Genomic DNA, 46,926 nt, shown 5'->3' on the forward strand with positions numbered 1-46,926 from the left:
TCGCGACGAAAAAGGCACTTATTCCAGGTCTAAAGTCAGATCGTAAATTTCCAGAGTTGCGATCGCTTCCAGCGGGCGCTCTGCGCCATCGGCTACGGCGGGGCGTAAAACAAGTTTATAAACCAGGAGAATGATCGTGAACCAATATCACAGATTCTTTAGAAGGCTGCAAGTCCTGTTAGTGGGTATTCTTTTCTCCACGCTTTTATTCATTGCTCCCGTTCATGCAGTTAGCTCTGCTGCGGTATCTCCTGAAAGATTGAATCAGCTTGATACTAGTCTTCAGCAGGAGATTGAAAAGGAGAGGCAACAGGCAACAGCTGAGGCTGAAAGTAAACTGGATCGAGAAGCGATCGCCGCAATCGAAGAAACTAAAAAAGCGATCGCTGCCATTGAGCACGGAAAGACTCAAGAAGCAATTGCTGCCCTAGAACGAGCAACTGGAAAAATTGACATTCTAGTAGCACAATACCCTAAACTAGCTCTAATTCCGGTGGCGGCTCAGGTAGCGATAATCGATTTTGCCCCTCAGGATTTTAATTTGGTTGACCGAATTCGCAAACAAGTAAAGGGTGTTGCAATTGCAGAAGATTTTCCGGCGGCTCGCGAACTGTTGAACAACCTGATAAGCGAGATTCGCACAGCAATCGTCAATCTGCCATTAGAGAGATATCCAGATGCAACAAAGCAGGCAGCTCGGTTGTTGAACGAAGGCAAAATTGATGAAGCCAAAGGCGTGCTGCAACTTGCGCTCTCAACTTTAGTGGTGACAGAACAAGCTCGACCCCTGCCGCTAGTCAAAGCCCATACCGATCTAGTGACTGCGGTTACTTTAGCAGAGAAGGATCGCGACGCAGCACAGAGGTTGCTAGAAGATGCTCGTGCCCAACTCAAGTTAGCTCAAGAACTAGGATATGCCAGAGGCGATCGCGAGTATGCAGCATTTGACAAAGCAATTAAAAATCTAGAGCGGCAAGTTAAGGCACGTGAGAACACAGCAGGCGCATTTGCCAAGCTTCAAGAACAATTCTCTAGTTTCTTCAACCGAGTATCCGAAGTCGTTAAACCAGATGATTCCCCGAAAAGGGCAGAAGCCAGAAATGAAAGGGAAAAGGTTAAAGGGTAAAGGGAAATGGCACTAAGAAAAGCGTAAATCCTTGGTATTCCTGGCTTTTGGGTGTGGGGTGTAGGGTGTGGGGAATTAAGAAGATGTTGAACTCCTTGACGCAGTTGCATTCAATTATCTGAAACACTACACCCAAAACTCTACCCCCAACACCCTGCCCTGACAAGGTTTCACCTTTTCTTCGTGCCATTCGGGTAAAGGGTAAAGGCATAATAAATTACATTAATATTACTTTCTTGCCCTTTTCCCCTTACCCCTCATCTTCCTCATGCCTTTGCCCCCCATCTCGTTAATCTCAAGAGGTGTTGATGGTTGCAGCAACCGATTTCAAAGATTATTACCAAATTCTCGGTGTCAGTAAGAACGCCACTCCGGAGGATATCAAAAAAGCCTACCGGAAATTGGCACGGAAATATCACCCGGACTTAAATCCTAACGATAAGCAAGCGGAAGCGCGGTTCAAAGAAATTAACGAAGCTAATGAAGTGCTGTCCGACCCGGAAAAACGCCAGAAGTATGACCAGTATGGTCAGTACTGGCAACAGGCTGCGGCGGGTGCACCTCCACCCAGAGGGGCGGGTACACAAGGTTATGACTTTAGCCAGTATGGCAACTTTAATGATTTTATTGATGAATTGCTGGGAGGGTTAGGTCGCAATGGCGGTCGTACAAGGCAGCGCACAGCTAATTATCGTACTACAAGAAGACCAGAAGGATTCCGGGAATACGCCGACTTTGGCTATGGAGAAGACCCCTTCGGCCGCTTCACTGATGTTCCCGCACAGGATACAGAAGCGGTGATCGCTCTCACTTTTTCTGAAGCATTTCATGGTACACAGAAGCAGCTACAAATTGATGGAGAAACTATCACTGTTCGCATTCCGCCGGGAGTAAAATCGGGAAGCCGCATTCGAGTCAAAGGCAAAGGACAGATGAGTCCTTTTAGTCAGCAACGCGGCGATTTGTATCTGACAATTGAATTATTGCCCCATCCTTTCTTCAAATTTGAGGGCGACAATCTTGCTTGCGAAGTACCTGTCAGCCCAGAGGAAGCTGTACTTGGCGCACAAATAGATGTTCCTACGCCCGATGGCAAGGTAACGATGACGATTCCGGCTGGCGTGGATTCCGGCCAAGCACTCCGACTACGTGGCAAGGGCTGGCGCGATCCAAAAGGTAATCGTACCGCTTTGATCGTGCGGTTAAAAATTGTGACACCCAAAGATTTGAGTCCCCAAGAAAGAGAGTGCTATGAAAAATTGCGGCAGGTCAGTAGTTTTAATTCCCGTCAAGGCTTAACGGAGGTGCGATTATGATTTCTAACCTGAGTTTGTCTAGTGTGGTGTGGTCAGAAACAGGCGATCGCCTCTATAGTTTCGAGCAAGCCGCCTACCTCACCCAAACCTCGGTTTTATTATTAAAACGATTTGCCCGCCTGGGATTAATTGAACCTGTAGGAATCATGCTGCGCCGACAGGATATCTTTCGCGTTGTGCAGATTCAAAGGTTGCACCGCGATCTGAACTTGAATTGGGTCGGAGCAGCAATGGTGCTAGATATGGTAACTGAAATTGCCCAACTCAAGGCGCAACTGCGCGTCTACCGTGCTGAATTACAAATTCGTAATTAAGAGCGTTAACAAAATAATTTATTTCTCAGCTAAGGGGCACGATTATGCAACCAACCAATCCTGAGCAATTTACCGAAAAAGCCTGGGAAGCCCTTGTTCGTACTCCCGAAATTGCCAAGCAGTTTCAGCATCAGCAGATTGAGAGCGAACATTTGATGCTAGCGCTACTGGAACAGGAAGGACTCGCCAGTTCTATTTTCAACAAAGCCGGGGTAAATGTTCAAAAACTACACGAGCGCACTATCGACTTCATCAACCGTCAGCCCAAGGTATCGGGGGCTAGCAGTGGTTCGGTATACATCGGACACAGTTTAGAGAGGCTGCTCGATCGCGCCGAACAATACCGCAAAGAGTTTGGTGATGAATATATTTCTATTGAACATTTAATACTAGCCTTTGCCAAAGACGATCGCTTTGGTAAAGGGTTGTTTCAAGAATTTGAACTGGATGAAAAAAAACTCCGCAACATCATTCAACAGATTCGAGGGAGTCAAAAAGTGACAGATCAAAACCCGGAAGTTAAATATGAAGCGCTAGAAAAATACGGACGCGATTTAACCCAATTGGCACGTGAGGGCATACTCGACCCAGTGATTGGACGAGATGAAGAAATTCGCCGCACGATTCAAATCCTTTCTCGTCGGACTAAAAATAACCCCGTACTGATTGGTGAACCCGGTGTCGGTAAAACAGCAATTGTAGAAGGATTAGCGCAGCGCATTATCAGTGGTGATGTCCCGGAATCATTGCGCGATCGCAAACTAATAGCTTTAGACATGGGTGCGTTAATTGCCGGAGCCAAATACCGGGGAGAATTTGAAGAACGCCTGAAAGCTGTCTTAAAAGAAATCCAAGAAGCACAGGGACAAATCGTCTTGTTCATTGACGAAATTCACACTGTAGTTGGTGCGGGTGCAACGCAAGGATCGATGGATGCTAGCAACTTGCTCAAGCCGATGCTCGCTCGCGGCGAATTGCGCTGTATTGGTGCCACCACGCTAGATGAATACCGCAAGTACATTGAAAAAGATGCGGCTTTGGAACGTCGTTTTCAGCAGGTGTATGTCGATCAGCCCAGTGTGGAAGATACCATCTCAATTCTGCGCGGTTTGAAAGAGCGCTACGAGTTACACCACGGCGTGAAGATTTCTGATAGTGCGTTAGTTGCGGCAGCTACTCTGTCTGCGAGATATATTAGCGATCGCTTCCTACCCGACAAAGCTATTGATTTGGTGGATGAAGCTGCGGCTAAACTAAAAATGGAAATTACTTCTAAACCAGAAGAATTAGACGAAATCGATCGCAAAATTCTGCAACTGGAAATGGAGCGGCTGTCACTGCAAAAAGAAACAGACAGTGCTTCCAGAGAGCGGTTAGAACGGCTGGAGAGAGAACTTGCGGAGTTAAAAGAACGGCAAGTTGCTCTCAATGCTCAATGGCAGGCAGAGAAGCAAATTATCGATCGCATTCGCCAAATTAGACAAGAGATTGAGCGTGTCAATGTAGAAATTCAGCAAGCCGAACGCGATTACGACCTCAACCGGGCAGCAGAACTGAAATACAGCAAACTCACTGAGCTGCAACGACAACTAGAAGAAGCCGAAGCGCGACTAGCCCAAATCCAGACTAGCGGTAAATCTCTGTTGCGCGAAGAAGTCACCGAAGCTGACATTGCCGAAATTATCTCCAAGTGGACGGGTATTCCGTTGAGCAGACTGGTTGAATCGGAAATGCAAAAACTCTTGCATCTGGAAGAAGAGCTACATAAACGTGTGATTGGTCAGGAAGAAGCTGTAAGAGCTGTTGCTGATGCAATTCAACGTTCCCGTGCTGGGTTGGCAGACCCGAATCGTCCCATTGCCAGCTTTATTTTCTTAGGCCCGACCGGGGTGGGAAAAACAGAACTGGCAAAAGCTTTAGCGGTATATCTGTTTGATACCGAAGATGCACTGGTGCGGATCGATATGTCCGAATACATGGAGAAACACGCTGTTGCCCGTCTCATCGGTGCGCCTCCAGGTTACGTGGGCTATGAAGAAGGCGGACAACTCACCGAAGCGATTCGCCGCCGACCTTATTCTGTAATTCTGTTTGACGAAATTGAGAAAGCTCATCCTGATGTATTCAACGTCCTGCTGCAAATCCTGGATGATGGTCGCCTAACTGATTCTCAGGGACGCACAGTAGATTTTAAAAATACGATCGCGATTATGACCAGCAATATTGGTTCAATATACATTTTGGATGTGGCAGGAGACGATAGCAAGTACGAACAAATGCGCGATCGCGTCATGGAAGCAGTGCGAGAAAGTTTCCGCCCCGAATTCCTCAACCGCATTGATGAAATCATTATCTTCCATAGCTTGCGGAAGGACGAGTTGCGCGAAATTGTCAAACTACAAGTGCAGCGTTTAGAGGAGCGACTGCGCGAGCGTAAACTCTCGCTCAAAATCTCCGACCAGGCTCTCGATTGGATTGTTCAGGTCGGTTATGACCCAGTTTACGGTGCTCGTCCCCTGAAGCGGGCGATTCAGCGAGAACTAGAAACTCCGATTGCCAAAGCGATTCTACGCGGCGAGTTCCACGAAGGCGACACAATTTACGTCCATGTGGAACACGAACGACTTGTGTTGAAGCGCTTATCACCTGAACTGGTCAATGCTTAGAGGGGGCAGAGGAGCACAAGGGAGAGATAACTCTTGGAAAGACTTGGGTTAATCGCGTCTCTCTTTTAAGATTTAACAACATATCAAAACATTTTTGGAAAAGCTATGACTTCTGAAGATTTTAGAGAAACCAGAACAAATTCAGCATTGGCAATTGTCTTAGGTGTTTTGATGATTCTGCTGGGAATTGCAGCGATCGCAGAACCATTTATTGCCACTATTGCCATCACAATCGTATTCTCCTGGACTTTAATTATTGCTGGCATCGTCCGAATTGTTCATGCATTTCAATTACGTCACAAACGAGGCTTATGGACAACACTAGTAGTTGGTATTCTATACGTAATTGGTGGGATTTTGTTGATTAGCAACATCTTTGGTGCTGCACTCTCTCTCACCTTAGCTTTTGGATTTATCATTTTTATTGAGGGTGTATTGGAGGCGATTGCAGCATTTCAAATGCGTCGAGATCCAAACTGGGGTTGGGTACTATTTAGCGGGATCATGGCTATTATTCTAGGGATTTTTATTCTCTATCAATGGCCTGTCAGCGCAGTTTGGGTATTGGGAGTATTTGTAGGGATTAATTTTTTGTTGACGGGTGTTTGGATGATCATGCTTTCATTAGCTTCTCGTAGTTTTCCTGACCATAGGGCAAGAGTTTAAAGCAGTTATCAGTTATCAAAGTTTGAGTTGGTGTCTAAATCTCCAACTCAAACGTAGCACGCAATAGTGGTGAGGAACTTTGACTCCCAACTGAAAAACAGTTTACTGTTAACTATTTACTAATTTGTTGAAATAACTTTCGGTTTTATTGGTGAGCTAGTGCTGCCTTACTGAAATAAGGATAATATGATTACAACAGATAACAAGCACGCTGTTGGAGTATTTACTAACCGTAAAGCAGCGGAGCAATCAGTTAATGAATTGAAAGCCTCAAGCTTTCCAATGGAAAAAGTTGCGATTTTTGCAAAATTTGCAGATCGCATAAATCCTATTGGCGAAGTATCAGTCAGTTCGCGTATCAACAATCAAAGTGTAGATACAACTGGAGCAGTTAGTGACGCTTTAACTACAAGTTTTTGGGGAAGCGTATTAGTTGGTCTTAGCAGTTTGGTACTTCCTGGCGGTATTGGAGTAATAATTGCAGTCGGTTCGGTTGGAACAGCATTCATTATCAGTGTAGCGGGTCTTGCAGTTAGTACTATAGCCACAAATCATTTAGTAAAGGTGATAGCTAGTTTAGGTATTCCTGAAGACCGAGCTAGGCGTTATTGCGATCGCATCCAGTGCTGTGAATATTTACTAGTACTAAAAGGCAAAGATGAGGAGATTCAAAATGCTGAAGTCATTTTGAAGAAGCATAATATTAACTATTGGGGTATCTATGAGCTACCACAGGTTTAAATAAGCCTTCTTGGGTGGCCGCCGAGATACGGATACCGTTGGCGAAATATTGCTTAACAAAAAAACGGTGGATTTACCGTGTATTACTTGGAGAAGATAGATATTCCTTTCCGTGTGTTACACGGGAGAAAAAAATTAAGTTAGCTGCCTCAGTAATCAATAAACTAGAAGGAATACCTGTGGAGGCAGTATATGTGCTTACATCCTGAAGAAATTCCTCCTATTCCTGATGAAACGGTACGTGTAGCCAAAGCCGCGTTCCCCAAAGGTAATTTATATATGCGACTGCGTGATGAACTTGGAGTCTTTTATAAGGATGAAGATTTCGCATCACTGTATCCACAACGGGGTCAGCCAGCGCAAGCACCTTGGCGGTTGGCGATGATACTGGTGATGCAATATCTAGAGAATTTATCTGATAGACAAGCAACTCTTGCAGTGCAAGGGCGGATTGAGCGAAGGTGCTTCTGCGCCTTTGGTGGGTGCAGACCGTGAGAAGAGTCGGCGCGAAAAACAAACACTTGTCCAGGGCTTGTTCGAGAATGTTGCAAGGAGAATCATGGACGACAATCAAGAACGACAAGACTTCGATCTAACCGAAAGCGATGAGCAACTCAGCGCGGACGAAAAAACACTACTCGACGAACTCGGTATTGTCGGTGCTGCTCGCCGAAAATTTTTGGGGCAAAACATGGCTGCGGCACTCGGCACCTTCGCCTTCCACCTGCTGGCTAAAGAGGAGGTCTTTGCCACGCTCGCCGCTTCGCCCGACGCAGTGTTCGCTTCGACCGCTGGGGTGGAAAACGCCGTTAAGGTCTTGTTGAAAATCAACGGCTCTACTCAACGCCTGGAAGTGGATTCGCGCACGGTGCTGCTCGATGCCCTACGCGAAAGACTTGGATTGACCGGCACCAAAAAAGGGTGCGATCAAGGACAGTGCGGTGCTTGTACAGTGATCGTTGACGGACGCCGCGTGCTTTCGTGTCTGACACTTGCCGCGAGCTGCGAGGGAAAAGAGGTGACGACCATCGAAGGGCTGGCTGACGGCGACAATCTTCATCCGATGCAGGCGGCGTTCATCAAACACGACGGCTTCCAGTGCGGCTACTGCACGCCGGGGCAGATATGTTCGGCAGTGGCGCTTTTGCAGGAAGCCAAAAACGGCGAAGTGAGTCACGTCACTAACAATTTGCGGACGAGTCCCCAGAATTTAGAACTCTCTGATCAAGAAATCAGAGAACGCATGAGCGGCAACATTTGCCGTTGCGGTGCGTATCTAGGAATCGTTGCGGCAATCAGAGAAGTTCATTCCGGGCGCGAAACAGCCCAGACCTGGCATTTTGCAAGTGATGAAGAAATTGCCATTGCATTCAAGGAGGGCAAAGCCGATGAAATCGTTTAAATATTCTAGCGCAACCGACGCAGCAAGCGCCGTTGGCACCGTTTCCGCTAATCAAACGGCACAGTTTCTCGCAGGCGGGACAAATTTGATTGATTTGATGAAAGAATACGTCGAGCGTCCCAGCGAACTTGTTGACATCTCAGGTTTGAATCTGGCGGAAATTCGATCGACCTCGAACGGAATTTTGATCGGCGCGTTAGCCAAAAATACTGATACGGCTAACCATGCGCTCGTCCGGCAAAATTACCCGCTTCTGTCAATGGCGATTTTAGCTGGTGCCTCCGTACAGCTTCGCAATATGGCGACCAACGGGGGAAATTTAATGCAGCGCACCCGTTGCCAGTATTTTTACGACATCGCTATGCCGTGTAACAAACGCGAGCCTGGCAGCGGATGCGGAGCTATTCAGGGACTCAATCGCATTCATGCCATTTTTGGCTACAGCGATAAATGCGTGGCAACTTACCCAGGCGATATGGCGAATGCGCTTTATGCGCTTGACGCGGTTGTGAAGGTTCGGGGCACGAACGGGCAAGAACGCACAATCCCGATCCAGGATTTTCATCGCTTGCCGGGCGATACGCCGGAAAAAGATAACAATCTTCAGCATGGCGAATTGATCATTGCCATCGAAATGCCGAGGAATAACTTCGCCGACAAGTCTTATTACCTAAAAGTTCGCGATCGCACTTCATATGCTTTCGCACTGCTTGCCGTGGCTGCTGCTTTAGAAACAAGAGGCAACAACATCAAACAGGCACGCGTTGTTTTGGGAAGCGTCGCGCATAAACCTTGGCGTTCAGGCGAAGCGGAAAGAGTTTTGATCGGAAAACCAGCGACGGAAGAAACTTTTCGGGCTGCTGCCGAAGTGGCTTTCAAAGATGCGAAACCGCTTGAACATAACGGTTATAAAGTCGAACTCGGAAAACGCGCCATTGTTCTCGCTTTGCAGCGAGCGATGTCGGGCGGTGTTGCGTAAGTAGGGAGAATAAAAGAAATGGCAAGATACATCGGAAAAGAAATGAGCCGCGTAGACGGCATTGCAAAAGTGACGGGCAAGGCAAAATACGCCGCAGAATTTCAGGTTTCCAATCTCGCTTACGGTTTTATCGTGCTGGGAACCGTAGCAAAGGGCACGATTAAATCAATCGACACGCGTGAGGCTGAATGCGCTGCAGGCGTAATTCGCGTCTTCACGCACCTGAACACACCAAAGCTTGATCCGAAGTTTTCCATGGTGCAGGCTCCGTCGCGCGCTACCGATGAGCAAGACAAGTCGTTTCGGGCGCTCCAGTCCGACAAAATCTTCTTCAATATGCAGCCTGTGGCACTCGTCGTCGCCGAGACATACGAGCAAGCGCGTTATGCGGCACGTCTGGTCAAAGTCTCCTACAACACAGAGCCGCACACGACCGACACCGAGGCGGTGCGAGCGATCGCGCGCGTCCCCACCCAAGGGCCGCCTCCAAAGCCGCGCGGTAATCCCGAAGAGACGATGCGTACAGCGGCTGTGAAGGTAGAAGCTGAGTACCGCATTCCTATCGAACACCACAACCCCATAGAGCCGCATGCGGCCATCGCGGTCTGGCAAGGTGACAAGCTCACGGTCTTCGACAAGACGCAGGGGGTCTATGGCGTGCGCGCACATTTGGCTTCGAGCTTCGGCGTGCCCAAGGAAAACGTGAGCGTGCTTTCACCCTTCGTCGGTGGGGCTTTCGGATCGTCGCTGCGCCCGAACTATTATCCGGCGCTGACAGCGATGGCGGCCCGGGAACTCAAACGCCCAGTCAAGGTCGTCTATACGCGCACACAAATGTTCACTGGCCACGGCTATCGTCCGTACACGATTCAGAAGGTCGCGCTCGGCGCAGAGCGATCGGGAAAGCTCTCCACGATGATTCATGAAGTCGTACACAACACCTCCAACATCGATGAGTTCTCAGACGAAACCACGCTTTTCACGCGCCAGGTCTACGCCTGCCCGAACCTCTACGCGCCGCTGAAGATTACCAACACTGACCTCCCCACCCCGACCTGGATGCGTGCACCGGGGGCCGTTAGCGGTATGTTCGCGCTCGAATGCGCGATGGACGAGCTGGCCTACGCGCTCAAGATCGACCCGCTCGAACTACGGCTGATCAACTACGCCGAAGTAGACCCCGAGAGCGGCAAGCCATTTTCGAGTAAGGCGTTGCGGGAGTGCTATCGGCTCGGCGCGGAAAAATTCGGCTGGAAGAAGCGCCAGTTTGAGCCGCGCTCAATGCGCGACGGACGCCTACTCGTCGGTTGGGGTATGGCAACCAGCATCTGGGACGCTTCCCAGATGCCTGCTGCCGCCCTCATCACGCTGCGGGTGGATGGCACGGCGCAAGTTGCTAGTGCGACCAGTGACATCGGCCCCGGCACCTACACCGTGATGACCATGATCGCTGCCGAGTATCTGGGGCTGAAGTTGGAGCAGGTGAAATTTGAACTCGGCGACACGAAGTTCCCTCTGGCACCGTCCCAGGGGGGATCTTGGACGACGGCGAGCGTCGGCTCGGCCGTGCGCGGCGCGGCTCTGGCCATCGGCACGAAGTTGCTCGCACTCGCGAACCAGGAATCGAATTCTCCGCTCAAGGGGGCAGCCGCCACCGATGTCGAGATGCTCGACGGGAGACTGCGACTAAAAAGCGACCCGTCGCGTTTCGTCAACATCTCCGGAGTGATGAAGCGTAATGGTCTCACCGCAATCACGGAAACATTCGAGTCGCGTCCCTCAGAGGAGCGCGAGAAGTATGCGACGTTGGCGCACGGCGCGCAGTTCATTGAAGTGAAGGTCGATCCGGATGTGGGGACTGTCCACGTTACGCGGGTCATTGAAGTGACCGCCAGCGGCAAGATCATGAATCCGAAGGCCTCGCACAGTCAGAAAATCGGCGGCGTTGTCTGGGGCATTGGTATGGCACTGCAAGAGGCGACTGAAATCGACCATCGTTACGGGCGGATCATGAACCCGAATTTGCAGCATTACCATGTGCCGGTTAATGCCGATATTCTGGAGATCGAAACGATCTTTGTTGAGGAGGACGATAAAATCGTCAATCCGATGGGTGTTAAAGGCATGGGCGAACTCGGTATGGTCGGAATTTCGTCGGCGATCGCCAATGCGGTTTTTCACGCGACCGGCAAGCGAATCAGAGATTTGCCCATCACGCCTGACAAACTCTTGTAGAATTTGCTGCCGCAAATTTAGCGCTATTACATAGTTCCGTAAGTGAGCAATAAGTATATGAACGAGTTACAGCATATCCTGCAAGCATTTGTACATAGCCAAAAGTCAGCACAGCGTAGTGCTTTAGTAACGGTAGTACAAACAAGTGGCTCGGTTTATCGCCGACCAGGGGCGAGGATGTTACTGCTTGAAGATGGACAAATGATTAGTGCGATTAGCGGTGGCTGTTTGGAAGGTGATGTTTTTGAACGGGCGCAATCACTGATGTTTGGCGGTGGTGAACCGATAGTAGTAAGATATGACACTACATCGGATGAAGACATTGTATTTGGCTTTGGGTTGGGGTGTAATGGCGTTGTCGATGTTTTGATTGAATCTTTAGGTGATGAAACTGCTGCGAGCCAAATGTCTTTCATTCAAGATTGTTTGCAGTCTGGGCAAGTGGGAGCGATCGCTACTGTCTTTAAAATAGAGGGAGCGTCAGATATTACAGTTGGTTCTCGAATGATGCTGAAATCAGATGGCACTGTCATCAATCACGTTGCTAATATTTTCATTGCTCAAAAGATAGAAATAGACACTCACCAAGCACTGAGAAAAAAACAAACTTGCGTACAATCATATACTTTACCTCAAGGACGCGTTGATGTGTTGATTGAAGTAATTCATCCATTAGTACCACTGCTCGTATTTGGTTCTGGATATGATACGATTCCCGTGGTGCATTTGGCGAAACATCTGGGTTGGCACGTTACCGTAATTGATGATCGACCAGGGTATTTGAGGGGCGATCGCTTTCCTCAAGTTGACCAAATTCTCTGGTGCGAACTCAATGATTCCCACTCATACAAACATTTGCTGACACCGCAAACTGTAGCAGTTGTCATGACACACCGCTATCTAAGCGACCTAGCATTTCTCAAGACTCTGATTCCGTCCCAGGTGCGTTACCTGGGAGTGTTAGGACCAAAACGCCGGATGCAAAAATTGTGGGATGATCTGTCTGAAGAAAATATTATTACCACATCTGCACAAGAACAACGAATTTATAACCCTGTAGGACTAGACATTGCTGCGGAAACACCCCAAGAAATCGCCCTGTCCATCGTGGCAGAAATTCAAGCTGTAATTGGCGGACGTAGGGGTAGTTTCTTGCGCGATCGCCCAGGCTCGATCCATTCTCTCTTAGAGCAACCATGTCTAACATTGGCATTATAATTTTGGCAGCAGGCGCTTCCACAAGGCTTGGTCAGCCTAAACAGATCCTAGCTTACCAAGGTAAATCACTAATTCGACATATCACAGAGGCGGCGATTAATTCTCAGTGTCGGCCAGTTGTTGTTGTGTTGGGTGCTTACGTCGAAACTATTGAGCCGCATCTGAGAAATTTAGATATCCACATTGTTTATAATCAAAAATGGTCAACTGGTATGGCCAGTTCCATTCAATGTGGACTAAATGCTATTGGGGCGATCGCATCTGAGATTGAAGCGATCGTACTGATGTTATGCGATCAACCGTTTGTTTCCTCCGACCTGATTAATCAACTTGTTACAAGATATTAAGCTACAAATTCGATGATAGTTGCTTCGGAATACGCGGGTATCCTTGGTGTTTCTACTATATTTCACAAAACGTTATTTTCAGAACTAGCTCTTCTTCAGGATGATATCGGTGCTAGAAAAATCATTCGTCAGCATTATTCAAACTGTTCAAGCATTTATTTTGCTGAGGGAGTTATTGATGTAGATACTCCTGAGGATTATGAACAACTTCACAAGCATCATCGTTAACAACGGTCGGTTCGCTCATTTCACAAATAGAATAGCCAAATAGCAGCCTGAAAGTGTAGTCTGCAAAGGTATTCACTAATAATTGAGGCGGCTAGATAACAGTTGCAAAGTACTACATCAGAGCGAGTAGATGATCTTCCAGTGATCATTCATTGGTTGTTACAAATGCAGATCCAGTTTTTGCTAGACCTTGAATTACCAACGCCGCACGGCAATCGTCAGGGTTTGAGTTACGGTCAACTGGCAGTATTATTATTGACTTATATATTGACTCAGGCAGATCACAGACTTTGTGCAGTGGAATCATGGGTACGTCAGCATCCGTTGATACTCACACCCTTAATTAAGTGATTAACTGGATTTGATATGAAATATCTCCGTATCCCCTTTCTTTGCTTTGCGTCTCTTCCATAAAAAAGGCATTGCACTCTAACCTCACCACCCCAGTTGCTCAATAATCTGCTCGCCAAGCTGCAAGACATTGAACGGCTTCAGGATCACTCCAGCAAATTCAGAGGGGTCAAATCCTAGCGAATCGTCTGACGGGTCTGTGGCGGTAAACAAGATAACCGGAATCGACTGCGTAGTCGGATTAGTTTTCAAAGATTGCAGCATAGTCAGTCTATCTTGACCATACAGGCTCAGATCGAGCAAAATCACGTCTGGTTGCTGCGTTTCTGCCTGCATCAGTCCTGCCTGTGCAGACTCAGCTGTGAGGATTTTCCAGCTTTTGAGGCGTTCTAGCGTGAACTTGACAATGCTGCACAGGTCAGGTTCGTCATCAATCACCAGGATGCATCGATTTGTATAAGAGGACATAATACCAATTCGTTATTCGTAATGAAGGGGCGTTAGATTTAATCTGGTTTCATGCGATCCAACTTCTCTCTAAATTGATTGATGGAAAATAACAAAGTACGTTCGCGTAGCATTGCCGCTAGCATCATTATTTGAATCAATCCCTTGAGAGCTAATTTGTAAACTAAAGTAAACTACTTGTCTAGTAAGGGTTTTAGGCATTTAAGTTAATAAAGCGCTTATTCGCTGAAACTCAGACCTAGTAATGAGTTAAGTACCCTTAAGATTTTCTTTACGAATCAGCTCTAAGGGATGAAGTATCAATTACTAATTAGGAATTTCCAAGAAATAAATTATCCAATTTATTCATAATTCTATTTTTCTTACTCCCCCTGCTCCCCTGCTCCCCTGCTAACACAGTGATTGGTTATTTTTTTATTTGGAAGTCCCTTATTTTAAATCCCTACCAGGAATTGAAATTTAAAATTCGCTGAATCAAATCGGCTTCTACGATTGGTTTTAAGATATAGTCATCTGCCCCCGCTGCTAGGGCCCGGTACAGGGTATCAGCATCGGCATGAGCCGATAACAACAACACAGGTAGCCGACTCCAACGCGGATCGCTCTTGACTACCTGGCATAGTTCAATGCCGCTAAACCCCGGCATAGCGACATCCAGCAATAGCAGATCGGGAGTGGTGGCTTCCAAGTATTGCCAAAACTGGCTTGAATCTGCCAAGGTTGTGACCTGAAAGCCCCACGGTTGCAGTTGGGCTTCTAACATGGACAACAATGCCGGATCGTCATCCACAATCAGCAGTCTGGCATTGATAGTGTCAATCCGGTGGAGGAGTTGGCTGACGGCTTGAAACACTTCGGTAGGCGTGGCAGGCTTTTGCAAAAAGACGTTGGCTCCTAAACGGGTGACTTCCACGCGCTTGGTTAAATCGCCAAGTCCTGTCAGAACCAGCACAGGAATAGTGGGAAATTGGTGCTTCAACTGTGCCAGTAGGGTCAAGCCGCTTTCGGTGGTATTGGGAAAGGTAAGATCCAATATGATGGCATCGGGCGTGAGGTACTGAAGGCGTTGGCGGGCGAGGGTAAGGTCAGTGACGGTTTCCAGGTGAATGCTCCAGTTTGAGGCATTTGCCTGCATTCGCTCAATCAAGTCAGTATCATCATCAATCAACAAAACCACGCGATCGCTAGACTTCAGTACTGGAGTGGGCGCTGTTGTAGCAAAAGTAGGTAACTGCTGGATAACTTGCCTCAGTTGCCCAAGCAGCGATTTTAGTTGAACCGCTTCCTCTGATTGGACAGCAGCCGTTGGTGTTTTCAAGGTGCGTTCGATCTGGCGGGCAAGTTCTGCTGCTTGCGGCATACCAAATGCCCCCAAAGAGCCAATCAGCCGATGGGCGATGGTCTGGGCGAACTGCCGTCCGTCAGGGGTGAGAGTCTTAGTAAAGAGGTGGGCGATTGCTTCCTCCAACTTTGCTAGTTGGCCCTGCAATCGCTCCTGAGAATCCTGCCACATCTGCCGAATTGCCGCCACTGCCTCCACCTCTGCATCATATCGATTTTCATTCAGTGAGTAGGATGAGGAAGATGCGGAGATGGAGAGACATGGTGAACCAGCACCTTGGACTGAGCCGCTTTGCGATGAGGAAGTCGGAGTCTTGGATGCCACATTCTCGACTTGCAAAGACTTGTGGCGACTGGCGAAGGGTAACGCGGAGACCCTATCAAATATATTCCCTGTTTCCTCGCGTCCCCGCACCTCTGTATCCTTGCGTCTTTGCGTCTTTGCGTCCTCTGGACTCTGCTCCGGTTTTTCTGGCACAGATTTCAGCCGATACCCCAGCCCATACAATGTTTCAATCGGATCGGAATTTAGCCCAGCCATCTGGAGTTTGCGCCGCAACCCCCGAATTTGAGTTGTTATAGCTTCTTCACCAGGACATTCATCAATCGAACAGATGCGATCGAGCAGAGTCCTTCGGTCAAAAATCTGCCGCGGATGTCGCAAAAATAGCTCCAAAAGTTTGTATTCTTTAGGCGTGAGATGTAAGCCTTTGCCTTGACACATGACTTCGCAATTATTTGGATCAAGCTGCAACTGACCCCAGCAGAGTACTTTGGTTAATACTGTGCTGCCTCGGCGCAGTAATGCCCGAATACGAGCTAGCAGTTCTGATAGCTCGTAGGGTTTGGTAATATAGTCATCTGCTCCTGCCTCAAAGCCTGCTATCCTATCTGCCGGATCAACCTTCCCTGTAAGCAGCAAAATAGGCTCTTGCTGATTCTGCATCCTTAGTTGGCGACACAGACGAATTCCATTCTCATCGGGTAGCATGGCATCTAGCACGATCAGGTCATACTTTGTTGCCTCAGCTAACTCCAGTGCCGATCGATTATCACTAGCGGTATCAACTGTAAACTGCTGTGCTACCAGAGAAGTGGTGAGAGCAGCCACCGTATCTTTATCATCCTCAACGATAAGCAGTTTCATAAAACCTATTTTTCAGGCAAGTGAGCCAAGTATTTCAAAGGCAACCCGAAGCAAGTTTATTTACTTGCCCTATCTCTGAAGTGTATTGTGATGTAATATACTCTAATTCATCTTTTATTTATAAATAGCATTCCAGGCTAATACAACGAATTTTTCTGTTGTCTTTAAATATAAAAATTTCAACCAAACTATAGAAGTTAATCTTAAGTAAGTCGGGGAGAAAATTTACAAGTATGTAATAAAGAATTAAGCAGAAGAATTAGAGTTAAATTTTACACGTTGTGTACTGTAGTTCCCCTTTTTTCCTCTTCTTTGAACTCCATCAATCACAGCATAAGCAATAGTAGTACTCATCCTCAAAACTTTTCGAGGCAAGTTCATGTTTTTTCAGGTGTTGCCACTCCAGTTCAATTGGATTCATCTCCGAGCAATATTTAGGTAGAAAAAAGATGTACTTTCCCCATGTCTTTCCACTTTGACCATAATTGTTGTACCTCTTTACACCGATGTATTGGGCCGTTGTCCTGCACGATTACTCTGATGCGTCCTGTTTTTTGGGCAAGAAGTGCTTCCTGCTCCATCATCATATAAGCTTAAATAAATTAATGGAAAGCTTCATCTATCCAATAGGTTGAGAATAGTTTATGCCTAATGACATAAATTCATTCGTGTTGATTTCATTTGGGTATATTCAAAGGATAAGCTTGCCGAACCTAGAGCCTGACTAGCTTTATCTAGTGTAATAAAACTTACTAGAAAAGACGACTCTCTAAATTAGCCAAGTAACCTTTGGGGTCTCTGCGAAATCGATATTGTTCAATTCTGGCAATGCGTAGTGTTTTTGCAATTGAGAGCGTAATTCGAGCCAAGTATGAATATCACTTTCCGTTTTTGTTGGGACATTTCTGTTAAAAGTTGCTGATAACTTTGTTTGAGTCCAGCAGCATCAAGAGCTATTTTATTGTTAAGAATATTACTAGCTTGTATCTTCCCACTGATATGCAACCCTAACAGGTGAAAATAAAGACGCAGTCCCAGATAATCCTTTGGCTAGGCGGTATTTTAGGTTGACTGCATGTGGTGGTAAAGCACTTTTTTTTCCATCCGTTAATCGCTTTGTTCTATCAACGTCAAATTTTCTTGTAACTTTAATCCAGATGCCTCTAACAGTGGATGACCATCATTGGTTATAGAACTACGTACTGCCGAGCAATAATCTTTAATAATAGTCGCCAAATCCTTATCTTCATTGACAACACTACGTTCAATGTCTCGTAATCCTCTAACCTTTTTTTTTAATTCCTTTTTTGCATGTCGATCCGCCTCATATATGGGAATAATAGCTTCCTTCAGGTAATGATAATGACACAGACCATGAGCAATACTAAGTAATGCTACCCTAACAGCTTGACGAATTGATTGTTGTCTATCACTAACAACGCCCTCAATTGGTACATTTAGGGTATTAGTTACTTCTAATAATAACGCCACTAAATCTTCATTTCTCTATGATAATAAGGTTTTAGCTAGTATTATTTCTCCTGATAAGCAATCTCGAATTACCCATAATACATCATGTCCAATTTCTGGCTGCAACAATCACTCGCTAATATCACCCATCCTTGATTAGCCACTATTGCTTTTAACCAATTATTATCTTTTAGCCATAAAGAAAGTAACTCGTCATATCTGTCAATTAAGTGCGTGACCGAACGCTTACCTTATACATATACCCTTTAATTCAAGGTGAGCGTGTATTTGAGGAACACTTCTATGTTCCTGGTACCTTAATGCTCCTATATACAGCACTTCCGCCAGCTATGAGGTACATTCTAAAAGCTGAAAGCGATGATAGGAGAGGGGCAAGAAGAAAACTATATTGCATAATAGCCGGAAGCGCTATAAGCAATCACATCCAAACCAAATTCATTTTGTGGTAGAGCGAGTGACCCTTCTTGCTCTGGTCGATATGTTTCCGCAGTGGGGGATTGCTTGTGTGGATGGAGAGTTGGTGGATTGGGAAGAGTAGCGAAGCAATCGCTTATTTCAAAGAAGCACTCCGAACGAGGATTGGAATCAAGTCACGCCTTAGCTGTGTTTGTGGCTGCTTGCAAAGGGGGAAGGAAACCGGAGACAGCACAGGTGAAATCAGATGTAATTGTTTGGGTTGAGTGGGCGAGGCGGCAAAGGATTGTGATTGCAATGTCAGATGAGGTTGTATACACACCAGAGGGTGAGGCGGTGGAATTACGGGAGATGATGCTGCGGTTTCCGGTGTAGGAGTAAAGAGAACATGAATGCTTTGTAATAGTAAATGTAGCAGTTTCCAATATTAGTTTGTTATTCATCCATATCATCCATCTTTAGTGAAATAGCAAGTGTTTTTGTGATAATTTCAAATACTTTTGAAATAAGAAATATGAGATGCTTTACTGATGAGTTTGTTTACATATAGCAAAACTCACTATCTTTTTTGTTAACTGTTACAAAGTAACAGAGATGGCTGTGATTTTAAAGTTCTATATTTAGAGTATGCGTTTATCTCAAAACATTACTCCAGCAGCCACAGAAGCGGAAGTTTTGATTACAGCAGAACTGGCCAATCGTCCGCAAAGACAACCGGACTTAGTTGCTGAAAACCAAGCTCTCCACACCCTGTCTCATCACTTAAGTGATGAACCACAATTGCTTCTTAAAATTTTAGTGAGAATTGGGCTGGAATTATCTCAAGCTGATACCGTGGGAGTTAGTTTACTGGAAACACAGACCAATGGAGAATCCAGATTTCGCTGGGTAGCAATTGCAGGTGCATTGGAGTTTTTAGAACAGACTACCACTCCTAGAAATTTTAGCCCTTGTGGGACGACACTTGCTTCGGGAAAAGTACAACTTTATACCTATCCAGAACGCTATTTTAGTTATTTATCTTATCCACAGTTTCCCATTGTTGAAGGATTGCTGATTCCGCTATACATCAACAATCAACCATTAGGTACTCTTTGGATTGTGTCCCATCAGGAAACACGACGCTTTGATGCTGAGGATCATCGGCTGATGAGCCGTTTAGCAGGTTTTAGTACTTCTGCTCTGCAAAGTTTGAATCATTTACATCAAAAGGCAGAGAATGCTGTACGTCAAAAGCAAGCAATTCATGCAAAGCTCAATTACACTCAAGCTCAATTTGAGGCACTGGTAGCAAACGTGCCTGGGATAGTATATCGTTACTCACCCTGCCCAGATTATCCTTATCGGTTTACTTTTTTCAGTTCCGGCTGTTGTGAACTATTGGAGTTGGAGGCGCAAACGATTGTTCAAGAGGGAAATTCCTTTGTGGAATTAATTCATCCAGAGGATGTAGCGTCGTTTAAATCTTCACTCACTTATGCTGTGGAGAATTTTTTACCCTGGCGGTGGGAAGGACGGATTATTACGCCATCAGGTAAACTCAAATGGATTACTGGCAGTTCCCGTGCTGTGCCGACGACAGAAGGCAACGCATGGGATGGGATACTGATAGATATTACTAATCATAAACTCGCAGAAGCAGAGTTACGCCAATCACGAGAAGAAGCCCAAGCCGCAAACCGAGTTAAAGATGAGTTTTTAGCGGTGCTTTCACATGAGTTACGCTCACCTCTGAATCCGATATTAGGCTGGTCTAGTCTTCTTCTAAAACGCAAGCTCTCTGAAGCCAAGATAGAAGAAGGACTGGCAACTATTCACCGCAATGCTCAATTGCAAGCAGAACTGATAGAAGATTTGTTGGATGTTTCACGCATTCTGCGAGGCAAACTTAACCTGAATTGCAGTCCGGTAGACCTCGCAGCTACGATTATGGGGGCAATGGAAACGGTACAGCTGGCGGCCCAAGCTAAGTCAATCACGCTGCAAACAGCACTTGAACCAAATATTGGTCAGGTTATAGGTGATGCAACTCGTTTACAACAGGTGATTTGGAATCTGCTCTCCAACGCCGTCAAATTTACCCCTCCGGGTGGACAGGTGAACATCCATTTAGAGCAGATGGGCAATGTGGCTCAAATTACTGTTAGCGATACAGGCAAAGGTATTGCTCCTGACTTTCTAGCTCATATTTTTGACTACTTCCGCCAAGAAGATGGCTCCATCACTAGAAAGTTCGGTGGGCTAGGATTAGGTTTGGCGATCGCACGCCAATTAGTAGAACTGCATGGTGGCACAATCGAGGCGCAAAGTCCAGGTGTTGAGCAAGGAGCCACCTTTATAATCCGATTACCATTCATGTCTCCCCAGGTGGCAAAAACTCAGTCCAGTAGATTGTGTGATTTATCTGTTGATTTGAGTGGGATCAAAATTTTAGTAGTGGATGATGAGCCTGATACTAGGGAATTGATTGCATTTGTGCTAGAGCAGCATGGAACCAGTGTCACTGCTGCTTGTTCAGCACAAGAGGCATTAACCATACTTAACCAGTCTAAATTTGATGTTTTACTGAGTGATATTGGGATGCCTAATATTGATGGTTATATGTTGATACAGCAACTCAGAAATTTATGGCCACAATATAGGCAGATCAAAGCCATCGCTTTAACTGCTTATGCTGGTGAAATCAATCAGCAACAGGCACTAAAAGCTGGCTTTGACCGACATATTACCAAACCAATCGAGCCAATAGCGTTAGTTAAAGCAATCTCTGACTTAGTTCGTTCTAGTTAACTTCAGCTCTGCTTCAGGAATCAAATCTAATCGCTTGCACGAAAGGATAAGGCTTTTATACTGCCAAAACTAACGACAGAATCGACATTACAGTTTATCTTGAACTCAGGTTAAATGAATCTATCCCACTAATAATATTTTGTTAATCCAGATGTGGATGGTAGCTAGGTCAATAAATACGTCAAAATAAATCTTTTGACGTTCCCATCTAACAACCAGACGACGATATTTGCGTTGATACCAAGCAAAACACCGTTCCTGCTGAAATCTCGTTACGGAGATTTTGATGGGTCTTCCTTTATTTTTCTTGAACAAGTTCCATTTAGCAAAATCAGCGGGATGAACCGCTTAACTAAGAAAATCGTCCAGTGGATGGGCAAAGATACTCTCGTTCCCAATCCTGTAGGACTGGAGAAAGACGGTGAGATACTGCTCAAAAGTTACGCTCCGCCTTATTATCGAAACATGGAAGAAGCGGTACTCGCTTTTATCGACCATAAGTACAATGCCAAACAAGGGACGTTTCGCGATGGAGGAAAAGTAACTGGTTGGCAAGATGGTCGAGCGATCCAAGCGGCGATTCCTCAATATTCTGAACAAGCGATCGCGGCCACGATTGCCTGCTGCAAGTATATTTACAATCGTTATGGTCGTTTTCCTGCCACAACAGGTGCCTTTCGCACTTTACTAGCCTATCAGGCGCATCAACTCGATCCTTGACTTTTATCGACTTTATTACCGCCAGGAAGCGATGAGGATGGAGTCAAAATGAATGAAAATCCTCATAACTACCATCTTCAAGCGATGGGTTAAGTAGGTGCTTGACATTCTTAGATAGTACATTTAACCTAGTAGTTAATTAACCATTAGGTTAAACAAAATGTCTACTGAGCAACTGAGCCTTACCTTTGCTGCCCTAGCCGATCCGACACGGCGTGCAATTCTGGCTCACCTCGCCAAAGGTGAGGCATCGGTAAGTGAGTTAGCCAAGCCTTTTAAGATGAGTCTTCCTGCAATCTCCAAACATAACATATAAAGGTACTAGAGCGTGCCGGACTGATTGTGCGGGGTAGCGAAGCTCAATGGCGACCATGCCAGATTCAAGCACAGCCGCTCAAAGAAGCGGCAGATTGGATTGAGCAATATCGTCAATTGTGGGAACAGAGGCTTGATCGGCTTGATGATTACCTGCACGAATTACAAACTCAGGAGAAACAAAATGAGCAACATTGAGGATGACACTGATGCTCAATCTCAACGTGAGATCGCGCTCGTCCGCGTTTTGAAAGCGCCGCGCTCCCTTGTGTTCCAAGCATGGACTGATCATTCATAGAGTCCAACCAACCGCGCTTGCTCAATCACATGGTCAGCGATCGCATTCAGTAGTTCCTCACGGTTGATATTTGGCTTCAGGTCAAGCTTTGCATCTAGGGCATATAACCAGAAATAGTAATGGTGAAGTCCATGCCCTTTTGGTGGAGCAGGCCCGGTATACCCTGGCTGATTGCTACTGTTCATACCTTCAGTAAATTTACTAGCATCTCCCTCTGCAATCTGGTTAATCGTTGGCCCAATTCCATAGATTAACCAGTGAGTAAACCCCTGTGGTAGGGGCGCATCTGGATCGTGACAGATGAGTGCTAATTGCTGGGTTCCGGCTGGTAGTCCACTCCATTCCAAGGGAGGTGAGATGTTTTTACCGTCGCTGGTATACTGTTTTGGGATACGCTCAAGAGAAGTAAATGCAGGGCTGTGAATCTGTAAATCTTTGATATTCAACGCCATTATGTATTTCCTTTAGCAACAATTAGTTGCATTGAAGAATTTATCGCAACAGCACAGGTTGAGCATTAATGCGAATGCGGAAGAGGCTATAAGGTAACTGACGGAAATCGCGTCCCTTTTGGTAGTTTGGTTGACGGTGCAACTGGTTAGCTGTGACGTAAAGATAACCATCTGTTGCTACTGAAAGGGTATCAGGCCAAAGGAGGCGAGGATCGTGTACTACCGTTTCCCATGTTCCATCAGGATGACGACGCAGAATTGAATTGTGTTCATAGTTCGTTGCATAAATACATCCGGCTGCATCTGATTCAAGTCCATCTGCACCCCCGCCTTTATCCCCCTCATCAATTACTGTTGCGGCAACACCACGATCGTCGATCGCTCGATCTACAAGAGCATCAATCGCAACACTGTAGAGACGACGACTAGCAAGCGGACAGTAATACAAACGCGATCCATCTGCATTAATTGCAATTCCATCTGACCCCATTTTGACGGGTTTGGTTGACCCATTTGGTTGACGTTCCATGAATGGGCGACCCTCAACCACAGGTAGAAAGCTCGATAGTTCTTCAGCTTTTGTGGAAGGATGATCGTGCAGTCTGCGCCAGCTTTCACCCGATGCCAAATCTACAACAATAATCCCATTCGCGCCTTGATCCGATGAATCGGTAATGAATGCCATACCCTCAGCACCGCGCCGCAAGTCAAATCGGACATCATTAAGGTAAGTCGTCGGCAATGCTACATCTTGGGGAAAAAGAATCGTTTTGATGACTCGATCACTTGTTAAATCAACGCAAACCAGCTTGGGGCCGCCGTACTGCGTCGGTTGAAACATCGGACTACCAGTATCGAGAATCCACAGGCGATCGCGAGGATCAACCACAACACTTTGCACAGATACAAGGGTTTGTGCAAGATTATCTGAGTTTGTGCGATTAATTGCCTCATTGGGATAAGCCACCGGGCGACCATCTTGGATTTCTGCCACAGTGAATGCAACTTCATCACCCCACTTCGGAAAATTGACAAAAATCCGTCCTTGATGAGATACCGTTACACCTGTAGGCATAGCACCATCAAACTGGACAACAGGTTCCAGTGTGCCTAATGTTTCATCTTTCGGTAACTTCTGTAATTGACTTACCATAGGATTTTTTCCTGATTACGATTAATTATTAGCCGCTCCTAGCTCAGTGAACTTGCCACCGACCCCAACTCCGGCATTAATGGCGATCGCTTCCACTGGTCTTTCTATAGCTTGAATTTGGCTCTGATTCATAATGTTCAAAACTCCTAAACTGCTTTACAAGCAATAGCTAACTGCAATGGGAGCAATGCGATTACAAGCAATCGACTTTTACCATCCTACGGAAGCAGTTGTGCGATCGCGTCTTCCTAGTGAAAGATAACAACTGTATATTTAAGAGTCATTAATAGAATATTTATCTACCCCTAAAGCTCAAAGTTTATTTCTTCAATGGCTTTTGGACGGATGATGAGTTGATTGGCGATGCTATTAAGCTAAAGTTTTGTATTGAAGTAATATTAAGTATTATTTTAGATCGCTCAAACAGCTTCACAGTAACGGTTTGGATAAAACAGTGAACTACTTTGACCTACACCGCTACTAACCAATCACAGACCACAGACTTACACCCGTCCGTAAAGCTGACCCAAACCTGCCACTGCCCCAGATACTCATTCCAGTAAGGCTCTCCATCAGCAACGCCGACAGCCTCCCCGATTGTGGAGACTAACTGATTGTAGAACGAGCCAGCGCTGTCCAAGCCTTGCTGCAATTTCAGTTTCAGTCCTTTCCAGGCTTGTGCTTGGGGACTGGACACTACCTCTTCTAATATTTGGGAGGTTGTGTCAATACCTGGTGTTTGTAACTCTATATTGTTCGTGACTGACACCAAATCCCTTGAAAATACTTCATCCCGATTTAACCACTGCCCAAAAATTAAATTACGCTGATCATCAGGGGCAACAAACCGATAGACGCACTCTCGATTTTCACGCTTACCCAATCGACCAACGTAAGCCAATTTCAAATCAATCTTCGCAAGTAGTTTCTGAGCGATCGCTATCGGTGTGTGTTTTTCCGAGATACTAACATTCAAGTAATTCTTGATAACGTGTCGATGCTTTACAGCCAGCGCTTTAAACTCCAGCATCTTCTCGTCAGAAGAACGCAACTGCTCCCCCGGCGTGAGCAACTGCAACAGATTCAGTTCTTCTAACAACAGTACAGCCGGCAACATTTGCCCCTTGTTAAAATCTGGTTTCCAAACTGAATTCTCTCCCGCCTCTAACTGCGCCTTAGCCCGTTTCGCATCACGGTTGCTCAGAAATTTCCGTCCCAGTGTCAAATAATAGTGCATCCGCAACTGAGGATACCAGCCGTCGTCATCTTTTTCAACCAAATCAGGGGTTACGTCAATTTCGTAGCGACGGGACAATTCAGCCTTGCGCTGCTGGTGTCGTTCAGTTTTGGTTTTCGCCCTTGTATCTTGTAGCTTCTTAAGTTCGGCATCAGAGATAGTCGGAGAATCCGCGATCGCTTTACATTCACTAGCGTACAATTCAACAGATGCCGCTTTAACCGACTCTATAACTGCCCCACTCTCATCATCATCGGCATCATCAGTATCGATAACCATGTACCCATCCTCGACCAAACCCGCAAGCACCGATTCCCGATAGCGCCGCATTTCTACGTTGATGACAGAACCCCGCTTGCCCCAAGTCTGCAATGACTCTGGCTGAAAATTCTGGTCAACAAAGCTGTAATCGTCATTATCCGCCGCCGACAATAGCGCAATGTTAGCTTGTGTTGCAACGTGTTGACTTCTCAACAAACCCCCTATAGAAGTAGAACCATTGCCCACAAACGACATCCCCCATTCTCTCACCCAAATGTGACGGTCAACTGTCTCCCTAACCCGTGCCAACATCTGCCGCACAGAGTTAACCGGCTGCACCCCCTGAAAAATCCCCCATACACCATCAAAATGTCCTCGAATGTCGATGGATACCCCAGTTTCAAGACTTGGGGAGGCGATAACCAAATTATACTGGGTGAGAATTTCGTTCAGGTGAGCGATACAACCGAAAGCTGCATGAGAGGGGTCAGCAACAGATTCGCTGTCTATTCGCAAGATTCGCAATTCTGGGTATTTACGACGGAACCGTTCTTCAAGCGCCTGGGTTCCCCATTTGGATTTTGCCTTTTGAGCAGAGCAACACAATAGATGATGCCCTCCTTTAGTAATGGCTTTGTCCAATGCTGCAATCAAATTCTTCGGGTTGTTGCCAGAGTAGTTGTAACAGTTCCCGGCTACGTGCCGATAATTGTTGACGATGACGAATGGATTAACCCGATATTCGCCAGCGAGTGATAAAACATACTTCACATCCGTGTCGGAAACATCGGCACTGGACAAATAAATCTTTCCCTGACTACTGCCCAAAACATTCTGAATCAACTGCTTGAGGTTTTTGAGAACAGATACCCGACGCTTTTGCACTTCCGTACCAGAGTTAAGCAAATGCCAGAATACCTGGTCGCATTCATCAATAATAATGACATCATTTGACCAATCCTTGGGATTGAATCGCGCCTGACTTTCTTGATGTAGCGAATCAACGCACACTCCGTATCCCAATAATGTGCCTGTTTCATTAGTGCGAACTTCTGTGACATAATTCACACCAAAGCGATTACACAGTGCCTCACCCAATTGAATACGGTGGGTGATGATTAATACCCTCTGCCCTTGGTCATGGGCTTTTGTCACCTTAGTTGCCAGCCATTCGGTTTTACCAGTACCTTTGGGAGCCTTGAGGATAATCAGTTTTTCACCTTCCGGGACGAGAAGCTGGCCCAAGAAGCGTTGGTTGAGAGCGATCGCTGGCGGATAAGTCAACAGAGTAAACAGCTTAATCTCCCACAACTCCAATGCAACGGCTGTGTTGTAGAGTGCATCAAATGCCGCCTGCCCTTTGGCAACGATAAAATCATCAACCCCTTTCTCTGCCCCTAACGGTAAATCAATCACTCGCAGCGAACAGCCTTCATTTACCAGCAGCCGTCCCATGCGACTGATAGCGGTTCTCACCCGTTGGACTGTCTCAGGTTTATTGTCCTGGTCAAAGCAAATGTTGACCTGTCTCCCCTGTGTTGCAAAATGTTTCAAGTCGGGAATCAGACAAGGTTTACCAATAGCGTTACCGTACTCATCATGGGGGGTGCGGTATCCAGCGTTAACACCAGGAATTGCGATCGCTGCATAACCAGCAGTCAGTAACGCCCCTGCTTTTTTGACACCTTCTACAATTGTGACTGGTACGTTGTGCCGCCAAACCCAATGCCAGAAGCCGCCGGGGTGTTGTAGGTCTTCTTCTGTAATGGGAATGCCGCTACGATTGGAAACTTTCACCCAAATGTGATTCGGCACTAATAGGAAGAAGGCGCGTGTTTCTTCTCTGTAAGGATGCTCGTATTTGATAAACTTGTGAATTTTCTGGCGATCTCTTCGGGGATGGTCGGGTTTGAAACAGCCCCACATCATCAGGGCGTAGTTGTTGAGCGGGTCAACTCCATTGCACCACCAGCCGCCTAATTCAATGTGCTGGTACTTTTTTAAATCGCGATCGCGCAATCGTCCATCATTGCGACGGGAGATTTTGGGACTGTAGAGCAGATATTCGTAAGGTAAAGTCCCAGACAGCGCTCGCACATTCAGGGCAATGATTTCTTCGTCAACGCCACTATTGAGCCATTCTTGTTGATGTTTAGCTTGAGAATCAGATTCGATTATACGCATATTCCCTCTGTTTTTTGACGCATGGAAATGGAGCGGCATTGCACCCATGCCGCCGATTCAATTTGAAGTGAAGAGCTTGTGCTGGCTATGAAATCCTCAATAGCCAGCTACAGCGTTATTTACCGCCTCCCGTGTGCGGTCGAAACGTGAGATTGATACGGGTACTAACGACTTTATTGGTTTTAGGAACCTGATGCAGATGAGTAGACTGACAGCCAGGGTGCATCACAAGCAAACTGCCGTGTTCCAGCCAGAAGTCCGTTGCCCTGCCATTTCTCGGTTTGATTTGGAATTTGCGACATGAACCCAGGCTTACCGATGCGATTGCAGGGTTAGATCCCATCGATGCTTCATTGTCAGAATGCCACCCGATTGAATCCTGGCCACTGCGGTATTGATTGCCGATGACTATGCGAAACTTGTAACCAGTCAGTGCAGTGATTCTGTCCCGCAAGTTAGCCAGATTGTCTGTCCAAGTCAGAGGTTTCAAAAATACACTATTGGAGTAAAGGTAATCACATCCAGCATCACCATAAATACATTCGAGGCGGGGAACGGGCATTGTTTTACCCGCGATCCTGATTTGATTCTGTTGCCATTCCAGTTTCAAGCAGTGTTGGTAGAGTTCGTTTGCAAGTTCAAGAGCTAAAAAATCGGGGTAGTAAGTGATGGGTAAAACTGGTACATATTCAGAGAAAAGTGTGAGTTGTTGCATGGTAGTTCTCTCAAATTTTGAAACTGCTATTAGTTCTGTTCAGCTTTAAAAACCTCAACCAAAATGCTTTCTGGATACAAACCAACTTTCCCAAAACGTGGGTCATGAATGCGTTCTATTTCTATTCCTTGTTTTCTGCACAATGCACTGGCTTTTCGACCTTTAGTACCCGCTTCTTTTACCGATATTTCTAAACCTTGAAGATTGGCGAACCCAACAACACTATATTTGTGACCGCATGGTGTATTCACCCTATCTTGTTCAACTTCAACTGCTTTGAGTCTCGCCAAGATTTGAGTTTGTTGCTGTTGTTGTTGGAATAAATGCTGTTCTTGCTCTGCTAATTGTTGTGCAATCGCTGCGAGTAACTGTACTTGAGTCATTGATTGCTGCTGGATAGGCCCTTGATTCATCATCACTTTCATTAAGGTTCTGTTAGCCCAGATACGGAACTCGACAGAAACCCACTGAGCTAAATCAATTGCGATTTCTGGATGAATCCAAGTCCCTTGAGAACTGCCATAACCATCAACTTCGATAACAAGAGACGATATCGGAATCCCGATGTCGTTTGAAAGCGCTGTCCAGTAAGCTTTTGTGGACTTCCTTTCTTTGTAATGCCCCCAAGACTTATTATTTGCATGGCACATCTGAGTTGCATTCACGTAGCCTTTGGGTATGCTGTATTTGCCTAGTTGCCCAACTTCTGGCATTTGGTTGATATCTGAGTCACGCCATTTGTGTATCAACATAATTAACTCCTTGGTTATTGTTCAAACAATGAAGAAAGAGGAACTGCAATCTAAGAAACTCAAGCATTTACCCGCACCAAACTTTTCTCACCAACTAATGAGAAGCGATTAGATATAGTCGGGGTCTTAATTAATGTTGGCGACATCAATTCAACAAGGTAAAACCAAGATTTATGCACCAGCGCGATCCCCAAAATCAGCCGTTGTTTTGTTCCCTTATCATGAGAGCAGAGGATCACTCTTTCACCCAGAACGAAAACAGGTTTTTGTACCTTGATAGCTTCTAATTCTCCAGTGGCGATGATTTGGTTTTGTGTGGCGTGAAGTATTTCTTTTCCGCAATCAATTGAATAAATCCAACATTCGTGTTTCCATTGCATTCCACAGCAATAACCGAATGTCCTCGTGGTTCTGAGGTATACTCTCTCCAGCAAATTAACTGCAACAGGTGGAATTGTTTGTCCCCAAGGAGGCGAGAGATACCAGCTTGTTTTGAGTGCGTTAATGTGGTCAATCATGCAAGTTTCCCCACTAAATACTCGATAGCGTCTTTATCAATGGCAGCAATTCGGTTCTTAATACGTTCCGGTGGGTTTTGAAGAAATCGTTTTAAATCTTTGCTTCTGATTTGGTGATATCTGCCAGAACGTCTGGTTGTACGTATCCAGCCCTTTTTAACCCAAGTCCAAACAGTAGCCGAATTGAGTTGTAAAACCCTGGCGATTTCGCAGCAGTTGTAGTTATCAAGAATTGGACGTGCGGAGTATCCTAAAAAGCGCAGTTTGTTTTGAATAGCTGATGTTGAGCGTGTGTATCCTCTTCTCTTTAGCCGATACGCTATTTGTTTAACAGTGTAAAGGCAAGCCATTTCTTCAATGATCGCTACTTCTTCGTCAGTCCATTTAGGATTCATTTATTACCTCCAATGTTTATGCAGATTTAGGAGAAGAATTTTCTTGAACAATCCGAGCGCTGATAGATTCAAAGTCAACTTGAAAAATGTTCATATCTGTGGACATTTCCCCAGTGTTATAGCGGTCTACGATGTGCTGTTTAATTGCGGATTGGTTCAGCCCATCAGGGATATCGATGTGCGCTTCGCTGGTGATTTTTTCAACTACTGTAACGATGACTCTCATGGTTGATTCCTATTTGATTAATTGAGGATTCAGAAGTAAAAATATTCTGAATCCTGGCTTCTGATTTACACTGCTCCAGCTTTTACAGTTTGCAACTGTTGCATCCATGCACTGATTGCTGTTAACTCATCAGCACCACTAGCAACAGCATCAATAACTTGGTTTTGATAAGAAGACTCAGCATGATTGGGATGGTCACACTTATTTGCTGCCCAAGCCAAACACATTGTTTTTACCAGTTCATTAATCTTGGTAATATGAAGTAGACTTGGACGGTCAACATCCTGAAATTGCAACCACTCTCTGACTAAATCAAGTGGATAATCAAGCAAAGTACGAATATTTTTGATTCGTAGGTCTTGAGGATGTACTGGTTGAGGAACTACGCTAAGTTTTGGTGGAGCTACTTGGGTTTCTGCTATAGATGGAATAGTTAATGATGTGCCACCTAAGCGAGATTGAATGTCATTAATGAGAGTTCCCCAATCAGCATTTTTATCCCATTCTCTTTCAATTCTGCTTTTAGTTGCAGCATCGTAAAGATTGCAGAAAACCGTATTTTGTTCACCAGCATTAGCAGCAATAATCAGTGGCTTAGAAAAATCCTGTACACCTGATGCAGCTAAGAGAAAGCTTTTGGTAAAGTTTGTTTCAATACCACTTCTGATGACATAAACTTCATCAGCACTCACTACAATGTCTAGCTTGAGATTATCCTTTCCTTTGAACTCTTTAGTTGTAAATCGCAGTTCAGACAGATAACCAGTTAATGCTTTTTGGGAAACAGGGATGGTTTTCTCCCTGTCAATATCGTAGTTATACCACAGGTAAGATTCTCCACCTAACTCGGCATTTTTGACATATAAATAGATGGGTTCAGGAGGGTTGCAAAGCCCTAATTTTATTTCAGTAACTATGTTCACCTCAGTTAAAGTTTTATTGATTGGTATTCTGTGTGCAATAATGGGAATTCTGTAGCGGGAGAAAAACTTCCGTGCGTTCATCTAAAGTAATAGCATTCCTTTAGATGAACGCTTTTGTATTAGGTAGAAGGTTCTTGATTCCGGTCTAACTCCCATTGCAGATAGGTGAGTGCAGTGCTAGCATCGGCAATGTTTAAATCTGGCTGATACCCTGCTGACAAGAGTTGTCTGTAGTCTGGGTGCGTAGCAATTTCAGATATTAGAGTTTGAGCTTGTTCAAGTAATTGGTAGAGATTGGGGTTAGACAAATCAAAGCCCAGCCGTGAGCATAAATCTTCTGCTTTCACTCCCATGATTCCTGGCCCAATCTCCGTTTCCAACTCTTCAAGCAGAGATTGAAAGTTGGGGTGTTTATCGTTAATTTCAATCTCAAATAAATCTGCACTCTTTGTAACGGTGGTTGCCCAATCGGGTAAAGTCTGTGCAATGGTCTTTGCGTAAAGTTTCATAATTGTATCCCCTGGGATTAATAACCTAAAAATCCTCAGCAATCTCCAACAAAAAGCCGCGTCCCGTGTTCTGTACTTGCACCAGTTCTCTATCCAGCAGAGTTTGAATTACTGAATCAGAGAATTGGAACTGAAGCCGATGCAATGGAACACAACCGCCACAAAGCTGAATCGAACGCAGCAAATGATTGGCTCTACGGTCAAAGTTTTCTGTAGAGTTAGGCATTGTTTGCACCCTTAGTTAATACGGTTAACTGTCGGTTGAGAATGCTTATCTGTTGTTGATAAAAGTCAATCTCTGCGGTAATTTGCTGAAATAATTCTTCTGGTGTGAGCGGTTGGATTTGATCCTCTTTCAAGTACGATATCTCGTCAGAATTCTTGTTAGGCATCAGTACATAGCGCCAACCATCATCAAATTGTTCAGCCAACTCTGTACCCAAAGGATAGTAATAAAGTCCCAGGATGATGCCCTGTTGTGTACGCTGATCCAAAGCAAAGCGTGGGTAGCCCCAGTGTTGGGGGATTGAGATTGTCGGTTTCATATATGAATAGGTGAATGAAGGGAAAATGAGAGAAGAATTCAGGAGTCAGAATTCAGAAGTCAGAATTTTGGGAAGAAAAGGAGGAAAGAAGGCAGATTTTATTAACTTCTCTACCCTGCTCTTTGTTTCTTTACTGAATCCTGACTCCTGACTCCTGGATTCTGAATTACGCTGTGACTAACTCCGTTCTCTCCAGCAGCCGTTGCAATTTATCGCCAGTTAGCTGTTCTAACGGTTGATCTAAAAAATATTCATCAAAAATGGATTTACCATCAGTAGACACATCCACCATCGACAATGAGCGCACAGCATCAAGCACCGAGTTAGAATACTGCTGCTGGGTTGAATAACGCCTCTTCACCCACCAGTTCCTGTCAGTGCATCCGACTTGCCCCAGTTTCACGCCGTTGTTGTTGTAAATGCCATCATCGAGAATTTCAAACCCGTACTTCTCGCACTCGTTGAAGATATGCGCCATGATTTGGTTTTCAGTAGAAGAGGAAGGCATGGGGGCAGAGGTGCAGAGGGGCAGAGGAGAAAGTTGTTGTAGGTTTTTCCCCTCTGCACCCCTGCTCCCCTGCACCTCTGCTTCTTCCTGCACAGGTAATGAACCGTCTTTATAGTGAGTGCAGATGAAGCGATCGCAACGCATTGGGGTATTCGCACGAAATACTTCTTTATCGTTTACCATCACTACCCAGCGTTGCGTTAAGTGGGTGTCGTCATGGCTAATGCTGGCTACCAGTTGATTACCAGCGTAATATTCGTGATGGTCAAACGAGATTTCGACTATTGTGAGGGATTCGGGAGCAACAGCTTGGGCTTGGTCAGCGATGTAGTTGTCGAGTTCGGCTTGGGCGAGGGCTTGGTTGTCGGGGGCAGCGAGGGTGAGTTTCTGAACCTTGCTTGCCTGATAATTAACAATGGCGGAAATCCAGGCATCCTTACAGCGTTTGTCACTGACCTCAACTGTGCAGGCGATTTCACTGTAGATTTGCTTCAGACGGGCAATAGATTTCAGTTGCAGCTGTTGTTGGCTGTAGATGTTGTAAGTCATAATAAATCAGTTCCTAACGGGACGGAAAGCGCTTCAGATTGCGAGTCGGGGGCGCTTTCTCTATTTATATCTTTTATACTACTGTTGTATACAGCAGTTGTCAACTGGTGTATACTTTTAGAATACAAAACAAGTTTAGAATTATGGAGGCGTGTACACCAATGTTGATGGATGTTGTTAGACAGATAAAAGTTACAATCCCAGATTTATCTCAAAAAATTAAAGAGGCAAGGGAAAAAGATGGAAGATCAGTGCAGGTTTTAGCCACCTCAGCAGGAATTTCTACTGCTTATTGGTATCAAATAGAACAAGAAAAAAGACAGTGGATTTCTGAAGAAACTCTGCGCGGGATTGAACAAGCTTTAGGATTAGATTTAGGGGTGCGTTTTGATGATTGATTCCCTTAGTATCAATCTTTTATTTCTACCTCTAGTCTCCTTTATGGAGCAATGTCTAGGTTGGGCTACGTCTACGCACTTATCTGTCACATCCAAAATTTACGTTGCAATTGACTTTCAGAAAATCTCATTGAACTAGAAAGGTGGAATCATGCCTAAACCACCTTCTAGACGCAACAAAGCCACCTCTGCCGCATCTACTGATTCAACTTCAGCAGGTAACTCTGCAAACGAGGATATCTCCCAGCAAGTAGACCCAGGTTCAGCAACAATTACAGTTACTGCTGTCGAAGTTCCAGAGTTGACAGAGGAAGAACAGCGCGATCGCCTTCACCTAGAGCGCCGTGTGGAAAGAGCGTTTTTTGAGGCGGGAAAGGCACTGGCAGAATTGCGCGATCGCAGATTGTACCGCTCGACCCACAAAACGTTTGAGGAATATTGCCGTTCTCGGTTTGCGTATACTCACCGCCATGTAAATTATTTAATAGCTGCTTCAAATGTAGTTGACAACATAATAATGGGAACCAATGGTTCCCAAAATGAGATACCGGATGAAATGGGAACCAATGGTTCCCAAAACGAGATATCGGATGAAATGGGAACCAATGGTTCCCAAATTTTGCCTACAACCGAACGCCAAGTTCGACCACTGACTAAGCTAGAACCATCGCAACAGCAGGAAGTATGGCGGCAAGCGGTGGAGCAGGCGGGGGGAAAAGTGCCGCCAGCCAGAATTGTCAAAGATGTGGTGCAGCGCATCATGGAAAGGACGAAAGTACCAAACACATACCAAATTGGCGAAGTCTGCCAAATTCTTGCTAAGGACAATCCCGAACTTAGGGGTAAGGGTGGCTGTTGGGGTATCGTTAATCATGTGGGCGAATTCAGCTGCACTGTCAGAACCTGGGATGGCGAGTATACCGTTGGGTTGCAGTACCTGAAGTCGTACAACTACTTGCCTGCCGAGTGTGAGCACATGCGGGTGATTTGCGATCGCCTGAGTCGAGTGTATTCGGGTGGGCTGGAGGAGACAGTCAAAAGTCTGTTGCAGTCGTTGGGTAAGTTGAATCGGCCTTATCTAACGGCTGTGGAAGAGAAGTTGTTGAATGTACTAGAGTCTGAATACGGGGCAGAGATAACACCCTAAACAATTTTGGCAATTTGGCATCCAATGTCTTTGGGTTCCAGTTTCAATGGAGTTAGCAACGCAACGGGGCAGTAAAGAAGTTATACGAGGGAAAAGATAAAACTTCCCGCTTCTTGACATCCAGCCGGAGCCAGTTGTTTAGTTGAGTGCTGTAGAACCCCTCTACATGATTCATACAGCGCTCAACAGAGTTCAGTTCCCACTCTACAACTGGCTAGAAATGAACAAAACCAAATAGGATTTCAGAAGATGTAGATAACTGGCATTTTTCTAAGAGCGATGCCTGCGGTGGGCTACGCTTACGTATCAGTAGATTGCAGAACTGCGAAAATTTGGAAAATGCCCCAAGTCCTGTGTTGAAGTACTTGGAGCAGTTTAAACAACCGTATTTGACGGAGGTAGAAGAGAAGATGTTAGGTTTGATTGAGAACGAATATGGAATTGATGATAGATTTGGCTTTGAGCTAAATAATGGTTATGACCGTAACTACCTATAAATGGACAATTAAACGTTATCACCAAGCAATAGAGGCAGGTATCTTTGACGACCAGTCCATTGAACTATTGCGCGGCGACCTGATTGTTATGCCCCCAGAACGAGAACCTCACGCCTACTACAACACAGAAGCAGCTGATTATCTTCGCACACTGCTCGGTGAACGGGTAAAAATCCGCGATGCCAAACCGATTACCTTACCCAACGATTCCGAACCTGCTCCCGATGTTGCCATTGTCAAACCTTTAGGTGAGGTTTACTTAGAACACCATCCTTACCCAGAAGATATCTTTTGGGTTATTGAATTTTCCAAAGCCACCCTGAGCAAAGATTTAGGTGAGAAAAAAGACATTTATGCTGAGGCTGGTATTGTTGAATACTGGGTTGTCAACCTGAAGACTCCGCAGTTAAAAGTATTTCGTGACCTAAAAAATGGGGAATACAAAACCGAACTGACATTAACTACAGGTACTATTTCACCCCTTTGCTTTCCTGATGTATCTGTCCAAGTTCACCGTCTCATAAGTAAGATGTAGTGCAGCGCATAATTGAAAGGACGAAAGTAGTACCAAGCACCTATCAAATCGGGGAAGTCTGCCAAATTCTTGCTCTTGACAACCCAGTAACTGAGGACTGAGAGGGCGGGTGCTGGGCGATTGTCAGCGCAGTGAATGACTTTAGTTGCAACGTGAAAATGTGGGATGGAGAGTACGCTGTTGGGTTACAACACCTGAAGTCTTGCGATTACCTGCCTGCCGAGTGTGAGCAGATGCAGGTGATTTGCGATGGCGTAACCGCCCACCGTAGGTGATCGCATCGGTCGGGTGTATTCGAGTGGGCTGGAGGAGTCGGTGCAGAGGTTTTTGGAGTCGTTGGGAAAGCTGAATCGGGCTTATTTGACGGCGTTGGAAGAGAAATTGTTGAGGGTCTTAGAATCAGAACACGGCGACGAGAGAATCCGCTAAACAATTTTGGCAATTTGTGACTTGAAGAAGATTTTGGACAGCTTTTGTCAGGAGAAGTTGGACAAGTTGTAAGCTGAAATACCTAAAACTTCGTTAAGGCATTAATCAGGCGATCACTTTTTTTGGAGAAAGAAAATGGACATAGTAACAAAAATGGGAGAAGAACATAGACGCAAGTCCATATAAATACTACTCCCAGCCAACTTTTCCCTTAAACTTGGATAACTTACCCACGTTGCGTAGCTTGCCGCCGTTCGCGTAGCGTCTCGTGGAGAAGGCATCGCTTGCTGCTGTAAGGATCACTAGCTGTTTACGTATCTTAACAATATATCCAGAAAATCTTTTGATTAAGCAGTTAGTCCTCAACAAGTGCTGCAATTGCAGTTACTAATTTTGAGGGGTCGGCTGGTTTAGTGATATGAAGTTGAAATCCAGCGGTTAAAACCTGTTTTTGTGTAGTTTCTGCGGCGTAAGCAGTTAGAGCGATAGCGGGAATCTGTCCACCTTGATTAGCAGGCATTGCTCGTAATTTTTTGATTAAAGCGTAGCCATCAACTTCTGGCATACCCAAATCGCTCAACAGTAGGTCTGGTTTTGACTGTGCAATTAGAGCGAGTGCTTCGTTGGCGGATGCTGCGCTCATCACGATTGCTCCGTTTTCTTCCAATAGGAAGGCAAGAAACTCACGGGTATCAGCATCATCATCCACAATTAACAAGCGTACCCCTTCTAGTGGAGCATGGAGCATACAGAATGGATAGGAATCGTCAGAGATATTCTGATCTTCAATTTTGAATTCTAGACTCTGTTGAACCATTGGTAGGCAAACTGTAAATGTCGCGCCTTGTTCCTCACCAGGGCTTTGTGCCCAAACGCTACCACCATGCAACTCGACAAGTTGGCGCACAATCGCCAAACCAAGTCCTAATCCGCCATAACTTCGGCTTGTACTACTATCTGCCTGACGGAAATACTCGAATACGTGTGGCAGAAAATCAGGATTAATACCTTTACCCGTATCAATGATTCTGAGTTGTATCTGAGAATCAATCTGTTCTAAGTAGACTTCGACTTTTCCACCGGCTGGTGTGAATTTAATGGCGTTAGAGAGTAAATTCCAAACAACTTGTTGAAGACGACTACCATCACCTTTAACTTGTCCAATTTTTATATCTAGATCAAGATTAATTTGAATAGACTTTGCTTCTGCTGCCAAATGCACTGTCTCTAAGGCAGCTTCAATAATAAAAGCAAGATCAACAGTTTCTAAATTAAGTGCTAGCTTGCCTCGAAGAATGCGGGAGATATCCAACAGGTCTTCAATCAACTGAGCCTGGAGTACAGCATTGCGTTCGATTGTCTCAAGGGCACGCACAGTAGTAGCTTCGTTTAATGAGCGGTTTTTCAGTAGCTTTGCCCAACCCAAAATGGGATTAAGAGGGGAACGAAGTTCATGAGAAACAATTGCCAAAAATTCATCTTTGATGCGGTTTGCTACTTCAGCAGCTTCTTGGGCTTTCTGGCGTTCTTCCGCTACTGCTAGTGCTTGATCTCGTAAGTTTTTATATTCCTGAACTCGAAAAGTTAAATCTGTGAAATCCTCAATTGAGAAAAGGGCATAAAATCTATTTCTGTCCATTGCAGGCACAGCAGTTACAGTTGTCTGCTGAATACGATATTTATTTTGAGATAGCGGTATAGGAATAACATATTTATGCAATTGAGAAGAAAAGATTGCAGGAGGGCCGCCTTGAAAAATTTGCTCTAAGCGACTACTATAACGAGACTGATTTAAATGAGGAAAATATTCAAGAATTGAATTTCCTAAAATTTTACTTCGGGAAATTTTTGTCCATTCCTCCAAGCAGCAGTTCCAGAATAAAACAATGTAATCTGACTGTAGAACGAAAGCTCCTAAAGGAATTTTATCTAAAAGGCTAAATTGTTCATGAGCTTTTTCTATGATATTCATTATTTCATCATCAGGATTTGAGCAGAAGATTTAAATAGTTTTATCTATCTAGGTTAGGAAGTTTTCTAGATTACATGATTGCAATTTCATCATTAATTGCATTGATAAGCGCATCAAATGTACCTACGTGAAAGATTAAAATAATATCTCCAATAATTTCTAGCTGTTCAATTATGAATCTAGCTTGTGCTAGCAAGATTTTGGAATCGCTTTCATAAGTAGATAATAATAAGTTTTCAATTGTATCTTCTAAGTAAACAGGTAATGTATAGTTCACATGCTGCTTTAGCACATTACTAAGCGAACCCATCACCCCATTGATGACAATGTTACCAATTTCGCTCAGAGTGCCAATTTTCACCGCATCTAGATCAGCAGAACCTGGCTCTTCACCTGTAAGCACTGCAACTAGTGATGATGCACTGTCAGTAGGAAAAATCAAGCCAGCAGCACCAGAAAAAGAACCTGTAAAGCCTAGTCTTACAGATGCCAAGTTGTCATCATGGAATCGTGTTGCTAATTCCTGATAGGCTTCAGCAGCAGTTAATACTTTCACAAATGGAATTTTGAGACCAATGTGAGAGTCTACCATCTCATTCAGTAGACTTGCGGCTCGACCAATTCCAATATTAATCAACTCTTGAAGTGCATCCAGTTGTTCTGCTGTTATATTCATCAAAACTTATTCCTTAGTATTAAGAACTTGCTGGACTGCCTTTCGCAATTCATTTTCTTTTGGTGGTTTATTAATAAAATTAATAGCCCCAAGGCTATAACTTTGATTGCGTGCCCCTTCTTGGATATCGGCTGAGATGATAATTGTGGGAACTTTTAATTCTTCATCTTGTAAAGCTTGCAGAAATTCAAACCCATTCATGTCTGGCATGAGTAGATCCGCTAATACACAATTTGGTTTGCGCTGGTGAACTAATTCTAATCCTTCACGCCCATTAGTTGCTTCTATAATTTCGTAACCATCAACTTGCAAATACTTTCGGATCATTCTGCGAGAAAAGGCTGCATCATCAATAATTAAAACCAATGTCATTATCTCTGCCCTTTTGTGTTTTAGCTCAAGAATTGTTGATTGATATCTTGATATCCTTGATATCAGTTAAATAAATATTAATCAAATAATCTTTATACCATAAAAAAATATTTAAATTTAGTTGCTTAAGTTAAAAACATTTAAAATTCATCTGCTGAAAGGTTAATGGTATAAGGTGTAACTAAACTTTAGTTAAGTATTTGCAATTCCATCTAAGTCAAGCTTGGCTTTACGAAGCCAATGCAAAATTGTCGTGTGGTGAATATCTGTCGCCCGCTCGATTTCTCGCAGACTCATGCCTTTAAGATGCATCTTGAGACACAATTGCTTGACATCGTTTGAGTAGCACCAAGCTTGGTAAGATTCGAGGAACTGACGACCACATTGTTTACATTTGTAACATTGTCTGCCTTTGCGAAAACCATTCTTGAAAGTTTGAGTTGAATAGCAACAAGGACATTGCATATTTATTACTTTACCATTAAAATAACATTATCTTTTCAGCATGAAACATCTAAACATTATTTGAAAGCCGTATATTGCTGAAATTTTCAATTAAATTAAATTACCATTAAATTACCATGAACACAAAGGGTCTAATTTTTCACAGAAAAGGCAATGGAGCTAACTGAAATTAACGATGATATAGAAGCATTCCTAATTGAGAGCTATGAAAATCTGAATCAAATTGAACAAGATATTATTTGTCTCGATAAAGTATCAGAACAAGGAGAAGCTGTAGTTCGCATTTATCGATCACTCCACACAATTAAAGGAAACTGCGGCTTTTTGCCGTTTCCCAAATTGGAATCACTTGCTCATGCTGGAGAAAATTTGCTCTCGTCTTTACGCGATCGCCAGCTAGCAATTACCCCCACGGTCATCAATACTTTACTGCAAATACTTGACGGCATTCGGCAGATTCTGTCCCAAATTGAAGCAACCAGATATGAGGGCGATCGCGATTATTCACCACTGATTACGACTTTAACTCAATTGCAGCCGACCATCGCATCTGCTGTTAATCTGCAAGGGTCGCAGACCAATATTGGTACTACGTATTTCCCTCACGAATTCCCTGAAATCTTAACCTTGAGAGCATCAGAATCTTCTCAGATCCGAGTTAATGTTAACCTGCTAGATCAGGTAATGAACCTAGTGGGTGAACTCGTTTTAACCCGTAATCAGGTGATTGGATTTAGTAACAAGTTTAAGGATAGTAGCTTTACTGCTACTTGCCAACACCTTAGTCTTCTAACATCCCAGTTGCAGGAAGAGATCGTGAAAACTCGGCTGCAATCAATTAGTACCATTTGGCACAAGTTTCCTCGCGTAACGCGCGATTTGGCGATCGCTTCCGGTAAACAAGTTAAGGTTGACATGGAGGGAATAGATACTGAGCTGGATAAAAGCATTATTGAAGCGATTAAAGACCCCTTGACTCACTTAGTACGCAACTGTATAGATCATGGCATTGAGTTACCAGCAGAGCGGACTGCTTGTGGAAAGTCATCTGTCGGGCGGCTATTTTTAAGAGCTTTTCATGAAAGTGGCAAAGTCAATATTGAAATTGGCGATGATGGTCGTGGTCTGGATTTAGAAAAACTCAAAAGGCGAGGGCAGCAACTTGGTTTAGTGAGTGCCGTAGAAGCCGCATCTATGAGTGAGTCGGAAGCGATAAACTTAATTTTCTTACCCGGCTTCTCTTCTTCAGAACAGGTGACAAACCTTTCTGGGCGTGGAGTTGGGATGGATATTGTCAAGAGTAATATTGATAAAATTAATGGCACGATTGAAATTCATAGCCAGAAAGGACAAGGAACGACATTCAAAATTAAGATTCCCCTGACCTTGGCGATTATTCCCGCATTAATTGTCACCAGTGGCAGCGATCGCTATGCTATTCCCCAAGCAAGTATCCAAGAGCTAGTACGCCTAGAAGCACAGGCAGTTAATCAGATTGAGATGTTTTACGATGTACCTGTGTATCGCTTGCGGGACATTCTTGTACCATTAGTTTATTTAAATCAAGTATTACAAATACCCAATAGTGTTTCCAACTTGGAAATGTTCAGTCTAGTAATTGTGCAAGTTGATAACTATCAATTTGGATTAGTTGTGGACACAATTGAAGACATCCAAGACATTATGGTTAAACCTTTAGGGAAACAGTTAAAGGCGCAATCTTTATTTGCCGGAGCAACTATTCTGGGGGATGGCACAGTTACATTAATTATTGATGTTGTTGGTCTGGCAAACCGTTCTGGTGTAACCGCAAAACAAAAGCAGCAGTTATTGATTGAAAACGCCATAAAAGACCAAGACCAAGTTAGTGATCGCCAAACAATATTATTGTTTGAGGGGCCTGAAGGCGCTCGTATGGGCATTCCATTGACTATTGCCTTTCGGCTTGAAGAGATTCTTTGCTCTGCGGTAGAGAAAGTGGGAAATCAGGATGTCGTGCAATCCTACGGGAAAATTTTGCCGTTAATTGACCTGAACAAAGTATTTTCCCATAGTTATGAAAATAACCTCCGCGAGCGGATTAAGGCAACTGTTGCAGAGACTCTCCAGATAGTGATTGTCTCACCCTCCTCAGAACTCAAGGTTGGGCTAGTGGTTGAGCGGATTTTTGACATTGTAGAAGAACCACTGATAATTACAGGTGTCTCTAGTAGACCAGGTGTGCTTTTGTGCGCTGTATTTCAGGGTCAAATTACAGAAATCCTTGACATTGAGGCTGTAATTCGCATTGCTAACCCTCATTTGCTGCAATTGATTACTAATGGCTGAACAACAAATTTGTACATTTTTTCTCAAAGGAGTTTATTTTGGTATTAACGTGCTACACGTTCAAGAAGTGATTCGCCCACAAGCAATAACTCGTATACCTTTAGCTCCACCAGATATCTGTGGCTTAATTAATTTACGTGGACAAATTCTTACTGTAATCGATTTGCAACGCCGATTAGAGATGAGCGAACAACAGACACAATCAAATATAAAACTTGTAGATGAGTCACAGGGATTTAATATTATTGTAAGTTTTGAGGATGAAGTAGTCAGTCTGCTCGTGGATAATGTTGGTGATGTCTTAGAGTTTCCACAAAACACGTTTCAACCCTCACCTACAACCTTAAAAGGTAAAATGCGTTGGATGCTAGCAGGGGCTTACCCTCTCCCAGATGGATTTCTACTAGTTTTAGATGCCGAAAAAATTCTAAATGTTAATTTGATAAATCACGTTACCGAGTAATTGAGGAGCGCTTTGCAATGACTACGAATCGGGCTGCAAAAACAGCCAACTCTAAATCTTCCTCAGAGGATAGTGTAGCTTCTGCGGCTGATAATGGTGCCACAAAAGAGCAGCTGCAAGTGTTACTTTTAGCACTTAAATCTGTAAAAAATGGTGATTTTAGTGTCCGTTTAGCTGTTGAAAATAATGAACTAGGTGAAATTGTCTTGGTTTTTAATGAATTGGCAAGTTTAAACCAAAACTTTGCCCAAGAAGTTTCTCGCTTGACAACCGAAATTGGTACAGAAGGGAAGCTCGGATCTCAAGCCGTTGTCAAAGGAGCAAACGGGAGTTGGCAAGGATTGCTTGATAACTTTAACCAAATGTCTACAAATTTAAAAGAGCAGATCAAAAGTATTAATGAAGTAACCCTTGTCGTTGCTCAAGGAAATTTAGCCAAACAAATTGAGGAAAGCAATGCTGGAGATTTTAAGCAACTCACAGATAATGCCAATCAAATGATTAGCAGCTTGAGGTCTTCAATCAGACAGATGGCAGAGGTGGCGACAGCAGTTGCGTCTTCATCAGAAGAATTGACCGCAGTCAGCACAGAAATGACTCAAAACGCTGAACAAACTGCTGAACAGGCAACCTCTGCATCTAGCTCCGCCGAACAGGTGAGCCAAAATAGCAGTACAATTTTGACTGCGGTAGAGCAGATGAATGCCAGCATTCAAGAAATTGCTAAGACCGTCATGGAAGGGGCAAAAGTCACGACTCAAGCAGTTAAAACTGCTGACCGCACCAATGAAACAATTAATAAGCTTGGTCAAAGCAGCATTGAAATTGGCAAAGTAATTAAAGTTATTACTGCGATCGCTGGGCAAACAAACTTACTGGCGCTCAATGCGACAATTGAGGCCGCAAGAGCCGGAGATGCCGGCAGAGGATTTGCTGTAGTCGCAAACGAGGTGAAAGAATTAGCCAAACAAACAGCAAATGCCACTGAAGATATCAGTCAGCGCATTGAAGCGATTCAGACAGATACAAAAGCTGCCGTTCAAGCCATTACTCAAATTACTGATATTATCAATCAAATCAACGACTTTCAAAGCACGATCGCTAGTGCTATTGAAGAGCAAACAGCAACTACAAATGAAATTAGCCGCAATATTGCTGAAGCAGCTAGAGGAACATCTGATATTGCCAGAAATATCGCAGTTGTCGCATTGAATACTCAAAGTACAACGATTGGCACGAGTAATACATTACAGGCAGCCACAGAATTATCGCGCATGGCAGTAGATTTGCAGAAAGTCGTCAGCCAGTTCATATATTAACGTGAGTTCGATGAACCTCTCCCTCCCCAATACTGCTCGGATAAGCAGAGGAGGGGAGCAATGCGATTTTGTGAGTAGGAGGAGCAGGGGAGACAGGGGAGGCAGGGGGAGACAAATAAACAAGTGTATTCCTGGATATTACAGTAGCAAAAATTACTAATTTTTCTCTTTACTCCCCCTGCTTCCCCTGCTTGCCTCAACTAAGAAATTCCAAAACCTACGCAGTATTGAAATGTTCCCAATCCCCAATGCCCAATGCCCAAAATCCGAATACTAGTTGTTGATGATGCGGTAGTAGTTCGGAGTCGAATTAGTAAGATTTTGTCCATCGATCCAGAACTAGAAGTGGTAGGAGTTGCTGCTAACGGCCGCATCGCCCTTGCTAAAATTCCCCAGGTCAATCCCGATATTGTGATCCTGGATATTGAAATGCCAGAAATGGATGGTTTACAGACTCTCTCCGCTATTCGACAAATCTATCCCCACCTACCAGTGATTATGTTCAGCACCTCTACACGGACTGGAGCGATCGCAACACTCGAAGCTCTCTCTTTAGGGGCTTCAGATTATGCCACAAAACCTAGTAACTTAAGAAGTGTAGAGGCGATAAATCAATATATTCAAGCGGATTTGATTCCCAAAATTAAAGTGTTTGGTGCAATAACTACTACATTGACAACACCAAGCACGGTTGCTCATCCAGTTCTTCTTCCCCTTTACACCAATCCCAAGCGGGTAGAGGTTATAGCAATTGGGGTTTCTACTGGAGGGCCTAATGCCCTAACTGTCTTGCTTAGAGAGCTTCCAGCCGATTTATCAGTTCCCATTTTGATTGTGCAACACATGCCCCCCATGTTTACGAAACTATTAGCTGAACGATTATCTTCTAAATGTCAAATCCCAGTGAACGAAGCGGTTCCCGGAGTGGTATTAGAACCTGGACAAGCTTGGATTGCACCGGGAGATTTTCATTTGGTTGTGCAACGCGACAAAGGTGTAGTTCGACTTGCTACTCATCAAGCACCGAGCGAAAATTCCTGTCGTCCTTCAGTAGATGTTCTGTTTCGCTCGGTAGCAGATGTTTATGGTGCTGGGGCGATTGCAGTCATCCTTACAGGTATGGGGCAAGATGGGTTACATGGCTGTAAGTGCATCCGCGAGGCGGGTGGACAAGTGCTAGCACAAGACAAAGCTAGTAGCGTAGTGTGGGGGATGCCTAGTTTTGTGGTTAATGCTGGACTTGCCGATCAAATTGTCACCCTTGACCAGATGGCAAGTGAAATTATGCGGCGAATTCGTTACAATCAAATTCCTATTTTAGGTCTGTAATGGAACAGACTAAGAGTGTAAGCACCAATGATTTTGAGTATCTTCGTCAATTAGTTCGCGATCATTCAGCAGTTGTGTTGTCTGCTGAGAAAAGCTATCTAGCGGAGTTACATTTACAACCAATTGCAGAATCAGCAGGATTCGCTTTCATTGCTGAACTGGTGAAATATCTACGCACTCAACCCTTTAACAATCTTCACATCCAGACAATTGAGGCGTTAGTCACTAATGAAACCTCATTCTTTCGAGATCATCACCCTTTTGAAGCACTGAGACAATACATACTACCAGAGTTAATCAAAAAACGAGCCATTGAGCGATCGCTAAACATTTGGTGTGCTGCTTGCTCTAATGGACAAGAACCCTACAGCATCGCTATGCTAATTCGTGAACATTTCCCCTTACTTACCAATTGGTCTATAAGGCTAATTGCTAGCGATTTTTCCACCAAGGTATTAGCACGCGCCCAAAAAGGGCATTATAACCAACTTGAAATTAACCGTGGACTATCTGAAAATCTCCGTGACAAATACTTTCATCGGCTAGATAGTGACTGGCAAATAAAGTCCGAAATTCGCCAGATGGCAGAGTTTCGTCAGATCAACTTGATGCAATCTTGGTCATCCCTTCCCGAAATCGACGTGATCTTTTTACGCAATGTTTTAATCTACTATGATCTAGCGACCAAGAAAGCCTTGCTAAGAAAGATAAAACAGCAATTAAGAACAGATGGCTACCTGTTTCTCGGTAGCGCTGAGACAACTATCAACCTGGATGGCTCATTCAAGCAGGTTTCATTTAACAAGGGTATTTGCTATCAATTGCACAATGCTTAACACATTTGGTGTGATTTTACCCCTTGTATGACCAAACTGTGAACCATAGCGTGACCAAAAGTGTCACTTAAAGGAAAAGATGGCCGGAATTAAAGGATAATGTGGCCGCCCTAAAAAGCTGGAATGCTTATTTTTCTGTCGCCCTACTTTCGCTATACTTTAGAAGCCATAACTTCGTTAAACTTTCCTGCGTAACGCTGCGCGAACGCTAACGCATTCAATTCTTTTATGTAAGTTAAAACTGATTAGTAGAAGAAAGTTTAATTCTTCATTCTCTTACAGCTTCACACAATTTCCTGTTAAAAGGTGATTATAGAATCAGTCAAAACCAAAATATGTAGGAGATTCTCGATAGAAGCGCTCCATGCCATGCAGGTTTTGTAAATAAAGAGAAGCAAAGGATTAGGTTACGATAAATTTATACAACAAGGCTGTTATATTAATAGTCGACATGGCTAACACTCTATAGATTTGTAATACGTGGGAGTCAAACGTTATCGCAATTCCAAAACAACTAATAAACTCGCAAATCAAGTCACCTCAAGTTTTCTTGATTGACCATGAGAATAATAATCGTGGTTTGACCGATACCAATGAAGCATTACAGCTAGCCGAAAGCCTAGAGTTAGACCTAGTATTAGTGTCTGAAGGAAAAGAGGC

General features: G+C 44.5%; 49 protein-coding genes and 2 pseudogenes. 28 read left to right on the forward strand and 23 right to left on the reverse strand.

Annotated features, from left to right (window positions below):
- Positions 1 to 136: 136 nt before the first annotated feature.
- A complete protein-coding gene (locus tag G1O98_RS12775) occupies positions 137 to 1,126 on the forward strand; it encodes a YfdX family protein (protein ID WP_163929164.1) in 990 nt (329 codons plus the stop codon).
- On the opposite strand, the gene G1O98_RS12780 is transcribed toward G1O98_RS12775, so the two are convergent.
- Positions 1,116 to 1,337 (reverse strand): hypothetical protein, encoded by a 222-nt coding sequence (locus G1O98_RS12780; RefSeq protein WP_144427525.1) that lies wholly within the window; start codon positions 1,335 to 1,337, stop codon positions 1,116 to 1,118. The genes G1O98_RS12775 and G1O98_RS12780 overlap by 11 nt on opposite strands.
- 97 nt (positions 1,338 to 1,434) lie before the next feature.
- Between G1O98_RS12780 and G1O98_RS12785 the strand changes: the two genes are divergently transcribed.
- From G1O98_RS12785 to G1O98_RS12840, 13 genes are all read left to right on the forward strand, one after another.
- The gene (locus G1O98_RS12785) at positions 1,435 to 2,442 is read left to right on the forward strand and encodes a J domain-containing protein (RefSeq protein WP_163929165.1); all 1,008 of its coding nucleotides are present in this window, start codon (positions 1,435 to 1,437) and stop codon (positions 2,440 to 2,442) included.
- Complete coding sequence (locus G1O98_RS12790; protein WP_163929166.1) at positions 2,439 to 2,756, forward strand: chaperone modulator CbpM; 318 nt, start codon at positions 2,439 to 2,441, stop codon at positions 2,754 to 2,756. Before G1O98_RS12785 ends, G1O98_RS12790 begins: the two co-directional genes overlap by 4 nt.
- Before the next feature lie 44 nt (positions 2,757 to 2,800).
- Positions 2,801 to 5,422 carry an ATP-dependent chaperone ClpB gene (gene clpB / locus G1O98_RS12795; protein ID WP_163929167.1) on the forward strand — a complete coding sequence of 874 codons (2,622 nt, stop codon included), beginning with the start codon at positions 2,801 to 2,803 and terminating at the stop codon, positions 5,420 to 5,422.
- Between the two features lie 105 nt (positions 5,423 to 5,527).
- Positions 5,528 to 6,088 carry an HdeD family acid-resistance protein gene (locus G1O98_RS12800; RefSeq protein WP_163929168.1) on the forward strand — a complete coding sequence of 187 codons (561 nt, stop codon included), beginning with the start codon at positions 5,528 to 5,530 and terminating at the stop codon, positions 6,086 to 6,088.
- Positions 6,089 to 6,274: 186 nt separating this feature from the next.
- Positions 6,275 to 6,829, forward strand: coding sequence for a general stress protein (locus G1O98_RS12805; protein WP_163929169.1), 555 nt, complete (start codon positions 6,275 to 6,277; stop codon positions 6,827 to 6,829).
- 192 nt (positions 6,830 to 7,021) lie between these two features.
- Complete coding sequence (locus G1O98_RS12810; protein WP_041565428.1) at positions 7,022 to 7,324, forward strand: transposase; 303 nt, start codon at positions 7,022 to 7,024, stop codon at positions 7,322 to 7,324.
- A 64-nt stretch (positions 7,325 to 7,388) separates the two neighbouring features.
- On the forward strand, positions 7,389 to 8,231 hold the full coding sequence (locus G1O98_RS12815) for a 2Fe-2S iron-sulfur cluster-binding protein (RefSeq protein WP_163929202.1): 843 nt from the start codon (positions 7,389 to 7,391) through the stop codon (positions 8,229 to 8,231).
- Complete coding sequence (locus G1O98_RS12820) at positions 8,218 to 9,210, forward strand: xanthine dehydrogenase family protein subunit M (RefSeq protein ID WP_163929170.1); 993 nt, start codon at positions 8,218 to 8,220, stop codon at positions 9,208 to 9,210. The genes G1O98_RS12815 and G1O98_RS12820 overlap by 14 nt, the downstream gene beginning before the upstream one ends.
- 18 nt (positions 9,211 to 9,228) lie before the next feature.
- Positions 9,229 to 11,445: a xanthine dehydrogenase family protein molybdopterin-binding subunit gene (locus G1O98_RS12825; protein WP_163929171.1), complete on the forward strand. Its 2,217-nt coding sequence runs from the start codon at positions 9,229 to 9,231 to the stop codon at positions 11,443 to 11,445.
- 57 nt (positions 11,446 to 11,502) lie between these two features.
- A complete protein-coding gene (locus G1O98_RS12830) occupies positions 11,503 to 12,663 on the forward strand; it encodes an XdhC/CoxI family protein (RefSeq protein ID WP_163929172.1) in 1,161 nt (386 codons plus the stop codon).
- Positions 12,642 to 13,010 carry a nucleotidyltransferase family protein gene (locus G1O98_RS41120; protein ID WP_345940547.1) on the forward strand — a complete coding sequence of 123 codons (369 nt, stop codon included), beginning with the start codon at positions 12,642 to 12,644 and terminating at the stop codon, positions 13,008 to 13,010. Before G1O98_RS12830 ends, G1O98_RS41120 begins: the two co-directional genes overlap by 22 nt.
- Positions 13,011 to 13,022: 12 nt before the next feature.
- Complete coding sequence (locus G1O98_RS41125; RefSeq protein WP_345940548.1) at positions 13,023 to 13,238, forward strand: hypothetical protein; 216 nt, start codon at positions 13,023 to 13,025, stop codon at positions 13,236 to 13,238.
- Positions 13,239 to 13,403: 165 nt separating this feature from the next.
- Positions 13,404 to 13,589, forward strand: a complete 186-nt coding sequence (locus G1O98_RS12840; RefSeq protein ID WP_175586655.1) for a hypothetical protein — start codon at positions 13,404 to 13,406, stop codon at positions 13,587 to 13,589.
- A gap of 84 nt (positions 13,590 to 13,673) precedes the next feature.
- Here the strand turns inward: G1O98_RS12840 and G1O98_RS12845 are convergent, their stop codons facing one another.
- The 4 genes and pseudogenes from G1O98_RS12845 to G1O98_RS12865 form a co-directional block, all read right to left on the reverse strand.
- Positions 13,674 to 14,057 (reverse strand): response regulator, encoded by a 384-nt coding sequence (locus G1O98_RS12845; RefSeq protein WP_163929173.1) that lies wholly within the window; start codon positions 14,055 to 14,057, stop codon positions 13,674 to 13,676.
- A gap of 442 nt (positions 14,058 to 14,499) precedes the next feature.
- Positions 14,500 to 16,545, reverse strand: coding sequence for a response regulator (locus tag G1O98_RS12850; RefSeq protein WP_163929174.1), 2,046 nt, complete (start codon positions 16,543 to 16,545; stop codon positions 14,500 to 14,502).
- Between the two features lie 322 nt (positions 16,546 to 16,867).
- A pseudogene (locus G1O98_RS39950) lies at positions 16,868 to 17,129 on the reverse strand (transposase); the annotation flags it as partial.
- 523 nt (positions 17,130 to 17,652) lie between these two features.
- Complete coding sequence (locus tag G1O98_RS12865) at positions 17,653 to 18,036, reverse strand: hypothetical protein (RefSeq protein ID WP_163929177.1); 384 nt, start codon at positions 18,034 to 18,036, stop codon at positions 17,653 to 17,655.
- A 579-nt stretch (positions 18,037 to 18,615) separates the two neighbouring features.
- On the opposite strand from G1O98_RS12865, the gene G1O98_RS12870 reads away from it, so the two are divergent.
- The 4 genes from G1O98_RS12870 to G1O98_RS39955 all read left to right on the forward strand — a co-directional run bounded on the left by G1O98_RS12870 (position 18,616) and on the right by G1O98_RS39955 (position 22,276).
- Positions 18,616 to 18,825 (forward strand): hypothetical protein, encoded by a 210-nt coding sequence (locus G1O98_RS12870; RefSeq protein WP_163929163.1) that lies wholly within the window; start codon positions 18,616 to 18,618, stop codon positions 18,823 to 18,825.
- 252 nt (positions 18,826 to 19,077) lie between these two features.
- A complete protein-coding gene (locus tag G1O98_RS12875; protein WP_163929178.1) occupies positions 19,078 to 21,240 on the forward strand; it encodes an ATP-binding protein in 2,163 nt (720 codons plus the stop codon).
- A 339-nt stretch (positions 21,241 to 21,579) separates the two neighbouring features.
- On the forward strand, positions 21,580 to 21,960 hold the full coding sequence (locus G1O98_RS12880) for a hypothetical protein (RefSeq protein WP_163929179.1): 381 nt from the start codon (positions 21,580 to 21,582) through the stop codon (positions 21,958 to 21,960).
- Positions 21,961 to 22,120: 160 nt separating this feature from the next.
- A complete protein-coding gene (locus G1O98_RS39955; protein ID WP_243458425.1) occupies positions 22,121 to 22,276 on the forward strand; it encodes a metalloregulator ArsR/SmtB family transcription factor in 156 nt (51 codons plus the stop codon).
- A 78-nt stretch (positions 22,277 to 22,354) separates the two neighbouring features.
- Here G1O98_RS39955 and G1O98_RS39960 read toward each other — a convergent pair whose 3' ends face one another.
- The 14 genes from G1O98_RS39960 to G1O98_RS12950 form a co-directional block, all read right to left on the reverse strand.
- Positions 22,355 to 22,567, reverse strand: coding sequence for a hypothetical protein (locus G1O98_RS39960; protein ID WP_243458426.1), 213 nt, complete (start codon positions 22,565 to 22,567; stop codon positions 22,355 to 22,357).
- The gene (locus G1O98_RS12890) at positions 22,564 to 23,025 is read right to left on the reverse strand and encodes a YbhB/YbcL family Raf kinase inhibitor-like protein (RefSeq protein ID WP_163929180.1); all 462 of its coding nucleotides are present in this window, start codon (positions 23,023 to 23,025) and stop codon (positions 22,564 to 22,566) included. The genes G1O98_RS39960 and G1O98_RS12890 overlap by 4 nt, the downstream gene beginning before the upstream one ends.
- Before the next feature lie 40 nt (positions 23,026 to 23,065).
- Positions 23,066 to 24,178 carry an L-dopachrome tautomerase-related protein gene (locus tag G1O98_RS12895; protein ID WP_163929181.1) on the reverse strand — a complete coding sequence of 371 codons (1,113 nt, stop codon included), beginning with the start codon at positions 24,176 to 24,178 and terminating at the stop codon, positions 23,066 to 23,068.
- Positions 24,179 to 24,647: 469 nt separating this feature from the next.
- Entirely contained in the window at positions 24,648 to 27,860 is a 3,213-nt protein-coding gene (locus tag G1O98_RS12900; RefSeq protein ID WP_163929182.1) for a plasmid replication protein, CyRepA1 family, read from the reverse strand.
- Positions 27,861 to 27,975: 115 nt separating this feature from the next.
- Positions 27,976 to 28,575, reverse strand: a complete 600-nt coding sequence (locus G1O98_RS12905) for an alpha-ketoglutarate-dependent dioxygenase AlkB (RefSeq protein ID WP_163929183.1) — start codon at positions 28,573 to 28,575, stop codon at positions 27,976 to 27,978.
- A gap of 29 nt (positions 28,576 to 28,604) precedes the next feature.
- Positions 28,605 to 29,327: a KilA-N domain-containing protein gene (locus tag G1O98_RS12910; protein ID WP_163929184.1), complete on the reverse strand. Its 723-nt coding sequence runs from the start codon at positions 29,325 to 29,327 to the stop codon at positions 28,605 to 28,607.
- 59 nt (positions 29,328 to 29,386) lie between these two features.
- Complete coding sequence (locus G1O98_RS12915; protein ID WP_163929185.1) at positions 29,387 to 29,845, reverse strand: DUF1392 domain-containing protein; 459 nt, start codon at positions 29,843 to 29,845, stop codon at positions 29,387 to 29,389.
- Positions 29,842 to 30,240, reverse strand: coding sequence for a hypothetical protein (locus G1O98_RS12920; protein WP_163929186.1), 399 nt, complete (start codon positions 30,238 to 30,240; stop codon positions 29,842 to 29,844). The genes G1O98_RS12915 and G1O98_RS12920 overlap by 4 nt, the downstream gene beginning before the upstream one ends.
- A 16-nt stretch (positions 30,241 to 30,256) precedes the next feature.
- On the reverse strand, positions 30,257 to 30,466 hold the full coding sequence (locus G1O98_RS12925; RefSeq protein WP_163929187.1) for a hypothetical protein: 210 nt from the start codon (positions 30,464 to 30,466) through the stop codon (positions 30,257 to 30,259).
- 65 nt (positions 30,467 to 30,531) lie between these two features.
- Positions 30,532 to 31,389: a hypothetical protein gene (locus tag G1O98_RS12930; RefSeq protein WP_345940549.1), complete on the reverse strand. Its 858-nt coding sequence runs from the start codon at positions 31,387 to 31,389 to the stop codon at positions 30,532 to 30,534.
- A 119-nt stretch (positions 31,390 to 31,508) separates the two neighbouring features.
- Complete coding sequence (locus G1O98_RS39965; protein ID WP_243458427.1) at positions 31,509 to 31,898, reverse strand: hypothetical protein; 390 nt, start codon at positions 31,896 to 31,898, stop codon at positions 31,509 to 31,511.
- A 25-nt stretch (positions 31,899 to 31,923) separates the two neighbouring features.
- Positions 31,924 to 32,124, reverse strand: coding sequence for a hypothetical protein (locus G1O98_RS12940; RefSeq protein ID WP_163929188.1), 201 nt, complete (start codon positions 32,122 to 32,124; stop codon positions 31,924 to 31,926).
- A complete protein-coding gene (locus tag G1O98_RS12945; protein ID WP_163929189.1) occupies positions 32,117 to 32,443 on the reverse strand; it encodes a hypothetical protein in 327 nt (108 codons plus the stop codon). The genes G1O98_RS12940 and G1O98_RS12945 overlap by 8 nt, the downstream gene beginning before the upstream one ends.
- A 166-nt stretch (positions 32,444 to 32,609) precedes the next feature.
- Entirely contained in the window at positions 32,610 to 33,500 is an 891-nt protein-coding gene (locus tag G1O98_RS12950; protein WP_163929190.1) for a hypothetical protein, read from the reverse strand.
- Positions 33,501 to 33,643: 143 nt separating this feature from the next.
- On the opposite strand from G1O98_RS12950, the gene G1O98_RS12955 reads away from it, so the two are divergent.
- The 4 genes from G1O98_RS12955 to G1O98_RS12970 all read left to right on the forward strand — a co-directional run bounded on the left by G1O98_RS12955 (position 33,644) and on the right by G1O98_RS12970 (position 36,077).
- Positions 33,644 to 33,898 carry a helix-turn-helix transcriptional regulator gene (locus G1O98_RS12955; RefSeq protein ID WP_225892776.1) on the forward strand — a complete coding sequence of 85 codons (255 nt, stop codon included), beginning with the start codon at positions 33,644 to 33,646 and terminating at the stop codon, positions 33,896 to 33,898.
- Positions 33,899 to 34,049: 151 nt separating this feature from the next.
- Positions 34,050 to 35,045, forward strand: coding sequence for a hypothetical protein (locus G1O98_RS12960; protein ID WP_163929191.1), 996 nt, complete (start codon positions 34,050 to 34,052; stop codon positions 35,043 to 35,045).
- A gap of 332 nt (positions 35,046 to 35,377) precedes the next feature.
- A complete protein-coding gene (locus G1O98_RS12965; RefSeq protein WP_243458428.1) occupies positions 35,378 to 35,542 on the forward strand; it encodes a hypothetical protein in 165 nt (54 codons plus the stop codon).
- Positions 35,523 to 36,077, forward strand: coding sequence for a Uma2 family endonuclease (locus G1O98_RS12970; protein WP_163929192.1), 555 nt, complete (start codon positions 35,523 to 35,525; stop codon positions 36,075 to 36,077). The genes G1O98_RS12965 and G1O98_RS12970 overlap by 20 nt, the downstream gene beginning before the upstream one ends.
- A 784-nt stretch (positions 36,078 to 36,861) precedes the next feature.
- Here the strand turns inward: G1O98_RS12970 and G1O98_RS12975 are convergent.
- The 4 genes from G1O98_RS12975 to G1O98_RS12990 all read right to left on the reverse strand — a co-directional run bounded on the left by G1O98_RS12975 (position 36,862) and on the right by G1O98_RS12990 (position 39,991).
- On the reverse strand, positions 36,862 to 38,478 hold the full coding sequence (locus G1O98_RS12975) for an ATP-binding protein (protein WP_163929193.1): 1,617 nt from the start codon (positions 38,476 to 38,478) through the stop codon (positions 36,862 to 36,864).
- A gap of 70 nt (positions 38,479 to 38,548) precedes the next feature.
- A complete protein-coding gene (locus tag G1O98_RS12980) occupies positions 38,549 to 39,154 on the reverse strand; it encodes a chemotaxis protein CheX (RefSeq protein WP_163929194.1) in 606 nt (201 codons plus the stop codon).
- A gap of 6 nt (positions 39,155 to 39,160) precedes the next feature.
- Positions 39,161 to 39,526: a response regulator gene (locus G1O98_RS12985; RefSeq protein ID WP_163929195.1), complete on the reverse strand. Its 366-nt coding sequence runs from the start codon at positions 39,524 to 39,526 to the stop codon at positions 39,161 to 39,163.
- A gap of 192 nt (positions 39,527 to 39,718) precedes the next feature.
- A complete protein-coding gene (locus tag G1O98_RS12990) occupies positions 39,719 to 39,991 on the reverse strand; it encodes an IS1 family transposase (protein ID WP_163929196.1) in 273 nt (90 codons plus the stop codon).
- A 153-nt stretch (positions 39,992 to 40,144) separates the two neighbouring features.
- Here G1O98_RS12990 and G1O98_RS12995 point away from each other — a divergent pair, with 153 nt between their 5' ends.
- The 6 genes and pseudogenes from G1O98_RS12995 to G1O98_RS38980 form a co-directional block, all read left to right on the forward strand.
- Positions 40,145 to 42,319, forward strand: coding sequence for a chemotaxis protein CheW (locus G1O98_RS12995; protein ID WP_163929197.1), 2,175 nt, complete (start codon positions 40,145 to 40,147; stop codon positions 42,317 to 42,319).
- The gene (locus tag G1O98_RS13000) at positions 42,312 to 42,782 is read left to right on the forward strand and encodes a chemotaxis protein CheW (RefSeq protein ID WP_163929198.1); all 471 of its coding nucleotides are present in this window, start codon (positions 42,312 to 42,314) and stop codon (positions 42,780 to 42,782) included. The genes G1O98_RS12995 and G1O98_RS13000 overlap by 8 nt, the downstream gene beginning before the upstream one ends.
- Positions 42,783 to 42,799: 17 nt before the next feature.
- Complete coding sequence (locus tag G1O98_RS13005; RefSeq protein ID WP_163929199.1) at positions 42,800 to 44,101, forward strand: methyl-accepting chemotaxis protein; 1,302 nt, start codon at positions 42,800 to 42,802, stop codon at positions 44,099 to 44,101.
- A gap of 255 nt (positions 44,102 to 44,356) precedes the next feature.
- Positions 44,357 to 45,430, forward strand: coding sequence for a chemotaxis response regulator protein-glutamate methylesterase (locus G1O98_RS13010; protein WP_163929200.1), 1,074 nt, complete (start codon positions 44,357 to 44,359; stop codon positions 45,428 to 45,430).
- Positions 45,430 to 46,266 carry a protein-glutamate O-methyltransferase CheR gene (locus tag G1O98_RS13015; RefSeq protein WP_163929201.1) on the forward strand — a complete coding sequence of 279 codons (837 nt, stop codon included), beginning with the start codon at positions 45,430 to 45,432 and terminating at the stop codon, positions 46,264 to 46,266. The genes G1O98_RS13010 and G1O98_RS13015 overlap by 1 nt, the downstream gene beginning before the upstream one ends.
- A 529-nt stretch (positions 46,267 to 46,795) precedes the next feature.
- Positions 46,796 to 46,926 (forward strand): annotated as a pseudogene (locus G1O98_RS38980) (translation initiation factor IF-3); the annotation flags it as partial.

This window comes from Nostoc sp. UIC 10630 (assembly GCF_010747425.1).
In the GTDB taxonomy this organism is placed as follows: Bacteria; Cyanobacteriota; Cyanobacteriia; order Cyanobacteriales; family Nostocaceae; genus Nostoc.

What these genes read in the sequence shown, in the direction of transcription:
- G1O98_RS12780 (WP_144427525.1), bottom strand. Translation starts at nt 1,337, where the DNA reads ATGCCTTTACCCTTTACCCGAATGGCACGAAGAAAAGGTGAAACCTTG.
- G1O98_RS12785 (WP_163929165.1), top strand. Translation starts at nt 1,435, where the DNA reads ATGGTTGCAGCAACCGATTTCAAAGATTATTACCAAATTCTCGGTGTC.
- G1O98_RS12790 (WP_163929166.1), top strand. Translation starts at nt 2,439, where the DNA reads ATGATTTCTAACCTGAGTTTGTCTAGTGTGGTGTGGTCAGAAACAGGC.
- clpB (WP_163929167.1), top strand. Translation starts at nt 2,801, where the DNA reads ATGCAACCAACCAATCCTGAGCAATTTACCGAAAAAGCCTGGGAAGCC.
- G1O98_RS12800 (WP_163929168.1), top strand. Translation starts at nt 5,528, where the DNA reads ATGACTTCTGAAGATTTTAGAGAAACCAGAACAAATTCAGCATTGGCA.
- G1O98_RS12805 (WP_163929169.1), top strand. Translation starts at nt 6,275, where the DNA reads ATGATTACAACAGATAACAAGCACGCTGTTGGAGTATTTACTAACCGT.
- G1O98_RS12810 (WP_041565428.1), top strand. Translation starts at nt 7,022, where the DNA reads ATGTGCTTACATCCTGAAGAAATTCCTCCTATTCCTGATGAAACGGTA.
- G1O98_RS12815 (WP_163929202.1), top strand. Translation starts at nt 7,389, where the DNA reads ATGGACGACAATCAAGAACGACAAGACTTCGATCTAACCGAAAGCGAT.
- G1O98_RS12820 (WP_163929170.1), top strand. Translation starts at nt 8,218, where the DNA reads ATGAAATCGTTTAAATATTCTAGCGCAACCGACGCAGCAAGCGCCGTT.
- G1O98_RS12825 (WP_163929171.1), top strand. Translation starts at nt 9,229, where the DNA reads ATGGCAAGATACATCGGAAAAGAAATGAGCCGCGTAGACGGCATTGCA.
- G1O98_RS12830 (WP_163929172.1), top strand. Translation starts at nt 11,503, where the DNA reads ATGAACGAGTTACAGCATATCCTGCAAGCATTTGTACATAGCCAAAAG.
- G1O98_RS41120 (WP_345940547.1), top strand. Translation starts at nt 12,642, where the DNA reads ATGTCTAACATTGGCATTATAATTTTGGCAGCAGGCGCTTCCACAAGG.
- G1O98_RS41125 (WP_345940548.1), top strand. Translation starts at nt 13,023, where the DNA reads ATGATAGTTGCTTCGGAATACGCGGGTATCCTTGGTGTTTCTACTATA.
- G1O98_RS12840 (WP_175586655.1), top strand. Translation starts at nt 13,404, where the DNA reads ATGCAGATCCAGTTTTTGCTAGACCTTGAATTACCAACGCCGCACGGC.
- G1O98_RS12845 (WP_163929173.1), bottom strand. Translation starts at nt 14,057, where the DNA reads ATGTCCTCTTATACAAATCGATGCATCCTGGTGATTGATGACGAACCT.
- G1O98_RS12850 (WP_163929174.1), bottom strand. Translation starts at nt 16,545, where the DNA reads ATGAAACTGCTTATCGTTGAGGATGATAAAGATACGGTGGCTGCTCTC.
- G1O98_RS12875 (WP_163929178.1), top strand. Translation starts at nt 19,078, where the DNA reads ATGCGTTTATCTCAAAACATTACTCCAGCAGCCACAGAAGCGGAAGTT.
- G1O98_RS12880 (WP_163929179.1), top strand. Translation starts at nt 21,580, where the DNA reads ATGAACCGCTTAACTAAGAAAATCGTCCAGTGGATGGGCAAAGATACT.
- G1O98_RS39955 (WP_243458425.1), top strand. Translation starts at nt 22,121, where the DNA reads ATGTCTACTGAGCAACTGAGCCTTACCTTTGCTGCCCTAGCCGATCCG.
- G1O98_RS39960 (WP_243458426.1), bottom strand. Translation starts at nt 22,567, where the DNA reads ATGATCAGTCCATGCTTGGAACACAAGGGAGCGCGGCGCTTTCAAAAC.
- G1O98_RS12890 (WP_163929180.1), bottom strand. Translation starts at nt 23,025, where the DNA reads ATGGCGTTGAATATCAAAGATTTACAGATTCACAGCCCTGCATTTACT.
- G1O98_RS12895 (WP_163929181.1), bottom strand. Translation starts at nt 24,178, where the DNA reads ATGGTAAGTCAATTACAGAAGTTACCGAAAGATGAAACATTAGGCACA.
- G1O98_RS12900 (WP_163929182.1), bottom strand. Translation starts at nt 27,860, where the DNA reads ATGCGTATAATCGAATCTGATTCTCAAGCTAAACATCAACAAGAATGG.
- G1O98_RS12905 (WP_163929183.1), bottom strand. Translation starts at nt 28,575, where the DNA reads ATGCAACAACTCACACTTTTCTCTGAATATGTACCAGTTTTACCCATC.
- G1O98_RS12910 (WP_163929184.1), bottom strand. Translation starts at nt 29,327, where the DNA reads ATGTTGATACACAAATGGCGTGACTCAGATATCAACCAAATGCCAGAA.
- G1O98_RS12915 (WP_163929185.1), bottom strand. Translation starts at nt 29,845, where the DNA reads ATGATTGACCACATTAACGCACTCAAAACAAGCTGGTATCTCTCGCCT.
- G1O98_RS12920 (WP_163929186.1), bottom strand. Translation starts at nt 30,240, where the DNA reads ATGAATCCTAAATGGACTGACGAAGAAGTAGCGATCATTGAAGAAATG.
- G1O98_RS12925 (WP_163929187.1), bottom strand. Translation starts at nt 30,466, where the DNA reads ATGAGAGTCATCGTTACAGTAGTTGAAAAAATCACCAGCGAAGCGCAC.
- G1O98_RS39965 (WP_243458427.1), bottom strand. Translation starts at nt 31,898, where the DNA reads ATGAAACTTTACGCAAAGACCATTGCACAGACTTTACCCGATTGGGCA.
- G1O98_RS12940 (WP_163929188.1), bottom strand. Translation starts at nt 32,124, where the DNA reads ATGCCTAACTCTACAGAAAACTTTGACCGTAGAGCCAATCATTTGCTG.
- G1O98_RS12945 (WP_163929189.1), bottom strand. Translation starts at nt 32,443, where the DNA reads ATGAAACCGACAATCTCAATCCCCCAACACTGGGGCTACCCACGCTTT.
- G1O98_RS12950 (WP_163929190.1), bottom strand. Translation starts at nt 33,500, where the DNA reads ATGACTTACAACATCTACAGCCAACAACAGCTGCAACTGAAATCTATT.
- G1O98_RS12955 (WP_225892776.1), top strand. Translation starts at nt 33,644, where the DNA reads ATGGAGGCGTGTACACCAATGTTGATGGATGTTGTTAGACAGATAAAA.
- G1O98_RS12960 (WP_163929191.1), top strand. Translation starts at nt 34,050, where the DNA reads ATGCCTAAACCACCTTCTAGACGCAACAAAGCCACCTCTGCCGCATCT.
- G1O98_RS12970 (WP_163929192.1), top strand. Translation starts at nt 35,523, where the DNA reads ATGACCGTAACTACCTATAAATGGACAATTAAACGTTATCACCAAGCA.
- G1O98_RS12975 (WP_163929193.1), bottom strand. Translation starts at nt 38,478, where the DNA reads ATGAATATCATAGAAAAAGCTCATGAACAATTTAGCCTTTTAGATAAA.
- G1O98_RS12980 (WP_163929194.1), bottom strand. Translation starts at nt 39,154, where the DNA reads ATGAATATAACAGCAGAACAACTGGATGCACTTCAAGAGTTGATTAAT.
- G1O98_RS12985 (WP_163929195.1), bottom strand. Translation starts at nt 39,526, where the DNA reads ATGACATTGGTTTTAATTATTGATGATGCAGCCTTTTCTCGCAGAATG.
- G1O98_RS12990 (WP_163929196.1), bottom strand. Translation starts at nt 39,991, where the DNA reads ATGCAATGTCCTTGTTGCTATTCAACTCAAACTTTCAAGAATGGTTTT.
- G1O98_RS12995 (WP_163929197.1), top strand. Translation starts at nt 40,145, where the DNA reads ATGGAGCTAACTGAAATTAACGATGATATAGAAGCATTCCTAATTGAG.
- G1O98_RS13000 (WP_163929198.1), top strand. Translation starts at nt 42,312, where the DNA reads ATGGCTGAACAACAAATTTGTACATTTTTTCTCAAAGGAGTTTATTTT.
- G1O98_RS13005 (WP_163929199.1), top strand. Translation starts at nt 42,800, where the DNA reads ATGACTACGAATCGGGCTGCAAAAACAGCCAACTCTAAATCTTCCTCA.
- G1O98_RS13010 (WP_163929200.1), top strand. Translation starts at nt 44,357, where the DNA reads ATGCCCAAAATCCGAATACTAGTTGTTGATGATGCGGTAGTAGTTCGG.
- G1O98_RS13015 (WP_163929201.1), top strand. Translation starts at nt 45,430, where the DNA reads ATGGAACAGACTAAGAGTGTAAGCACCAATGATTTTGAGTATCTTCGT.